General features: G+C 44.8%; 51 protein-coding genes and 2 riboswitches (2 of these 53 running past the window's edge). Of the genes, 33 read left to right on the top strand and 18 right to left on the bottom strand.

Translation table 11 applies throughout. From position 1 onward, the window contains the following. The 26 genes from BR63_RS11280 to BR63_RS11150 all read left to right on the top strand — a co-directional run. Nucleotides 1-908 carry the end of a portal protein gene (locus BR63_RS11280; RefSeq protein WP_051965423.1) on the top strand. It extends 934 nt beyond the left edge of the window, so 908 of the gene's 1,842 nt are visible here — the last part of the coding sequence; its start codon lies off the left edge, out of view; the stop codon is at nucleotides 906-908. Between the two features lie 22 nt (nucleotides 909-930). Next, a complete protein-coding gene (locus tag BR63_RS11275; protein WP_051965422.1) occupies nucleotides 931-1,581 on the top strand; it encodes a ribosomal-processing cysteine protease Prp in 651 nt (216 codons plus the stop codon). 34 nt (nucleotides 1,582-1,615) lie between these two features. Then, nucleotides 1,616-1,780 carry a hypothetical protein gene (locus tag BR63_RS11270; RefSeq protein ID WP_153802004.1) on the top strand — a complete coding sequence of 55 codons (165 nt, stop codon included), beginning with the start codon at nucleotides 1,616-1,618 and terminating at the stop codon, nucleotides 1,778-1,780. A 140-nt stretch (nucleotides 1,781-1,920) separates the two neighbouring features. After that, nucleotides 1,921-2,958 (top strand): hypothetical protein, encoded by a 1,038-nt coding sequence (locus BR63_RS11265; RefSeq protein ID WP_034420265.1) that lies wholly within the window; start codon nucleotides 1,921-1,923, stop codon nucleotides 2,956-2,958. Nucleotides 2,959-2,997: 39 nt separating this feature from the next. Further along, nucleotides 2,998-4,302, top strand: a complete 1,305-nt coding sequence (locus BR63_RS19565) for a N4-gp56 family major capsid protein (protein WP_081908014.1) — start codon at nucleotides 2,998-3,000, stop codon at nucleotides 4,300-4,302. 68 nt (nucleotides 4,303-4,370) lie between these two features. After that, nucleotides 4,371-4,787 carry a hypothetical protein gene (locus BR63_RS19560; protein WP_051965421.1) on the top strand — a complete coding sequence of 139 codons (417 nt, stop codon included), beginning with the start codon at nucleotides 4,371-4,373 and terminating at the stop codon, nucleotides 4,785-4,787. A gap of 107 nt (nucleotides 4,788-4,894) precedes the next feature. After that, entirely contained in the window at nucleotides 4,895-6,391 is a 1,497-nt protein-coding gene (locus tag BR63_RS11250; RefSeq protein ID WP_051965420.1) for a BppU family phage baseplate upper protein, read from the top strand. 1 nt (nucleotide 6,392) lies between these two features. Further along, nucleotides 6,393-7,712 carry a hypothetical protein gene (locus BR63_RS11245; protein ID WP_187142674.1) on the top strand — a complete coding sequence of 440 codons (1,320 nt, stop codon included), beginning with the start codon at nucleotides 6,393-6,395 and terminating at the stop codon, nucleotides 7,710-7,712. Between the two features lie 12 nt (nucleotides 7,713-7,724). Then, nucleotides 7,725-7,961 (top strand): hypothetical protein, encoded by a 237-nt coding sequence (locus BR63_RS11240; RefSeq protein WP_034420223.1) that lies wholly within the window; start codon nucleotides 7,725-7,727, stop codon nucleotides 7,959-7,961. A 138-nt stretch (nucleotides 7,962-8,099) separates the two neighbouring features. Continuing rightward, nucleotides 8,100-8,702 (top strand): hypothetical protein, encoded by a 603-nt coding sequence (locus BR63_RS11235; RefSeq protein ID WP_034420221.1) that lies wholly within the window; start codon nucleotides 8,100-8,102, stop codon nucleotides 8,700-8,702. A 9-nt stretch (nucleotides 8,703-8,711) separates the two neighbouring features. Next, nucleotides 8,712-10,013 (top strand): hypothetical protein, encoded by a 1,302-nt coding sequence (locus tag BR63_RS11230; RefSeq protein WP_034420219.1) that lies wholly within the window; start codon nucleotides 8,712-8,714, stop codon nucleotides 10,011-10,013. Continuing rightward, nucleotides 10,013-10,717 carry a hypothetical protein gene (locus BR63_RS11225; RefSeq protein ID WP_034420218.1) on the top strand — a complete coding sequence of 235 codons (705 nt, stop codon included), beginning with the start codon at nucleotides 10,013-10,015 and terminating at the stop codon, nucleotides 10,715-10,717. The genes BR63_RS11230 and BR63_RS11225 overlap by 1 nt, the downstream gene beginning before the upstream one ends. Before the next feature lie 17 nt (nucleotides 10,718-10,734). Then, nucleotides 10,735-11,985 (top strand): hypothetical protein, encoded by a 1,251-nt coding sequence (locus BR63_RS11220; RefSeq protein ID WP_034420216.1) that lies wholly within the window; start codon nucleotides 10,735-10,737, stop codon nucleotides 11,983-11,985. 10 nt (nucleotides 11,986-11,995) lie between these two features. After that, entirely contained in the window at nucleotides 11,996-21,043 is a 9,048-nt protein-coding gene (locus BR63_RS11215; RefSeq protein WP_034420213.1) for an LPD38 domain-containing protein, read from the top strand. 143 nt (nucleotides 21,044-21,186) lie between these two features. Continuing rightward, the gene (locus tag BR63_RS11210) at nucleotides 21,187-22,005 is read left to right on the top strand and encodes a trypsin-like peptidase domain-containing protein (protein ID WP_161781850.1); all 819 of its coding nucleotides are present in this window, start codon (nucleotides 21,187-21,189) and stop codon (nucleotides 22,003-22,005) included. Between the two features lie 13 nt (nucleotides 22,006-22,018). Next, nucleotides 22,019-22,285, top strand: coding sequence for a hypothetical protein (locus BR63_RS11205; RefSeq protein WP_034420212.1), 267 nt, complete (start codon nucleotides 22,019-22,021; stop codon nucleotides 22,283-22,285). Further along, nucleotides 22,285-22,872, top strand: coding sequence for a M23 family metallopeptidase (locus BR63_RS11200; protein WP_051965413.1), 588 nt, complete (start codon nucleotides 22,285-22,287; stop codon nucleotides 22,870-22,872). Before BR63_RS11205 ends, BR63_RS11200 begins: the two co-directional genes overlap by 1 nt. 3 nt (nucleotides 22,873-22,875) lie before the next feature. Beyond that, a complete protein-coding gene (locus tag BR63_RS11195; protein WP_034420210.1) occupies nucleotides 22,876-23,259 on the top strand; it encodes a hypothetical protein in 384 nt (127 codons plus the stop codon). A 494-nt stretch (nucleotides 23,260-23,753) separates the two neighbouring features. Then, a complete protein-coding gene (gene trhA / locus BR63_RS11190) occupies nucleotides 23,754-24,434 on the top strand; it encodes a PAQR family membrane homeostasis protein TrhA (protein ID WP_243269982.1) in 681 nt (226 codons plus the stop codon). A gap of 560 nt (nucleotides 24,435-24,994) precedes the next feature. Further along, complete coding sequence (locus tag BR63_RS11180) at nucleotides 24,995-25,783, top strand: response regulator (RefSeq protein WP_034420206.1); 789 nt, start codon at nucleotides 24,995-24,997, stop codon at nucleotides 25,781-25,783. 252 nt (nucleotides 25,784-26,035) lie between these two features. Beyond that, a riboswitch (Lysine riboswitch) is annotated at nucleotides 26,036-26,219 on the top strand. 331 nt (nucleotides 26,220-26,550) lie between these two features. Further along, nucleotides 26,551-27,432, top strand: a complete 882-nt coding sequence (gene dapA, locus BR63_RS11175; protein ID WP_034420204.1) for a 4-hydroxy-tetrahydrodipicolinate synthase — start codon at nucleotides 26,551-26,553, stop codon at nucleotides 27,430-27,432. A gap of 675 nt (nucleotides 27,433-28,107) precedes the next feature. Beyond that, nucleotides 28,108-28,656: an NADH peroxidase gene (locus BR63_RS11170; protein ID WP_034420202.1), complete on the top strand. Its 549-nt coding sequence runs from the start codon at nucleotides 28,108-28,110 to the stop codon at nucleotides 28,654-28,656. A 111-nt stretch (nucleotides 28,657-28,767) separates the two neighbouring features. Beyond that, a riboswitch (Lysine riboswitch) is annotated at nucleotides 28,768-28,951 on the top strand. A gap of 735 nt (nucleotides 28,952-29,686) precedes the next feature. Continuing rightward, a complete protein-coding gene (locus BR63_RS11165; protein ID WP_034420200.1) occupies nucleotides 29,687-30,802 on the top strand; it encodes a BMP family lipoprotein in 1,116 nt (371 codons plus the stop codon). Between the two features lie 173 nt (nucleotides 30,803-30,975). Further along, a complete protein-coding gene (locus BR63_RS11160) occupies nucleotides 30,976-32,514 on the top strand; it encodes an ABC transporter ATP-binding protein (protein ID WP_034420198.1) in 1,539 nt (512 codons plus the stop codon). Continuing rightward, nucleotides 32,495-33,553: an ABC transporter permease gene (locus BR63_RS11155; protein ID WP_034420196.1), complete on the top strand. Its 1,059-nt coding sequence runs from the start codon at nucleotides 32,495-32,497 to the stop codon at nucleotides 33,551-33,553. Before BR63_RS11160 ends, BR63_RS11155 begins: the two co-directional genes overlap by 20 nt. Nucleotide 33,554: 1 nt before the next feature. Continuing rightward, a complete protein-coding gene (locus tag BR63_RS11150) occupies nucleotides 33,555-34,502 on the top strand; it encodes an ABC transporter permease (RefSeq protein WP_034420195.1) in 948 nt (315 codons plus the stop codon). A gap of 409 nt (nucleotides 34,503-34,911) precedes the next feature. Here the strand turns inward: BR63_RS11150 and BR63_RS11145 are convergent, their stop codons facing one another. The 10 genes from BR63_RS11145 to BR63_RS11100 form a co-directional block, all read right to left on the bottom strand. Further along, nucleotides 34,912-35,706, bottom strand: coding sequence for a putative hydro-lyase (locus tag BR63_RS11145; protein ID WP_034420194.1), 795 nt, complete (start codon nucleotides 35,704-35,706; stop codon nucleotides 34,912-34,914). A gap of 21 nt (nucleotides 35,707-35,727) precedes the next feature. Continuing rightward, on the bottom strand, nucleotides 35,728-36,777 hold the full coding sequence (locus BR63_RS11140; protein WP_034420193.1) for a 5-oxoprolinase subunit C family protein: 1,050 nt from the start codon (nucleotides 36,775-36,777) through the stop codon (nucleotides 35,728-35,730). A gap of 15 nt (nucleotides 36,778-36,792) precedes the next feature. Beyond that, entirely contained in the window at nucleotides 36,793-37,524 is a 732-nt protein-coding gene (gene pxpB, locus BR63_RS11135) for a 5-oxoprolinase subunit PxpB (protein WP_034420192.1), read from the bottom strand. Between the two features lie 72 nt (nucleotides 37,525-37,596). Continuing rightward, entirely contained in the window at nucleotides 37,597-38,814 is a 1,218-nt protein-coding gene (locus BR63_RS11130; protein WP_034420191.1) for an NRAMP family divalent metal transporter, read from the bottom strand. An 18-nt stretch (nucleotides 38,815-38,832) separates the two neighbouring features. Then, nucleotides 38,833-39,597: a LamB/YcsF family protein gene (locus BR63_RS11125; RefSeq protein ID WP_034420190.1), complete on the bottom strand. Its 765-nt coding sequence runs from the start codon at nucleotides 39,595-39,597 to the stop codon at nucleotides 38,833-38,835. Nucleotides 39,598-39,734: 137 nt separating this feature from the next. After that, entirely contained in the window at nucleotides 39,735-39,848 is a 114-nt protein-coding gene (locus BR63_RS11120; protein WP_161781849.1) for a DUF1232 domain-containing protein, read from the bottom strand. Between the two features lie 10 nt (nucleotides 39,849-39,858). Then, nucleotides 39,859-41,241 carry a sigma-54-dependent transcriptional regulator gene (locus BR63_RS11115; RefSeq protein ID WP_034420189.1) on the bottom strand — a complete coding sequence of 461 codons (1,383 nt, stop codon included), beginning with the start codon at nucleotides 41,239-41,241 and terminating at the stop codon, nucleotides 39,859-39,861. After that, complete coding sequence (locus BR63_RS11110) at nucleotides 41,216-42,991, bottom strand: sensor histidine kinase (RefSeq protein ID WP_034420188.1); 1,776 nt, start codon at nucleotides 42,989-42,991, stop codon at nucleotides 41,216-41,218. The genes BR63_RS11115 and BR63_RS11110 overlap by 26 nt, the downstream gene beginning before the upstream one ends. Then, nucleotides 42,981-44,480, bottom strand: a complete 1,500-nt coding sequence (locus tag BR63_RS11105) for a sodium:solute symporter family protein (protein WP_051965412.1) — start codon at nucleotides 44,478-44,480, stop codon at nucleotides 42,981-42,983. Before BR63_RS11105 ends, BR63_RS11110 begins: the two co-directional genes overlap by 11 nt. Continuing rightward, nucleotides 44,467-44,604 (bottom strand): hypothetical protein, encoded by a 138-nt coding sequence (locus BR63_RS11100; RefSeq protein WP_153802001.1) that lies wholly within the window; start codon nucleotides 44,602-44,604, stop codon nucleotides 44,467-44,469. The genes BR63_RS11105 and BR63_RS11100 overlap by 14 nt, the downstream gene beginning before the upstream one ends. Before the next feature lie 247 nt (nucleotides 44,605-44,851). Here BR63_RS11100 and BR63_RS11095 point away from each other — a divergent pair, with 247 nt between their 5' ends. Next, nucleotides 44,852-45,172 (top strand): hypothetical protein, encoded by a 321-nt coding sequence (locus BR63_RS11095; RefSeq protein WP_153802000.1) that lies wholly within the window; start codon nucleotides 44,852-44,854, stop codon nucleotides 45,170-45,172. Between the two features lie 323 nt (nucleotides 45,173-45,495). Here the strand turns inward: BR63_RS11095 and BR63_RS11090 are convergent, their stop codons facing one another. The 8 genes from BR63_RS11090 to BR63_RS11055 all read right to left on the bottom strand — a co-directional run bounded on the left by BR63_RS11090 (nucleotide 45,496) and on the right by BR63_RS11055 (nucleotide 53,674). Next, the gene (locus BR63_RS11090) at nucleotides 45,496-46,467 is read right to left on the bottom strand and encodes an ABC transporter ATP-binding protein (RefSeq protein ID WP_034420186.1); all 972 of its coding nucleotides are present in this window, start codon (nucleotides 46,465-46,467) and stop codon (nucleotides 45,496-45,498) included. Beyond that, nucleotides 46,451-48,064, bottom strand: coding sequence for an ABC transporter permease (locus tag BR63_RS11085; RefSeq protein ID WP_034420185.1), 1,614 nt, complete (start codon nucleotides 48,062-48,064; stop codon nucleotides 46,451-46,453). The genes BR63_RS11090 and BR63_RS11085 overlap by 17 nt, the downstream gene beginning before the upstream one ends. Before the next feature lie 18 nt (nucleotides 48,065-48,082). Further along, nucleotides 48,083-49,117, bottom strand: coding sequence for an extracellular solute-binding protein (locus BR63_RS11080; RefSeq protein ID WP_051965411.1), 1,035 nt, complete (start codon nucleotides 49,115-49,117; stop codon nucleotides 48,083-48,085). 295 nt (nucleotides 49,118-49,412) lie between these two features. Further along, complete coding sequence (locus BR63_RS11075) at nucleotides 49,413-50,405, bottom strand: HD domain-containing phosphohydrolase (RefSeq protein WP_051965410.1); 993 nt, start codon at nucleotides 50,403-50,405, stop codon at nucleotides 49,413-49,415. A 180-nt stretch (nucleotides 50,406-50,585) separates the two neighbouring features. Beyond that, nucleotides 50,586-52,283, bottom strand: coding sequence for a dihydrolipoyl dehydrogenase (lpdA, locus tag BR63_RS11070; protein ID WP_034420183.1), 1,698 nt, complete (start codon nucleotides 52,281-52,283; stop codon nucleotides 50,586-50,588). Between the two features lie 69 nt (nucleotides 52,284-52,352). Next, nucleotides 52,353-52,706 (bottom strand): carboxymuconolactone decarboxylase family protein, encoded by a 354-nt coding sequence (locus BR63_RS11065; RefSeq protein WP_034420181.1) that lies wholly within the window; start codon nucleotides 52,704-52,706, stop codon nucleotides 52,353-52,355. Nucleotides 52,707-52,851: 145 nt separating this feature from the next. Then, complete coding sequence (locus BR63_RS11060; protein WP_034420179.1) at nucleotides 52,852-53,274, bottom strand: MarR family winged helix-turn-helix transcriptional regulator; 423 nt, start codon at nucleotides 53,272-53,274, stop codon at nucleotides 52,852-52,854. 241 nt (nucleotides 53,275-53,515) lie between these two features. Continuing rightward, entirely contained in the window at nucleotides 53,516-53,674 is a 159-nt protein-coding gene (locus tag BR63_RS11055) for a DUF1540 domain-containing protein (protein ID WP_081908009.1), read from the bottom strand. A gap of 222 nt (nucleotides 53,675-53,896) precedes the next feature. Between BR63_RS11055 and BR63_RS11050 the strand changes: the two genes are divergently transcribed. The 6 genes from BR63_RS11050 to BR63_RS11025 form a co-directional block, all read left to right on the top strand. Next, a complete protein-coding gene (locus BR63_RS11050) occupies nucleotides 53,897-54,271 on the top strand; it encodes a rhodanese-like domain-containing protein (protein WP_051965409.1) in 375 nt (124 codons plus the stop codon). A 21-nt stretch (nucleotides 54,272-54,292) separates the two neighbouring features. Next, nucleotides 54,293-55,066 (top strand): sulfite exporter TauE/SafE family protein, encoded by a 774-nt coding sequence (locus BR63_RS11045; protein WP_034420177.1) that lies wholly within the window; start codon nucleotides 54,293-54,295, stop codon nucleotides 55,064-55,066. A 264-nt stretch (nucleotides 55,067-55,330) separates the two neighbouring features. Further along, nucleotides 55,331-55,567, top strand: coding sequence for an SHOCT domain-containing protein (locus BR63_RS11040; RefSeq protein ID WP_051965408.1), 237 nt, complete (start codon nucleotides 55,331-55,333; stop codon nucleotides 55,565-55,567). A gap of 165 nt (nucleotides 55,568-55,732) precedes the next feature. Further along, nucleotides 55,733-56,440: a PspA/IM30 family protein gene (locus tag BR63_RS11035; protein WP_034420173.1), complete on the top strand. Its 708-nt coding sequence runs from the start codon at nucleotides 55,733-55,735 to the stop codon at nucleotides 56,438-56,440. A gap of 13 nt (nucleotides 56,441-56,453) precedes the next feature. After that, on the top strand, nucleotides 56,454-57,119 hold the full coding sequence (locus tag BR63_RS11030) for a hypothetical protein (RefSeq protein WP_034420171.1): 666 nt from the start codon (nucleotides 56,454-56,456) through the stop codon (nucleotides 57,117-57,119). 61 nt (nucleotides 57,120-57,180) lie between these two features. Beyond that, a protein-coding gene (locus BR63_RS11025) for a sensor histidine kinase (protein WP_034420169.1) crosses the window boundary here: on the top strand, nucleotides 57,181-57,671 show its start. Its footprint extends 961 nt past the window's final position; 491 of the gene's 1,452 nt are visible here — the first part of the coding sequence; the start codon lies at nucleotides 57,181-57,183; the stop codon falls past the right edge of the window.

Here is a 57,671-nt window from a genome sequence, read left to right as displayed (position 1 = left end):
ATATTGACAAACTTGATCAGATTATATCCAAAAACGCCTTGATTGCTGGGAAGATGCGCTGGTTTATTAAGCGCGGCGGTTCGGTATCGAAGGATGATATTGTTGATTTTTCGAAAGACATCATTGAAGTTGATGGCCCGTTAAATGAAGAATATATCCGTATGTTCCAAGCCAAGCCGCTTGATCCTTTCATCGCGCAGCATAGGCAAAACAAAATCCAAGAGATGAAAGAGATCACTGCCAATGACGTGTTTGCAAGTGGCGAAGGCGGGAAAGGCGTGACGGCGGCCAGGGCGATATATGCCCTGCAAGAGGCCGGGAATAAATTGTCGAGGGATATGATAGGCATGACGTATGAAAACCTGACCAGCATGGTTTATAAAACCATCGAGCTGGTTAGGCAGTTCTATGATAAGGAAAGGGATTTCCGTATCACCGGCCAGAATGGTCAATATCAATATGTGACGTATACTAATGCCGGTATTGTTCCTCAGCCACTACCTCCAGCATACCCGAATGAAGGCATGATATTTGATCTTGATACCCAGACATTCATCCAGGACAAAAACTACCGGCCGAAATACAGGAAACCGGTTTTTGATGTGACGATTGTACCAGAGAAGAAATCCCCGTTTTCAACCGTTTTGTACAACGAAATGGCTAAAGAGATGTTCCAGATAGGCATGTTCGCTCCGCAACGCGCGCCTGAAGCTAAAATTGCCTTGGAAATGATGAACTTCGAGGGCAAAGAAACTATATTGCAGAAAATAGCCGAGAATGGCGACCTGCTGCAGCAATTCCAGCAACAAACGACGGCCATGCAACAAGAAATGGCCAAGATGTGGGAGATTATCCGACTTTTGGGCGGCGAGGAATTGCTAAAACAACAGGGAGGACCTGCAGTATAACTAATCTGGGAGGTAGAATGTAATGAGTAATATCAAAAGGTATCGTAAAGCCCCGGTTGTAATTGAAGCGATACAGCTTAATTGGCAAAACTGGAATGAGGTATGTGACTTTATCAGCCCAAAATATTTTGATAAAGGCGTATGGTTAAATGATGAGACTTTCGAGGAGTTACCGGATGGGCAAACATCTAACACCATGGGACTAAGGATCAAAACCTTGGAAGGAATACACATAGCGCGAGAGGGTGACTTTATTATCAAGGGTGTAAATGGTGAGTTTTATCCCTGCAAGCCTGATATTTTCGCCAAAACTTATATTCCTTGCGACATAGAGGAAGGTAATGGGATATACATTACCTATAGGTACAACGAAAAGAAAGGATTCACTGGTTTAAAAATTACTGGCCATGCCGGGTACAATCCAGGCAATGACCCTGTTTGCGCCGGTGTGTCCGCGCTGGGTTATGCTCTCATGGGTACTTTGGCAAATATCCATGGCCTTGAGTACATCAAAAATGAGATTACCACGGGTTCTTTAGAGGTCAGAATTGTCCCGGTCCGTGATGAAGGCAAAAAACATGCCGTAAATATCGTTTTTGAAACCATATTAATTGGCCTTAAACAGATTGCGCTTGGATATCCCAACCACGTAAAAGTTGAAAATGTGGTATAATGTGGTTGAAAATTGTCGAAAGGAGTCGAATGTTATGACATGGTTAATGGTAAACACATGTTATAACTGTAAAAGAGCTGAGGAATGCCCGGACAAAAAAGGATTTGAAGAGGCTATGCAAGCTATAAACACATATCCGCTACATAACGGAAAAGGCGGTTCTGGAACAGTAGCTGTAGTTTGCAGCAAACATGAGTAATAAGTCATTGACTCATCGGAAAGACGATGTAATTGAAGAGAGCAGCAGGAATTAGCTTTCCTATGCTCTCTTTTCTCATATGGGCTAGGCCCTGGCACACCGGAAAGACGGCGATTTTTTAAAAAAGGAGAGAAAGTATTATGTTAAAGAGTGAGAAAACCCAAAAGTATGTCCTTCTGCCAACGGTCCTAACCCTGTTTGATGGGGCTGCTGCCGGGGCGGCTAGTACAGGGGCAGCGACAAGCACAGGCACAACTGACGGGAGTACGGGCCAAAGTACAGTAGGTACAGCGCCCAAAGCTGGTAAAGGTACGGACAAGCCCAAGGTTATCTATGGCAAAGTGGACGATACCAATGTGCCAGCTTCTGTCCAGACCACTCCTGGGCAAAAACAAAAGGAAGGGCAAAAAGATAAGCAAGATGCCGATATTGGCAGCCAGTATGCCAACCTTTCTCCGGAGGAAAAGGAAAAGACGTACTATAAGCTGGTAAGAGGCGAGTTTAAAGACCTTTTTGCCGCCCATACTCAAAAGATTATCGACGAGCGGTTCAAGCAGACTAAGATTTTAGAGTCGCGTTTGAACGAGGTGCAGCCTGTTATTGACCTGCTCATGACGAGATACGGCGCAAAAAGTATCGCCGATCTCAATGCCAAGCTGGAAGATGAGGTATTGCCGGACCTGGCCGAGCAGGCCGGTATGTCGCCGGAAGCATACAAGCGACAGCTACAGCTTGAGAATGAGAACAAGAAACTTAGAGCTGAAAAAGAAATGGAAGCCATAAATCAAAAAGTGGCCCAATGGCAGCAGGAAGCCGCCATCATGCGCGGCACTCCTGAAAAACCTGGGAAATATCCTGATTTTGACTTGCGGGCTGCCGCTGAACACCCGAAGTATGGTCCAAAATTTTTGAAACTGCTTGAATCAGGAATTGAAGTTGAAGCCGCTTATCTTGCCGCTTTTCATGAGGAATTGATTGGCAAAGCGCAGGCTGAAACGGCTAAGAGGGCAGAAAGTGCTACGCTGGAAGCCATTAGGGCCGGAACTATGCGGCCACCGGAAGTGGGTGCAAAACCTTCCTCCGGGGTAATCCACAAATCTTCTGTTATACAACTTACCGCTGAAGATAGGCGGGAAATCGCCGAACGTGTCAAGAGGGGCGAAAAAATCAGATTTTAGCCCTTCTTGACAAACAAAAAAATCAAGGAGGGATTTTGTATGTATCAATTTGCCGGTATTCCTGGGCTTTTTATCAGCCCGTTCAAATTGTTTACTACCAATCTGAGATTGTTTGATACGGTCCCTGGACCTGTAAACACGACCACGCAGACCGGCACAGGGCAAGACCTGTCCCCGGAAATGAAAACTTATTATGATATGTACCTGATCGACAATGCAAAGCCGAAGCTGGTCCATGATCAATTTGGCCAGAAGAAGCCCATTCCGAAGAATAAGGGCAAAACCATTGAGTTTCGGAAGTACAGCCCGCTGCCCAAAGCTCTTACTCCTTTGACTGAGGGCGTTACTCCCCAGGGCAAGAGCCTGAATGTCACCACGGTTGAAGCGACGGTTAGCCAGTTTGGCGACTATATCACTATTTCCGATATGCTGGAGTTGACCGCCATTGACGACAACCTAGTGCAAGCTACGGAGCTTTTGGGGAATCAAGCGGGAGAAACCCTGGATACTGTCGTCAGGGACATTATTAACGGCGGGACCAACGTCATTTACGGCCAGGGCAACCGCTTGGCGCGTTACTTGCTTGTAGGCGGGGAAGCCTCCGGAAATGATTATTTCGGAGTGGAAAATGTTCGCCTAGGAGTGCGGACCCTGAAAAATGGGAAAGCTCAGCCGGTGGATGGCAAAAACTACGTGGCAATTGTCCATCCCGATGTGGTATACAGCCTTACCAAAGATGACGAGTGGGTGAGCGCCAACGAATATGCCGGTTCCGAAAACATTTTCGCTGGAGAGATTGGCCGCATTCATGGTGTGCGTTTCGTGGAGACGACTGAGGCGAAGATATTCCATGCGGCTGATTTAACCTCGACCACCAGGACGTTGACTGTATCTTCATATGCTTCTAAAGTCATTACTATTACTGAGGCGTTATCGTCCACCGATGCCGCAGCTTTGGTTGGCAGGAAGATTATTGTTGACGGGTATTTGTATACTGTCGCCAGTGCGGTTGCCGGGAGCGCGGGAAGTGCAACTATTACTATCAGCGAAACTCCTACTCATGATCCTGCTGCCAGTGACATTATCTATCCTGGCGAAGCCGGCGCTAAAGGCCGCGATGTATATTCAGTGCTTTTCATCGGGAAAAATGCTTATGGCGTAACCGAGGTAGAAGGTGGCGGCCTAGAAACCATCATTAAACAGCTTGGTTCTGCCGGTACTGCCGACCCGCTCAACCAGCGCGCAACTTCCGGCTGGAAGGCTACTAAAGTAGCGGAAATACTCGTGCAGGAATATATGGTTCGGAACGAGGTATGTACGCCATTTGAAAGTGGCGCTAACTAAATTTAATATGGGGGCGGGATTTATGTTCTGCCCCCATATTCCTATTACAATAAAGGGAGTTGATATTTATGGACGCTGAAAAAAGCAAAGAGAAAAAAATCAGTATTACCGAGGACCAACTTGAAGCCATTATTAATCAAAGGCTGGAGGCCGCTTTGAAAGAAAAGGCTGCCGCGCCTGTTGTCCAGGTGGTGCATAGCAAAAAAGCGCCCGATGAAAAACCTGGCGCTGATCCGCAAGAGATTGTTTCATACCTGAATGAAAGGGTGCCGTTCAGGGCTTTCAAGGACAGCAAAAAGTACAAAGATGATATTTCAGTCCAGGTCAACGGCAAAATATGGCTGATCAAGCGCGGCGAGACGGTATATATTCCGCGGTTTGTGTATCTGGCCATAGACCAGGCCGAAAGACAGCTTGCCGAAGCAGCGAATTTTCAGCTGGAATTGACGCAGAAATTCGAGGAAAACAGAACTGTTTTGTCCTAATGGCATATGCTTGAAGTTTAACATGGTAAGGATATTTTAGATACCCTTGCCTTATTTTTTGCGAAAGATTGTCACTCAAAATTGTTTTTAAAGGCAGGTGATTTATTTTGCCGCTCCAAAAACAGTACTATCTCACAATACCTTTGAAAAACCGCGAAATGTCCCCTGTTTTTGTCGTTGTCGAACAGGACGTGCAGGGGAATAAGCTGATTATTACTCTTACACATGACGGACAGCCGTTTGATTTGACTGGCGCGTCAAATATAACCTTTACTTGCCTAAAGGCTGACGGGAATGCTGTTGTTGACGCTGCAACTATCGAGGATGCAAAGGCAGGAAAAATTAGTTATGTGCTTCACCAGCAATGCTTGACCTATCCCGGTATTGTCCGGGCCACTGTTGAGGTATATTCCGACAATGGCGCGGCCAGGATTACATCTACCCAGTTTTCTTTTGAGGTGCGTGGACAACTGAATGACGGTTCGGCGGTCCCTTCACAGGAAGAATATCCTGTTTTGCAGCAGCTGCTGGTCGATCTTAATACAGCAGAAAGCCAACGTGTGGCTGCGGAAAATGCAAGGGTAAGCGCAGAAAATACAAGGATAGCAAACGAGAATGCCCGCCTTGCCAGTGAAAATACCAGGGAGTCTAACGAGGCGGCCAGGATATCGGCAGAAAGCAGTCGTGCGTCTGCGGAGAGCGCCAGAGCGACAGCAGAAAGCGGACGCGTCACCGCGGAAAGCGGCAGAGTTACAGCCGAAAATGCAAGAGTAAGCGCGGAAAATACTCGTGTGTCTAACGAAAACATAAGGGAAACCAACGAAGCCAACAGAGTCACAGCTGAAAGTGATCGTGTTACTGCTGAGAATACAAGGATTAGCAACGAAAACACAAGGATTGCGAACGAGAATACACGTATTTCCAATGAAGCTGCACGTCAGGCAGCTATTGGAAATTTGGTTACAAAAGGAGAATATAACCCGTCAACCACATACCAGCCAAGAAACATTGTCACTTATTACGGGTCTTCATATATTGCCAAGCAAGAAACTACAGGTAATGCCCCCACTAATTCAACATATTGGCAGCTTATAGCCCAAAAAGGGGAAAAGGGGGCCACATTGTCACCGCGAGGTGCATATGATCCATTGGTGAATTATACCTTTGGCGATGTTGTATCGTACCAAGGAGATGCTTATTATTGCCTGCAGGCTTGCCAGGGAATTGACCCAAGCAATGCAACATATTGGGCTTACTTTTTAGAGGGTGGCGTAAGCGAGCATAATGCTTTATCTGGGCTGAACAGCGGGGACTACCTGCATTTGACTGCCGCTGAAAAGGCTGCAATGGAAACGCAAAGCGGAGCTCAGACCAAAGCAGACGCAGCTCAAGCTGCTGCCCAAAATTATGCCGACGCTGCTGTAAATGCCCTGGCCGGAGTGGGAAACACCAAAACGGTCAAGCAGATTGATGATACCATTACTGCACATTTGGCAGATAATATGCCACATAGGGCACCCGACCCCAGTACGGGGAAGGTATACCGTTGGGGATTAGCCATTCAAAACGGAGAATGGGGTATTATCTACGAGGAGGTAGTATAACGTGTCTATATTTGTACCGCTTGGAGGAGACCTGGCTGGCAACCTGGTGGCTGGCCTAATAGGGAACAACATCGTTGACGCGTTTGCTGTCGCAGATGCTAACTCGCAAACTGGTAAGCTATTACGTCACCTAATAGGGCCAGCGTTTGATGAATTTAAGAGTTTAGCCGACATGAATGCGGTAGCTGCCTCGGCTACGGCCATGAATGCGGTAGTTGCCTCGGCTACGGCCATGAATGCGGTAGTTGCCTCGGCTACGGCCATGAATGCGGTAGTTGCCTCGGCGACGGCCATGAATGCGGTAGCTGCCTCGGCTACGGCCATGAATGCGGTAGCTGCCTCGGCGACGGCCATGAATGCGGTAGCTGCCTCGGCGACGGCCAGAAACGCTATCCGTAATAGCTCCACTGCCTTCAACATCGTGGCCGGTTCCAACATGGCGATAGGTAAGTTCGTGGCCGGTGAGGCTGGCCTCAACCCGGCTGATTACGCCGACATGAATGCGGTAGCTGCCTCGGCGACGGCCATGAATGCGGTAGCTGCCTCGGCGACGGCCATGAATGCGGTAGCTGCCTCGGCGACGGCCATGAATGCGGTAGCTGCCTCGGCGACGGCCAGAAACGCTATCCGTAATAGCTCCACTGCCTTCAACATCGTGGCCGGTTCCAACATGGCGATAGGTAAGTTCGTGGCCGGTGAGGCTGGCCTCAACCCGGCTGATTACGCCGACATGAATGCGGTAGCTGCCTCGGCGACGGCCATGAATGCGGTAGCTGCCTCGGCGACGGCCATGAATGCGGTAGCTGCCTCGGCGACGGCCATGAATGCGGTAGCTGCCTCGGCGACGGCCATGAATGCGGTAGCTGCCTCGGCGACGGCCATGAATATAGCTCTTAAATCGTCAACTGCAAGGAACGCTATGGCTGCTTCTGCGACAGCCAGAAGCGCCATTATATCCAAGCTATCGACGCTCAACGATACTACCAAGTTTTCCAAAACGACAACGCATGTGGAGTACGCAGGAAATGGTACGAATACCTATACCGCACCAGCAAACTCCCTGCTTAACATTACCCAATTTTATGCTTATGATGTGGCCGCTGGTGATGCTGGCGCTGCTGGCACCGTGACCATTACGGCGGTGAATGGAAACTATCAGATTATGAATAGGTCTGACATTAACGCTTCTTACAGCACTACAACCACTTTGAACCTGAATGATATTTCAATTGGAGACTTTACAGTTTACCGTAACCTTAGCGGCACATATCCAGGGGATGTTAGGCACAAAGTGTCCTTCACTATCTACACTGCCATTTAAGGAGGGGAGAATATGGCTTATTTTGTTGAATTTGACGCAACGAATGGCATATGCTTGGCTGTACACGAAACGGAAAAGGAAGTGCACCAGGTGCAAGAGGGTTCAATAATAAGGGAAGTGAGCCCTGAAATCGCTCAAAGCATTCTAGACGGTGACCGACCGCTTTGGTTCTACAAACTTGACCCAAATGGAGAAATAAAACAGCTTACCGAAGAAGAATATTTGGAAATTGTTGCTATACAGAAATAGGAGGTGTTGCCCATGCCCGGCCCTGAACTTGCCCAGTACGGCATTGCTTTTTTTCGCCGTAGCTGGGCTTATCGGGGCGGGCACAGGTGCATAGTTGGATTAAAATGCGCAATATAAGCCTGATAAGGTGGTGATATTTTGAAAGCCTTATATATCATTCAAAAAGTGGACGAAAAATTACCAAATATTATGCCGGAAGAAGAAAAAATAACCATACTTAACAATTTGCAAAGGTATCTTTTTGACGATATTCTCAAAGGCAAAGTACTAATCATAGAAAAGTATGATATTGTTGCTGGACAAGCGGATTATTCTATAACAGGTTATACAATCAATGATATTAAAGACCTTTTTGTCGGCAATCGCAGGTATGATAAGCGCGGCCCAAACAACTACCAGGATAAGTTATATTCATACTGCGAAATAGACGGGAATATTTGTCTTTATCCTACTCCAAGCTCTGACCTTGCGGACGGGCTTGTGATTTATAGGTATGATACTCCGACCGAAATTACTCAGGCAAATGTTGGCGATGTCGAATTAATTCTTGGCGATTATTATGGGCAATACGACCTTTTCAAATATTACCTTATGGCACAGATTGCTTATGACCAGAAGCAAATCAATGACTACAACAATCATGCCTTGAGATATAATACTGAGCTTATAAAATTAAAATCCTGGGTTATGGAGCGGTATCCGGACACATCGACTAATAACCTGGTTAAAAATTATTGGTAGGTGAAGCTCATGCTACCGATCATTACGAAGTACGACAAGTTCATAAAAGACGAAATAATCATATTCAAGGGGTATAATGCCAGCGAAAATAAAACCCCTGGGGAAATGCCGGATATGCTGAATCTTTGTTCTGACGAATATCCTTGCCTTTCACCGAGGCCCTCAAGAGAGCTGGTGGCAACTCTTACGAATCCCAAAGCCCTATTTGCTATTAATGACAAACTTGTTTATGTGGATGGGACGGATTTTAAGTATGACGGCGTGACTAAAGGGACGGTTACTGCAAGTAAAAAGTGTATGGTTGATTTTCAGGGGGTAGTGCTGATATTTCCCGATAAGAAGTATTACAACCCGTCAACGAATACTTTCGGCAATATCGGAAACGGACTGGCGTATCCTGCTGAGGGAAGCTGCCCGGATATGAATTTCGTTACCACTCTTAATAATCGTGTGTGGGGCTGTAAGGATAATCATATTTACGCCTCGGCCCTTGGTGATTTCCAAAATTGGACAAGTCTTGGCACAGCCACAACGGATTCTTTTGCGGTTGATGTGGCCAGTGAGGGCAGGTTTACAGGGATATTCGCCTACGATAATCATGTTGAATTTTTTAAAGCTGATGTGTTGCATGAGCTGTATGGCGACAAGCCGGCTAATTTTCAGGTGCAGGAAGTGTTGAAACAAGGCTCTTTGTCACACGATGCCGTGCAGGAGGTGCAAGGGGCTTTATACACTTTATGGCGAAACGGCGTTAATCTTTATGTTGGCGGCCAGCCTCTCTTGATTTCCCGGGAATTGAACAAGGATTATGTGAGCGGTGTGGCCGGGACAGACGGGAGAAAATATTATCTCAGTTTGCATGATGGTTCTGAATATTATCTTTTTGTGTTCGATCCTGTTTTGAAGATGTGGCACTTGGAGGACAACCTTAATGTCATCCAGTTTGCCCGTATGGGCGGCAGCCTTTATGCTTTATGTGCCGATGGTAAGCTTTATAAATTCAATTCCGGGAATGAAAAGGTGCATTGGAAGGCTTACAGCCAGGTTTTCCATGAATACTACAGCGGAAAAAAAATATACAGTGAATTGGCTTTCAGGGTGGACCTGGAATCCGGTTCAAGTTTGGCGGTGTATGTGAAAATCAATAATGGTGATTTTCAGCTTGTCAAATCATATACGGCCCAAGGGTTGTCAAGTTTTACTGTTCCCCTGCGTATCCAGCAGGCTGACCATTTTCAGATTATGTTGGAAGGCGTAGGCAGGGGAAAGGTGTATCAGATTTCCCGGAAATTCTATTTGGAGAGTGATTGATGATGGCTGATATTTTCAAAATTCCAGGCCGGAAAGATGATGTAAAGGAACAAGTGGAAACTTTATATCAATTTGTTTCCAAGCTCTCCAAGGAACTTAACTTTTTATTAATGAACATTGACACTATCAATCTTTCAGCTGAGTTGGCTTCAAAAATCTCGATAGCTTCCGGGAAAAACAGTATCTTTACAACACAGCCGACGCCGCCTTATACCCTGGGCGATGTATGGATAGGCTCAGATTTTATTAAAAAGTGTACTACTGCCAGGGATACGGGTTCTTATGTTTCAAGTGACTGGTCTGTGGTTATTGGGACGATTGCCTTGCTTACCGCCACACAGACTTTGACAAATAAAACAATAGACACATCAACTCTTAATTCTCCGGTGATTAATACTCCTACCGTATCCCAGCCAGATATTACATACAGGCAGGCCAGCCATGATTATGGCGGTGGTTCGTCGGATTGGACGTTATCATCAACAGAGCAAACGGCAAGTACGCTGATTGTTTCCAACTCCAGCGGGGCCGCCAATATTATAGCCCCTGCTGTTGCCGGGAGAAGATATACAGTTTTCAATGATACTGGTTATGACATAACTATTAAGAAATCAGGCGGGGCCGGAGTAATAATAGCGGCAGGAAAGACTGCCGTTGTTGAGTATATCGGTAATGATTACAGGCGAATTTCCGCCGATGTTTAGAAAGGGGGAATGTTTTTATGGCTCTTGATCTGGAAAATGAAAGGAAATATCTCGTAGATTTAATTAAAAATGCTGAAAAAGATTTTGGAAAAGCGCAATGGGCGGCTCAGCAGGCGCAGGTTTATGCTCAGCAGTATCCTGGGTTTAGTTTAGATAAGGTATACACGCCTGCTTCTTCTCAAACGACATCTCAAACAATTTCTCAAACGACAGCAAGTAGAAGCAGTCCTACACCGTCATATGGAGGATATATAACCACCGAACAAGACGGGTCCAAGTGGTATGTTTCAAACGGGCAGCAGTACAGGATAGCAGACGAAACTATTCCCGAAGCAGCACGGGGGAGTATGGGCAGCCTTTCCAGAGACCAGCAGGGAAATCAGTATTTTAATTATAACGGGCAATCTTATTTGGTGGGAAGCATACCTGGCGTAAATGCTCCGGCTGCCCCTGCTGTTTCAGGAGTATATCAAAGTCCTTATTCTTCTAAAATAGAAGCTTTATTGGCAAAGCTTAATTCAATTCCAGCTTTTAACCCCAATTCTGTATATAGTAGTCCTGAATACCTGGCAGCCAAGGAAAGAATTGAGAATGAAAGCAAGAAAACATCACAGAATGTTTTGGGTGCTGCTTCCTCCTTGACAGGCGGCATTCCTAGCTCTTATGCGATAGCGGCGGCCAAAGAATCTGAATCTGATGTGAAAAACAGGCTTAATGAATTGCTCCCGTCACTTACACAAGCGGCCTATAACCGTTACCTGCAGGAGCAAGGGCTAACGATGGATCAGATCAACCTTTTATCTAGCCTGCAAAACGCCGACTACCAGCGCTATTCAACCGACAGAGCGTTTAATCAATCTGTCCTGGAAAGTAATAGAAACTTTGCTCAAAAACAGCAAGAATATAATTATCAAGTCAGTAGGGACAAACTCCTTGATCAGCGCTGGCTGGATCAGTTTGATTATCAGAAGAAGCAGGATTTGGTTGCACAGGCTCTCAGGAATAGAGAAATAAGCATTGCCGAAAGAAATGCCGCTTTGGCAAGGGATAAGTTTAATTGGGAAAAAGACCCGACCAATCCTGCGAATATGAAGAACCCTAAAACAATTGGGGCTTTATATTCATCTATGATGAATAGCGGCGATCCTGAGAAATGGCTAAGGCAAAATGCTCAGTGGTTGGATCCCGAAGAATTAAAGACGCTGGCTGGTTTCTTGCCCAAAAATGAAGCTGTAGCGATATTGGAAAAAATCTTAAACAGCAAATAGGGGTGATTGTATGGCCCAAAAAAATAAAAGTAGAATTATCACTGGCAAAACTGGTGATGAAATAATTGCCGAGAGAAAAGCAAAAGCCCAATTTGGTGCTGGTGCGTATCCAACCGGTGATGATATTATAGCGCAGCGGAAAGCTGCCACTATGCCGAAGATAGAATGGCAGGATATACAACGCCAGGAAAAGGAACTGCTTGGTGGGAGCGAAGATTTTGCCCGTCAATTGGATCAAAAAATCAAGGACCCGGAAATACAGAAACCGCAGATATCAGATATACCTTCTTGGGCCAAGATGAGGGCTGGCATGGAACCATCATTCAAGCCTGTTGATACAAGTAGTTTTTCGCCTGCCGTACCTGCTGGAACTGATAATAAGCCAGGTTTCCTTTCCGCAATAGCCAAAAACATTATGCAAGGCTTTAAAACCTTTCAAAGAGGGTTATCTTCGGCCCAAGGAGCGGAATTAGCTTCCGGCATAGACGAGGCTCTAAATTTTGAGAAAAACCATCCAATCCTTTCCCGTATTTTTGGTATCAAAGCGCAGCAGTATGATCCTGAAGCAGTAAAAAAACTAACTGCAAGCCGAGACTCTCTTGTCCAGCAAGTGTTGGATCTACAAGAACAATCCGCGCTGGAAAGACAGGCTTTGAATGAAGAATATGCCCACCTGCCTAAATGGCAGCAGGTTACAAGTGAACTGGTCGGCACAGTTGGGCAAGTGGCTCCTATTGCTGCGGCTCATGCTTTGTCTCCGCTTATAGGCACACAGCTATTATACGGCATGGCAGCGGGAAATGCCGCCGGTGAGGCTTTACAAAGCGGCGCGGATATTCAGACAGCTAGAAAAGCCGGAATGACAAGCGGGATTAAAGAAGTCGCTATTGAACGGCTGTTTGGCGGTATTCCCGGCATGGGGAAAGGTGTTTTAAGCCCGGAAAAACTTGTAGAGAAGTATATTAAGTCTCCCGTTGGCCAAGCGGCAGTTAAAAGGGTGGCTAATATATTTGGTGAAGGAACGGAAGAAATAGTGGCTGAACTGCTTGAACCGTTTATCAAGCGATATTATTATGACCCCAATGCTCCTATGCCTACTGCTGATGAATTAGCTATGGCTTTTGGTGGCGGTGCTGTTGTTTCCGCTTTGTTAGGGATCCCGGTCGATGTTTTGGAATTGTCCAGTGTGAAGAAAAGCAATGAGGAACGATTCCATGAAGGAGCTCAGGCCGGTTTTGGGACGTATTCCGGCCCGGTTACTGTTTTTGATAAAAGCTATACGGCTAAAGAACTAAAAAAACAGGGTTATAAAGAACTTAAAAAAGGGATAGGTATATGGGTGAAAACTGATCCTGTCACAGACGCGCATATTGATACGAAGCGCGAAATGGTAAATATTAATGGTCTGGCTGTATTCAAGTCGGATATTTACCTTACCGAAAAGAAGATCGGTCGTAAGCTCACGCCCAAAGAATTGGCCATGGGCGCAAAGGACCCGAATTATTTCAAGCAAATGCGCGGCAGAGGCGGCAAGAATAGAGACCAGGATCCTAACACCGTATTCGCCCAGGCTGTAGAAGGAGCGGAACAAGCCACTGGCAAAGTTATTCCTATCTCCAGAGGCAAAAGACTATTACCAGAGCCAGAAATTAAAGCCGAAGTACGACCTGAAATAAGAGCTTTTGAGCAATCTCCCGAGGCGGGGACGAAAATTATCGAACAGAGAAAAGGGCTTGTTAAGGCCGGTGATACGGTTAAAATTGATGTTCCTCAATCCAATGAACAGGTTGAGAGGGTTGTTGTTTCTAGTTATGCCCCGGAAAGATTGACTGCCAGTGCTGAGGATTTAGCTGCTGATTATAAGGCTAAAGGATACTCAGCGCAAACTGCATATGGTCAATTTGTAAAAGACAGGGCTTTAAAACCTGAAATGGATGCCAAGGAGTTTAGCAAGATATTTAATAGTGTTAGCCCTAAGTTGCTAAGGGGTGAAACGGTAACAACTAAGGCAAGCGAATTTAGCATGGTTCTTAAAGAAACATTCAGTGATAAGCCTAAACGAGTAAAAGTTGTCAAAAAAGATGAAAATTCTATTCAATGGATTGCTGATAATGGTATGACCGGCAGTACCCCTAAAAATTATGTAGAGTATTTAAAACCTGTTGATGAAGTGATAGAGAGCGATATTCACGTTGCTCTGGATGGAGAACTGTATGACCATAAGGCAACAAAAATAGAGAGATCAGCCGTTGGAGCATGGACCAATGCTCTTGATGGAGCGAGAGGTTTACATGCTAAAACTGATCTCTCCGAACTACCCCTTGAGAGGGTTAGAACTTTCATGAAGGAATACGGCATAGACCAGCAAGAGCAGAAAAAAATCCTGGAGATGACGGAAAAATACCTTGAAGGAGCCAAGAAAGCCGGTTTAGACGTAGAGCACATTGTTAACTTTACTAATATGTTCACTGATGAAATAACCTCTGAGTTACTCAAGGCCCACGGACTAAAAGAAGGTAGCAAGGCGTATATTGCAGGTAAAGCCATGATAGAGAAGCGCGGGGCTGCTTTTAGGACTTCCATTGAGCTTTTGGCCAACCCGAACATGCCGATTACCCAGGAGATCATTCACGAATATGCGGAACTTTGGACCAGTATGTGGCAAATGTCAAATATGGAGGACTATGAGAAGGCAATTAATTTCCTGGTGGAACGTGGGCTTGACAAGGATCGGGCCGAGGAACACCTTTCCGAGATTATTGCTGATTATGCTATGAGCCGGGACGATTTCCAAAGCGAAGGAAAATCCTATTTTGCGGAAATGATAAAGCGGTTCAAGGAATGGGTTCAGAAGATTATTAAAAGGCTTACTTATTTCCGGAAAAACGTAGAGAAAAATCTTGCGGAAAATATCAAAACCCAGGCTGAGGCCTTCGCAAGGGGCGACTGGGAGAAGGCTTTTGAAGGTGTAAAAGGCAAAGAATCAGCTAAAAAAACCTCTTACTCTGTTAAAGAGTACGCTCCTCCCTTTTACTCTCAATTGGAAAAAGTGATTCAGGAGAAAATGCCTAATATTGCCCCGGTGGAAATGGTCCGTTCTATCATCGAGAAAAATGGAGTCAAAGCCGATGAAATGAAATGGACTGGTATGGACGATCTTCTGGCTAAGGGTGGGAAACTTACCAAGCAGGAAGTATTGAACTGGATCAGGAGCCATCAAATCGAAGTAGAGGAAATAATGAGTACAGAACAAGAATATCGGGCATATAAGGCCGCTTTGGATGAAGCAAACAGAGTACATTCTTTATTTGTTCAAGAAGCACTAAAGAGCGGCATGTCTCAATTAGATGCTTATAATCTCCCCAATAAATTAACTGATGGAAGAATAAAAATATCGGAGATTCCTGAAAATCTCAGAAACTTGGCAGAAGATTATTTAAAAGCTAGAGAGGCATATGAAAGCTTTGTTGAGATTCCTTTAAAGCCAAGGTATTCATCTTTTCAGGAACCTGGAGGTAAAGACTACCGCGAGTTGCTGCTTGTTTTACCGTTTGATTTTGGTAAAGACATAGATAATATGTCTCTGGAACAAATTGCTAGGGCGGGACCCGTATATCAATCTTCCCATTGGGAGGAACCAAATGTTCTAGCTCATGTTCGGTTTAATGAACGCATTGGCCCAGATGGTGAAAGGATTCTTTTCCTGGAGGAAGTACAGTCTGACTGGCACCAAACTGGAAGAAAGAAGGGTTATATTGGCGACGGACTGCCCGAAGGTTTTTCTCTTAGGGAGACCGAGGATTATTGGGTTGTTGATCATATTTTATATGGAGCTGAAAAGATTAAGGTTTCCAAGGATATAGGTCCGGAGGCCAAAAAACAGGCTGTCGAGCGTGCTTGGCAGATGACCGGCAGTGTCCCTGAAGCCCCTTTCAGTAAAAATTGGCATGAGTTTGTCTTAAAGCGGATGCTCCGCTATGCTGCCGAAAACGGCTTTGACAGGATAGCCTGGACCACAGGGGAACAGCAGGCTGAGAGGTATAATCTGAGCAAGCAGGTTAGCAGAATAGAGTATTCAAAGATCGAAAACGATGATTCTTATATGTTAAAAGCTTTCGATAAGCTTGATCATCAAATCATGCACAAAGTGGTTGAAGCCGCCGAATTAGAAAATTTTGTCGGGAAAGAAATCGCTGCTAAGATCATCAACGGTGAAGGCAGAAAAGGAGAATACAAAGTTGTTTTCAACCGCGAGAAGGTCGGAAAGACAGACAAGATTTTTGACGTTGTCGGACCTGGCGGTGAAGTCGTGGAATCTTATTCTATGAAAAAGGATGCTCTTGCTCATGCCGATGCGCTCAATAGTACTCAAAACGGGGTTTTGACGGATCTTGACCTCAAAGTCGGCGGCGAGGGAATGAAGGGGTTCTACGACAAGATGATCCCTGATTTTCTAAACAGGTACGGGAAAAAGTGGGGTGCAAGGGTAGAAGAAGTATGGATTGAGGGGGGAAAACAGCTTTCGCTTCCGATAACTCCCCTTATGAAAGAGGCGGTCCTTTATGAAGGGCAACCGCGGTTTGCTGTTAAGGACGATGATTTCGACCCGATCCTGGCCACTTATATGCGGTTGTTTCCTGCCCAGGGGGAACCGAAAACGAAAAAGGCTCCCGGGGATATTGGGCAAGAGGCCGAGGAAGCAGTGGAAGCAGCTTTTTTGTCTAAGGAAGAGGTATTGAAAAAACCACCTATAAAAGTGGTTAGACTTAACGGGAATGAAATCCTTGACGGTGAACCTGCCGTGATGAGGGCCCAGGCGCGGGAGCTCTTAAAGCCCTTTTTCAATAAAACATATAAAAATAAAGACACAGGCTATGAAATACTTATTACCGAAAGGCGGCTTAAGCACGGGTTTAGCCACGGAGGTAAACCCCAGATTGTTGCCGCCCTCGCCCTCCCGGATCTTTTAAGGGAAGCGGTCAAGGTGGCGTCGGTTCCACCCAAAAATAAGCATGATGGGAAGATGGTCCATGTTTTTTATGGCGCTTTGCAAATAGGGGATGAGTTGTATAATGCAAAGCTAATAGTCAAGGAGTACCATGACGGCAAAAAGTATTATGACCATTTGGCCACAAATATAAATATAGAGAGATCGTCCATCTTAGCACGGCCTAATGACCCTGAAGGGTCAAATGGGTTACGTACGCTAGGAGATCTCTCTGAGATCAGTTTAACAGACCTGCTTTCAACTATCAAGGGACACGATAGGAAGTATTTGCCAGATTGGTTTAAAGATGAGCAACTTTCAAATAAAGCAAAAGAGATTAGTATTCCCATTGATGACAGGACCATCGAGGATGTAGGCGATCGGCGCATAAAAGCCTATATGTACGAACATCCTGAGTTGAAGGAGTTTATTCAGGCAGAGGCCGTTAGGCTGCTTACAGAATTGACTCAATCAATTAAAGGTAAGCGGTTTTCTACTGTTAACCAGTACGGGGAAAGGATCACTACTGGTACGAAACGCCTTACAAGTAAGCCCTTGGAAAGAATAATGCAGCTTACGGGAGCTAGTCCTGGTGAGGTGGAGGAAGCCCTGAAGCGCATTATCAATGATAACGGGCAAGAAAACGTAGCGCTGGCCAAGCAAATTGAACTGGTGATTGATGATAACCTTTCTTATGGTACAACCACCTTGGAAGGAGTTGAAGTTTTACCTAATTTTGAGTATTTGGATGCCAAGCGTGAGGTAGCCAAAAAATATGAGGGTAAAAGGGATACGGAAGGGCTTACCAGTAAGTTGGGGCAGACTGGAGTAGGTCCCGCTACTGGTAAGAATACAACGGGAAAAGCGAAAAGGGCCTCTGAAATCGTCAAGGATTTTGAAAAGAAACTGGAGATGGCCGTAAAAAAAGGTGGTATTCATTGGTCCCGTCTTGGTCAGTTCGACAACAGAACGCACATAACCAGGATTGCTAAGGCTAACGACCTGGCAACACTTTCTCATGAAGCAGGCCATTACTTTGATAAGCTCTATACTTTGTCAGAGATTACTACAATCAAAAAACGCCTGGGTGCCGGAGCGGCAAAGATAGATAGCGATCTTCTCGCTTTGGGTGCGGTGACTTCTAGGCCGAGTTATCCTAAGTTTAAGCAGCGGCGGGAAGGTATTGCTGAGTTTATAAGGCTTTATCTCACGGACCGGGATAAAACCGAACATGCATACCCGGAACTTTCGGAATATATTAAGAAGTATATTCCGCGGGACGTAATGGGTGTTATAGAGATGATTGCCCGGGATATTTATAGCCTGGTGAATTTGGACCCTGTGGCCCGTGGAATGAAATCCGTCTGGTTTAAAGGCGATCCCCGCTATCCTGCGCCTGTGGACTTGACCAGGATGTTGCGCCAGATCTATACCGGTATTGTGGATGCAACTTATCCCGTGGAATGGGCCGCCGGGGAGCTTGGGGGACGGGTATTTCAGGAGAAGATTGCAAACGAGCTGTCTACTTTGCGGGGTTGGGAAGGAATAGCTCTGGCCGACATTAACCCCAAGGGAGAGCCCGGATATTATCAATCTGACCTGGATGGTAAGAAGGTGGGCCCCTCTTATTTTGAGATCACTAAGCCGATCCACAAGGATGAGCAAACCCGCCGGGAGTTTTGGGTTTATTCCATAGCTCGCCGTAGTAAAGACTATTTACAGCGCGGCCTGGAAATGCCTGACTCTCCGGAAACCTACGACGAGCAGATTCGCATACTGGAGGCAAAACACCCGGAGTTTAAGAAAATCTTTGATAAGACCAGGGAGTACAGGTCAAATGCTTACGATCTTTTGGTCCAGGGCGGCATATACAGTAAGGCCGATAAGGCTAAGATTGAACTGGCAAACCCCAATTATGTAAGCCTAAAACGGATTAAAGAGGCTTTTGACTATGTTGCCGGGACAAGTCAAAAACTTGGCGCAGCCAAACGGGTAGTGAAAGGTTTAAAGGGCGGCGGGGAAGATATTATGGACCCCGAGGAAAACGATATTAATAACACTTTTATTTACCGCAGTGTGGCCATGAGGAACAGGCTGCTTCTGGAATTGGCCGATATGGCTGATAAGGCGGAGGGTAAAGGCAAGATAATGTCACGTGCCCCGGTCCAGCTGAAAGCCGTACAGTTCAATTTGGAAAAGGTTAAGAAGTATCTGTATGACGTTTTCGAGGGGATGGAAGGTATTGAGGAGGTGTACGGCGACGCTAAACAATTCGTTGATAGCCTGGACCTGGATACCATGGCCCGGATATTCAATCCCCAATATCTGGCCGGTCCCAATCAGGTGGTAGTCTACCGGGATGGAGAGCCCGTCCTTTATGATGTTCACCCGGACCTGTATGAGGCTATTAAGGGGCTAACACCGGAAAATGTAAATTTGGTGACTAAGGTTCTGATGAATCTCGCCCAGGTACAAAAGACAGGAATTATCTATACCCCGCAATTCATTTACCGCAACGCCGCCCGGGACACTTTCCATAACCTAGTCTCATCGGATACCCACTTAAACCCTGTGGATATTTTCCAGGGATTTTGGAGCGCACTCAAAGGTGATAAGTGGTATAGACTGGCTGCCAGAAAAGGCGGGACAACCAACTATTTTACAGCCAATGACCGGGAGTTTGCCCAGGAAGCCATTAACCAGATTATGTCTAACGGCAATAGAGCTCATGAGTTTGTGCTAAAATTAAACGAGGCCTGGGGCCTGGCAAAAGAAGGTTATGTGGGGCAGGGATTATGGGCCGGGTTTAAAGCCTTTGGTACACCTTTACGCTTCCTCCAGGATTGGATTGAGCCTGGGGAAATGGCGGGACGGTTAGCGGAAATGAAGAAAGGCATGAAAAAATACCTGAAAGCTGCCGGTTTTTCCGATGCCGATATTAAAGCCATGGATGAGCAAAAGCTCCTTGAGATTCTACCCCAGGAAGAAATAGCTCGCAATGTAGCCCGTATGCGTAACCTTTCCGTGGATTTCCGCAAGATGGGTAGTTGGGTAAGACGTGCACAGCTTAACAGGCTTGTCAATTTCTTAAACCCCTCAATCCAAGGGACAGTAAACGTAGGCCGGTTACTGGCTAAGCACCCCTGGCGTACCATAGCCAAAGGGCTGTTGTATATTACTATTCCCACCTTATTTAACTTGTGGCTCACCCGGGAGAACGAAAATTACCGGGAACTACCCTGGTGGCGCCGGGATTTCTTCTGGAATATACCCCTTGGGGACCCAAAAACTACACGCTGGTTTTTCCCGGTGCCGAGGCCGTGGGAGCTTGGGATTATGTTTGGGGCTATTCCGGAAAGGTTGCTGGATAAATACCTAAAGGATAATCCTAATGCCTGGAAGGAGTTTGCACAGACCATTAATCAAGCCCTGGTCCCTGAGATCATTCCATCTGCCATTGAACCCTTCTACCGCGACGCAACCGGTAGAGATTGGCGCGGTAATCCGATTTTAAGCGAATCGGACAAACGGGTTTCACCGGAGTTGCAGTATAACGAATACACCAGTATTCTTGTGCGAAAGATCAGTGAGGGACTTGCAGATGTGCCGGGAATACCGGAAGCATTTAAGTCGCCCAAACGGCTGCAGCGGCTTATAGAAGGGTATACCGGTACTTTAGGCCGGGTGTTCCTGGAATCCATTGATATGACTTTCGGAGGCAAGCCTGGTATTCCGGTCCTGGGAGGGCTTTCTCAAGGTTTTGTGGCAGATGCGTACCGGCAACCCCAGTCGGTGAGTGATTTTTATGATTATAAGAAGCAGGTGGAAACTCAGGTGGCTGATTACAGGCGCTTGCACGAAGGGCAGAAGTTGCCTGGGGAATTGGCTGCAGTCAATAATGTCTTTAATGCAGCCTCTCAGGCTATAGATGTCCTGGAGGATGCGCTGCACTTTATCGAGAAGTCGGATAGGCCTAATAAGACCCTGGAAGCTGCAGCAGTACGGTCTGACATGATTGATATTGTTCGAGCTGTGAATAAGTTTTACGAAGAAAATTTTTTAAGAAAATAGACTAAATAGGCGGTAATATTTTGTCGAACATCCCACAAATTTGTCGAATTATGGCATGATAAAAGAGGGAGATGCGATAAGGGATTACCCCTGCCAAGGGGGGCTTTTAGCCTCCCTAATTTTTTAGAAAGAAGGTGTTGGAGTTGTTTAAAGATGTATTGCCTGGAAAATGGTATTATTCTTTGATTGAGCGCATGTTGAAGAAGAAGGCCGTTTCCGGCTATCCGGACAACACTTTCAAGCCGGAGGAATTAATCAAAAGGGCAGAAGTATTATCTTTCATCGAGAAGGCCCAAACCCACGAGTACGAGCTTATTCCTCCTTTGCTGCCGTCTGTGGTAACTGTAAGGGCAAAATTAAAGGATGGACGCACTTCGCTTGGAAGTGGTATCGTCCTTGACAAAGACGGATACATAGCAACTAACTGTCATGTCGTATTAGATGGTCTTGACCCTTCTCAGGAAATAAATGTTATCCTTGATTCTTTGCCGGCCAACATTAATGCGAAGGTCCTTTACGGCGACTTAGGCCAGGATATAGCCATCTTAAAAATTGCTGCCGACTCAGGGCTGCTAATGCCGGTAGAGTTCCCGGATGAGCCAGTAAAGCTCTTGGACAAGGTTTTCTGTATTGGGAACCCCTTGGGCTTTACTGATACTGTGAGCGCGGGGATTGTATCCTGCAGCAAGCGGGTGATTGGTGGAAACGAATGGATTCAAACTGATGCCGCGATTAACCCCGGAAATAGCGGTGGGGGAGCGTTTAATGTAAAAGGGCAATTCATAGGATTGCCAACATTCATAATTGTGTGGGCCGATGAGCAAAAGACTATTCCCGTATCTAATATCGGGTTCATATCTCCTTATTACAAAGTGGCCCATGTATATCAGCAAGCTAAAAGCGGCAAAGTGGCTTTTGCTGGTGAACAAGTTCGCGAAATAGTCTTTGCTAATCTCTTTTAAGGGAGGTGGAGACATGGCCCACGAAGTTTGTATGCATGAAAAGGATTGGGGTATACACCAAAATAAACTTGAAAATCTGGAGAAATGTACAGAGAAACTCAAGGTCCGTCAGGACGAAGCTGATAAAAGAATGGACGACTTTGAAAAGGCCCAGGTGACGAAGGCCGACTTCAAAGAGTTTAGAACCGACATGATGAAATTGGGTGCATGGGCCGTGTTTTTCTTAATAGCGGGGCAGATATTGGTTGGATGGCTTTCTAAGATTGGAGTGATTCAATAATGAGCGGCCACAATTTTTCTTATCCAGTCCAAGGCGGAGTTATTACTTCCGATTACGGATTACGTTTTCACCCTATTGAAAAAGTTCAGAAGTTCCATACAGGTATAGATATTGCGGCTCCTACCGGTACTCCTGTTTATGCGGCTGCAGACGGCAGGGTGAAATCTGCTGGAAACAGCGGTGGGGCATACGGGATTCGTGTTATCTTATCCCATGACGGAACGGCAGAAACATACTATAGCCATTTATCTAAGGTTCACGTAAGAGCTGGGCAAAGAGTTACGAGAGGCCAATTGATTGGAGAAATAGGGACAAGTGGTAAAAGCACAGGTCCCCATCTCCACTTTGATATCAAGTTGTATGGTGCATATGTAGATCCTCTGGCCATGATTGGCTTGTCCGGTTATAAAGTTATCGCCGGTTCCGTGGACGGGGAGCGCCTGGAAGTACTTCGTCGCGTAGCTGACGGCAAAGTGTTTGTGGAGGCTAGAAAGCCTTTGGAAATGGCCGGTGCTGCTGTGAATTGGCACAATGAGGATGAGTTTTTAGAGATCATTACACTGGCGGGAAAGGGAAAGGAGGCGTAATTCATGGACGGTGCTTTGGTTACGGTTAATTGGTCTTTGGTTGGGGTGGTTGTTTTTTTGGCTATTGTCGTGGAAAGGGCTGTGGAAATAATATTCAAGGCTGCGCCGCGCTTGCAGAAGCTCAGCAACGATTATGTTGTATGGCAGATTGTTGTTGCCTTTGTTTTCTCTGTAGTGATTTCTTACGGGGCGAGCCTGGATATGTTTGTAATTATCAATGTTCCTTTTAAGATTCCTTTTGTTGGTGTTTTATTAGTGGCAATATTTATGGCCGGTGGTTCCCTTGGAGTACATACGTTGTTTAGCCTGGTAGAAAGCTTCAAGGAAACACAAAAAGCCATTGCTGGCAAGGCCAAGCAGGATATTGAATTGGCCAAAAAATACTAAAAGAGGGGAGGTGGGAATGACGAGGGCCCCCATGCTACCCATGCAAAAAAATTTAATACTTTTTCTTTCCCTTAGTTTTTCCTATATCTAGTGTGTAAAATTGGGGCGCATGATCACTTAGCTTTCCTGCTTCTCTACTCGGGACGGATGAGACACAATGTGTGACCGTCGAACACATTGGTGGGGGCCTATAAAAAGGGGATAGTTGGCTTGCCGGTAGAGAGGCATAATACAAACGAAAAGGGATGTTACCGAAAAGGGATCGCATTATCGCGGTCCTTTTTTCGTGGTCTAGTAACAAAGGGTGAAAGTTAGGGTTTTTAAGAGTATTAGTTCACCTCCACCAAAATTTAAATAAAAACATACACCGGCTAGGTGTGTGTTTTTTGATTTTATAAGCCACTTTTTAAAATATCCATATTATAGCAAATGATTAACTGGAAATAGGATATAATATAAACCAACAAGATAATAGCTAGAGGTGAATTAATCAGATGACTAACGGCGCCTTCATGGGTTTTGGAAACAATAATGAAAAACTAATAAACAGATATAGTCTGGCAGAAGAAATTTTTAACAGTATAAGTCATGGTATCGGTGCTCTATTTAGTATCGCTGCCCTGGTCATACTCGTTGCTTTTGCAAGTATCCGTGGTGATGTATGGCGAATAGTAAGTTTTAGCATCTACGGTTTTACATTGTTTTTCCTCTACTTATCTTCCACCCTCTATCATAGTGTTTTTCATGAGAAGTCTAAGAGAGTGTTAAGAGTTTTTGACCATATTTCTATTTACTTACTGATAGCCGGCAGCTACACGCCAGTTACACTTGTATCTATGCGAGGCACTTGGGGTTGGACGATTTTCGGCATTATTTGGGCTCTAGCCATAGGAGGAATCATTCTCAAAGTTGTCAATCTGGAGAAAATGAAATATTTTTCTATCGGCCTATATGTCATTATGGGATGGCTAATTATGATAGCTGTTAAGCCTATGTTAGAGATGATACCTCAAGGATTATTTACCTGGTTATTAACAGGTGGCTTGATGTATACCTTTGGTGTAATCTTTTATTTATGGAAAAGGATACCGTTTAATCATGGGATATGGCATTTGTTTGTTTTGGGTGGGAGTACAGTTCATTACTTAGGATTCTTATTTTATTTAGCTTTGTAATGATGCCTTGGCATTGTTTACCTTGGACGTTATCGGTACCTACTGTGGCTCCTTTTACATTAATTTAAAGCCATTCTTGTTAATAATTTTCATACAAACGTCTAACACCGCAGGGTCGTACAAAATCCCTCTATTTTGTGAAATTTCTTCTAATGCCTTATCTATATCTAGAATCGGTTGAGCCATATAGACTTTGTAATTCCTAGGAATCATAAATTCCTGTGGTATACCACCGGTATTTGTACATAACAGATTCTTTACCATAAGAAGCATAGAATACTAAATAACCGCTAAAAGTAATTATTATTAACATAACAGAATCGAATCATTATTGAAATTGTCTAAACTTGGCAGGAATTCTAAATTAATTGTTGAATCATTATTTGATTGAGATAGTCGATGATAGCGTATTACTCGGAACTATTAGCGTAGGAGTAGCCTGTTTCCCGGAAGACGGGGCTACAGGTGAAAAAACTTCTTAGGGCAGCTGGTGCCGCTATGTACCGGGCCAAGGAAGCTGGCCGGGACCTGTTCTACTTTTTAAGGAGGTAGAAAAGTAAGTGTCAACAGAAAAAAAGGTTTTGATTGTAGAAGATTCCAACATAGTTCGCCTGGAAGTAAAGCGAACCCTGGAACAGTACGGCGTAAAAGTATTGGAATTAGTCAATGCAGAGGACCTCTTTCGTTTCCCAAAACGCTATCAGGAGGTAAACTTGATTATCCTGGATATCACCCTACCAGGGATGGATGGCCTTACTGCCCTGGAAAGGATGCGTTCCGAGCAAGCGTGGGCCTACCTGCCGGTCATTATACTTACAGGTCGTGCAGATCGGGTCACCGTGCAAAGGGCTTTAAAAGCTGGTGCCGTTAACTACATCCGGAAGCCTTTTACCAAAGAAGGTTTACTGGAACGGGTAGAGGGCGTCCTTGGACCCTTGGTTCCCCCTGAGGATAACAGGGAGGCTTGGACCGAGGCCGAATTAGAAGAGCAGGTCCGCAATGAGGTCAAACGGGCCCAGCGTGGCGGTAGCTTACTCTCTTTACTAGAGATTAGGATGCCGGATGAAATGCGGAGCTTACCCCACTTAAAAGAACTTGTCAACCTCCGGAATAAAGTGAAGGAGCAATTGAGAGAAATAGACTCCGTATTCCTTACCAGGAAACGCAATCTGCTGCTGGTTTTACCGCTTACTGGTGCTGAAGGAGCAGCAGTGGTAACAGAAAAATTTCGCAAGTGGTTTACTGAGCAAGGGATCCAGAAAATAGATTTAGCCCTAGTGACTTTTCCAAAAGACGGTGTTAATGAACAAGAACTCCTAAATAATTTGGGAAAAAAACTGTCTGGCTAATGCGAGTACATTACGCTGCATATCTAAAAATTAAGGATCTACCATTAATAAATGCGGCAGTAGTGCTGACTGGGCCTGCCAGTGAGAGGGTGTTGCTCCTGAAGCCGAATTGTATGCGGTCAAGGTATTAAATGCAGCGGGCTCTGGGTATATTTCCGATATTATTGAAGGACTTAATGAGTTTTGATTGACGTGTAATTTTAATTCATGCTATAATGTGCAAAAACCTAATATTTTTTACCTCACTCCCAAGAGTGAGGTAGGGGTCGCGAATCGCCAAGAGTAATCCAGGGAGTGTGGCAACGAGGAACTGGACCAAAGGGGCGTTCGCCGAAGTGTGGAAGACCGGCCAAGGTTTCACGCTGGGACTGCATTGAAGAAGTGCAGGACTGTCATCTGATATGAGCCCGTTATCAGATGGAGCACTATCTCACCAGGGGCAGGGAAGGGGGGTAACCAGAGCGGTTACGCTAAAGGTTAATGCCTTTAGCTTTTTTTGTAGTCATTTCTTAATCTGTAGAAGGTTATTTCAAGTGACTCCCTTTGCACCTTTAACTTTTTTATGCATATACTGCTTCTAGTTGCAGGGTCAGAAGCAGGAAGGGGGTCCTCATCGATGAGTATCTAAGGATAATTCGAATTTATATGAAAGGTTGGGTTAATGCTGGCTAGTTAAGAAAAGGGGCAGCAACAAGGACGGTATAAATTTTTGACGATGACAAAGAGAGAAGTAATTAATGCTATAGAAGGAGAGGAGCTGTTATTTAATGAGTAAATTTCCCCGAATGATTACGGCTATGGTGACACCTTTTAAAGATGATTTAAGCGTGGATTATGAGGGTGCACAAAAGTTAGCTCTGTACCTCATCGAATCGGGTAATGACGGTCTTGTTATTGCAGGAACTACTGGGGAATCTCCTACCTTATCTCTAAAAGAAAAATTAAGTCTCTTTACTGCTGTTAAAGAGGCCGTCGGAAACAAGGGGCAGATTATTGCCGGTACAGGGTCTAATTCCACGGCGGACAGTATTTACCTGACACAGGAGGCCGAGAAAATCGGTGTGGACGGGATTATGGCTGTTGTACCTTATTATAATAAACCTAACCAGGAGGGTATGTACCAGCATTTTAAGGCCATAGCGACTGAAACCTCACTTCCCGTCATGTTATATAATGTCCCCGGAAGAACCGGGACAAATTTATTGCCAGAAACTGTGGCCAGACTTGCAGGCATAGGGAACATTGTAGCCTTGAAAGAAGCTGCGGGGAATCTTGACCAGGTCTCCACCCTAAAGACTCTTCTCCCGGAAGATTTCTTAATTTTTAGCGGAGACGACAGCTTAACTCTTCCCATGTTATCTGTAGGTGCTTATGGTGTGGTAAGCGTAGCAGGCCATCTTATAGGAAATTCCCTTAAAAAAATGATTGATTCATACATGAGCGGTGATGTTCATCAGGCTAGAGTTATTCACCAGCAGCTTTTTCCTCTTTTTAGGGCAATTTTTGTGACGACTAACCCTATTCCTGTGAAGAAAGCTTTATCTCTTTTGGGGTTACCTTCAGGTAAGCTGCGCCTCCCTCTGGTTGAAGCTTCAGCAAAAGAAACGGAAACCATAACAGAAGCTTTAACTAAGCTAAATCTTATTTAATTTATTTCGTTTAGAGAGATGCTCTTGGGGTTTAATGCAATAAGTACGCTGGCGGAAGAATCGAAAGGTCCTACGAAGATCGTTGGAAAGGCCGCTATGATTTAGGATCTATTGCAGGAAAATTCGCAGGTTTTAATCGTTGTCAACATTAACTGTACCTTCCATTAGGAAAGAAATGAGCGCTTCACAAAACCACCTCTCAGGATGGAAGCTGTTGAGGTGGTTTTGTGTGTTTAGGACATTCAAAAAAAGGGAAATGATGTTGGCGACATTGGGGACGGTTCGTGTATAAACTGGATGAATGTATTTACTCTTCGGAAATATGACTCTTTGGAAGATTTGGGAGTTTCTTTGAGTTCATAGCACATATCGATCTCTTGCTCATAGTGATTCATGGTTTACCTCCTGATTTTTTAGATGTTTTGCGTGTTACACTTCTATTGCATCAAAAACAGGAGCGTGGCTTTTGGAATATTTTAAATTTTAAACCAGAAAAGACGGAAGACGTAGTATTGGATGGATCTGGGGTGAGAATATGCGACAACGAGAACCGTCCCCTTTGTCGCAGCACACTAAGGTAATTTCTTATGAAAAACCTCTTGACAATTATAGTAATTGTTACTATTATTAATATATAAACATTAAGAATTTCTTAATATACAAGGAGGAATTACAATGAAAAAATTTATGTGCAGTGTATGTGGTTACGTACATACAGGGGAGTTTGCGCCTGAGAAATGCCCCCAATGCGGTGCTGTAGCTGAGAAATTTACTGAAAAAGCAGAAGGTAGAGATTTAAATTGGGCTGATGAGCATAAAATTGGTGTTGCTAAGGGCTTAGATCCTGAAGTTGTGCAAGCTTTAAAGGACAATTTTACGGGTGAGTGTACAGAAGTTGGAATGTACCTGGCGATGAGCAGACAGGCGGACCGCGAAGGTTATCCCGAAATTGCTGAGGCATATAAAAGAATTGCTTTTGAAGAAGCAGAGCATGCGGCAAAGTTTGCAGAACTGCTGGGAGAGATTGTTACCGCCGATACCAAAACAAATCTGACCATGAGGGTGCAAGCAGAGCATGGTGCCTGCCAGGGCAAGAAGGATCTGGCCACAAAGGCAAAGCAGCTTGGTTACGATGCAATTCATGACACGGTACATGAAATGTGTAAAGATGAAGCACGGCATGGTGCAGCTTTCGCAGGGTTGCTAAAAAGATTTTTTAGTTAAAAGATCTAGTTTTAGTGACGGATATTTTTAATTCATGCTATAACATACCCCTTGCGCCTTTCCTGTCCTCTTTGCCTTTGCAAAAACTTAATATTTTTTACCTCGCTCCAAGAGTGAGGTAGGGGTCGCGAATCGCCAAGAGTAATCCCGGGAGTGTGGCAACGAGGAACTGGACCAAAGGGGCATTCGCCGAAGTGTGGAAGACCGGCCAAGGTTTCACGCTGGGACCGCATTGAAGAAATGCAGGACTGTCATCTGATATGAGCCCGTTATCAGATGGAGCACTATGTCACCAGGGACAGGGAAGGGGGTAACTGTAACACGTTTACGCTAAAGGTTAATGCCTTTAGCTTTATTTTTAGCGGAGACGACAGCTTAACTCTTCCCATGTTATCTGTAGGTGTTCATGCGACACCGGGGACGGTTCTCGCTGTCGCATTTTTTTGGGTTGGGTGCAGTTCCCAGCTTCGGCGTCATTTACAGGGTGAAAGTCCAACAGGGACTGGCGAGCACTTGTTGCTAGCCGATGAGAAAAGTGTTTGCACAGGGGTAATCCGAAGAGAAAAGCTCCGACAAGGGGGAGCATAGAGAATTATGTTGTACAAATCCAGTTTAGGTGAGGATGATGGAAAGTTTGCACTTTTTGGTTTGTGAGCTTTTTTTTACTGCTGATTAAGAAGCATAAGCTTTTGCATGACTTTTTTAATATTTTGTATTATGAACTGGAAAAAGTGGAAAAAGCAGTAATTGAGGGATTTGGGACGAGTAATATTTGTGACTATGCGACAGGGAGAACCGTCCCCTTGTCGCACCCTTGCACCCTTGTAAAGACGTGTTGATTTATGAGATTGAATAATTGCATAAATATTATCACTATAATGAAAGGTAACGAATCTAAATTAAAGCGATTCCTAAATGTTAAATAGAAAAAAGATTCCGTAAATAAAAGGGGACGAACTAGAAAATGTTACTGTTAAGTGTTAGAATATTACTGTATGTATAAAATATATAAGAAGGAGACGAGTGGATCATGTTTAGGAAAAGCATTGCGATTCTGCTAGCCCTGTTGATGCTGGTAACAATGGTTGCTGGTTGTGGTTCGTCCAAAACGGAACCCCCTAAAGGGGAAGCTCCTAAAACTGAAGCCCCTAAAACCCCGGCTTTTAAGGTTGGTATGGTTACCGATGCTGGTACTATTGATGACAAATCCTTCAACCAGGGTACTTGGGAAGGCATACAGCGAGCAGGTAAGGAGTTCGGGATCGAAACCAAGTACCTGAAGCCTGGTGGAACAACGGAAGCAGACTACCTAAAGGAAATCGGGAATCTTCATGATGCCGGTTACAAGTTTATTGTATGTCCCGGTTTCAAGTTTGAGACGGCAATCTACCAAGCGCAGGATAAGTATAAGAGTGCAAAATTTGTGCTCATCGACGGTAACCCCCATGCTGGGGATTTCAAGGCGGTTGTAAAGGAAAATACCGTTTCCATTTTCTTTGCCGAACATGAGTCCGGTTTCCTGGCGGGTGTTGCCACTGCGCTGCAGCTCAAGGAAGGCGAAGTAGGTTTTATTGGTGGAATGGAAATCCCGCCTGTCCAAAAGTTTAACTGGGGATTCCAGCAAGGTATCCAGTATGCCAACAGCAACTTTGGTACAAAGATTTCTATTAAGCCGGCAAATGTTATCTACCAGGGGAGCTTCGATAATGTAGCTGCAGGTCAGCAACTGGCCGCCCAGATGTTTGACAGGGGTGTCAAAGCTATCTTCTGCGCTGCGGGTGGTGTGGGGATAGGGTCCATCAATGAAGCCAAGTCACGGGCCAAAGCCGGCAAGCAAGTATGGATTGTAGGCGTTGACGTGGACCAGTACGCAGAAGGTAAATATGACGGGGAAAAATCTGTGATCCTCACTTCCGCTATGAAATACATCGACCAGGCTGCTTATGATATGATTAAAGCGGAGAAAGAAGGTAAATTCCTAGGCGGTAAGACTCTTGTTTTCAATGCCAAGAACAATGGCGTGGGTATCCCCAAGAAAAATCCCAATCTCAGCGAGGATGTGCAGAAAAAGGTTGCCGATGTATTTGCCAAGCTGCAATCCGGCAGCATTACGGTTTCCGACAAGCAGGGAAACCTGATTAAGTAAGTAATCATTACTTCATGAGAGGAGAGAAAAGGACGGAATTATCCGCCCTTTTCTTTTTCAAGTTGGATGAATAATATCTTGATTATTTAATAACAAGGAAAAGGCAGTGTTATTAGAAAATAAGAACAAATCTTGGGGATTTAATTTGCCAAGGGTAAAAAGGAGACGATGAGATGGAGTATATCGTGGAAATGCTGAATATACGAAAGGAGTTCCCTGGTGTAATTGCATGTGACGATATCACCCTTCAGTTGAAAAAAGGTGAAATCCATGCACTGCTGGGTGAGAACGGCGCTGGTAAATCAACGCTGATGAGTATTCTTTTTGGCCTCTATCAACCCGACGGCGGTATTATCCGGATTCGCGGGAGGGAGGTTAGCATTTCCAATCCCAATGTAGCTAATGACTTAGGAATCGGAATGGTACACCAGCATTTTAAGCTAGTCCATAATTTCACGATTACAGAGAACATCATCCTGGGGCGCGAGACAAAAAAGGGTATTGTTGTGGATATTAGGTCGGCAGCAGAACGTATCAAAGACCTTTCAGGTAAATATGGGCTGAATGTGGATCCCGATGCAAAGATTGAGAATGTTTCTGTCGGCATGCAGCAGCGTGTGGAAATCCTCAAGATGCTTTACCGTAATGCTGAGGTTCTTATTTTCGATGAGCCTACGGCAGTGCTGACCCCCCAGGAAGTCCAGGAACTAATGAAGATCATGCGAAGCCTTGTTGCAGAAGGGAAATCTATTATCCTTATTACCCATAAGCTGAAGGAGATAATGGCTATTGCAGACCGGTGCACAGTCATTCGGCGCGGCAGGCTGGTGGGCACCGTGGATGTGGCGGGAACCACAGAAGCAAAACTGGCAGAGATGATGGTGGGGCGCCAGGTTTCTTTCAAAACAGAAAAGAAAAAGCGTCAGCCCGGTGATGTGGTCTTAAAGATAGAAAACCTGTCCGTACAAAATAACCGGGGGATTATGGGGTTGAAGAACTTCTCCCTGGATGTACACTCTGGTGAAATAGTCGGTGTTGCCGGTATAGAGGGGAATGGACAGGCGGAACTGGTGGAAGCTGTTACAGGTTTGAGGAAGGCGGAATCCGGCAGGGTTCTCTTAAAGGGCACTGATATAACTGGACTGCCCATACGTGCTCGCGTCAATATGGGGATGGCCCATATTCCGGAAGATCGCCACAAGTACGGCCTTATTTTAGATTATACCGTGGAGGACAACCTAATCCTAAAAGTTTATTACCAGGAACCATACTCCAAAAAGGGTCTTTTGAACCGGGAGGCCATCCAGCGCCATGCAGAAAAAGTCATGAGTGAATTTGATGTGCGTGCCGGCCAGGGGGCTCTATCCGTGGCCCGTTCCCTTTCTGGCGGAAATCAGCAGAAGGCCATTGTCGGACGGGAAATCGACCATAACCCGGAACTTTTGATTGCTGTCCAGCCCACACGGGGGTTGGACGTAGGGGCCATTGAATATATCCACAAGCGGCTGGTAGAGCAGCGCGATAAGGGTAAGGCTGTTTTACTGGTGTCGCTGGAACTTGATGAAATTCTTAACTTATCGGATCGTATAGCTGTCATCAACAACGGAGAATTGATAGGGATTGTCAATACTGCCGAGACGGACGAGAATGAAGTTGGTCTAATGATGGCCGGAGTGAAGAGAGGTGATTCCCTTGAAGACAAGATACAGTAAAGAATACGTCCTGGCCTTGGTGGCTGTCATTCTGGGGTTGCTGGCCGGCGCCATTCTCATGGTAATTACCAAGAACAATCCCGTTGAAGGATATCTCTTTCTATTCAAGGGCGGACTTATGAACGTGGAACGCGTGGGGAATACGTTAGCAACGGCAACTCCCCTGGTTCTGACAGGACTTTCCGTCGCCTTTGCTTTCAGGACCGGACTTTTTAACATCGGTGCTGCCGGACAGATGCTTATTGGAGGCCTCGCTGCAACGGCTGTAGGATTGACCTTTGATTGGCCTAAGCCTGTACTTCTTACGGTGATGATAATAGCCTCCATTCTCGGAGGAGGGATTTGGGCCATTATACCTGGCTGGCTGAAAGCGAGGTTCAATGTGCATGAAGTCGTTTCCACAATCATGATGAACTGGATTGCCTACTGGACGGTTTACTACGTTGTTCCCGGGTATTTTAAGGGCGAGTACCTGGAAACAGAGTCCAGAAAGATCTCCCAGGCCGCCTCCTTGAAGGTGAACTGGCTTACCAATTTGTTTGAAGGCTCCTATATCAACCTTGGTGTAATACTGGCCCTGTTGTCTGTAGTCATTGTTGCCTTCATTCTGGACAAGACAACCCTGGGCTATGAACTGAAAGCGGTGGGTTTCAACAGGCATGCAGCCCAGTATGCGGGGATCCATGTTAACCGCAACATCATTTTATCCATGACCATAGCCGGTGCCTTAGCAGGACTGGGCGGCGCAACTTTCTACGTTGGCTATGCCTCCAATATCCAAATTGGTATCCTGCCCTCCCAGGGATTTGATGGCATTGCCGTATCTCTATTAGGGGCTAATTCACCCTGGGGTGTTTTGGGAGCAGCGACTTTCTTCGGGTTGCTTCATACGGGGAAAGGTTTTATGAACGCCATGACGAAAATCCCGCCGGAAATTGCCGATACCATTATTGCCACGATTATTTATTTCTCTGCTACCAGTATCCTTATTGAAAGATCCTGGGACAGGCTGAAGAGAAGAACGGGAGGTGTAAGGTAATATGTGGGAACTTATTGTTCAGGTATTCCCCTATGCCATTGCTTTTACCATCCCCTTACTTATCACCGCATTGGGCGGACTTTTTAGCGAACGGAGCGGCGTCGTCAACATCGGCCTTGAAGGGCTCATGGTTGCCGGAATGTTTACGGGGGTGCTGGTTATTTCCAGATTTGAAGTCTTGTTCCCAGGTACAGCTGTCTGGATAGGTTTGGCAGCAGCGTTTATTATAAGTGCTCTTTTTTCACTGCTCCACGCTTTTGCCTGTATTAGCCTTAATGCCAATCAGGTAATCAGCGGTACTGCCCTCAATATGATTGCGGGTGCACTCACCACTTATTTGGCCAGGAATATTACGGGCAGCGGTAATATCCAGATCGTCCATAGCCTGGTCCGGCAGGATATCCCGGTTCTATCGGGCATTCCAATCTTGGGTAAGCTCCTCTTTACTCAAACTTACGCCACCACATGGCTAGTGTTACTTATTCTTTTTGTCTCCTGGTTCCTACTTTATAAAACAGCATTTGGCCTGCGCTTGAGGGCCTGTGGTGAACACCCCCATGCTGCAGATGCGGCAGGAATAAATGTTTACCGTATGCGTTATATAGCAGTTATGATCTCAGGCGCATATGCTGGACTGGGTGGAGCTATTATCCTTGTAGCCATTTCGGGAGAATTTAACGGTACGGTGGGAGGATTGGGATTCCTTGCCCTAGCCTCACTGATCTTCGGGCAATGGAAACCCCTGGGGATACTGGGAGCAACTCTCTTCTTTGGTTTTGCCAGCACCATTGCCAACGTTTCCCAAGTGATTCCAGCCATGGCCAAGATCCCGGGGATCCTTTTAAAAACATTTCCCTACATTGTTACCCTCATTGCACTAGTTCTGTTCTCTAAGTCTTCCCAGGCGCCGCGAGCAGCTGGGGAACCTTATGATAAAGGGAAACGTTGAATATAGAGAGAATGAGATTTATGGCCATTTTTAAGCTTATTTTTGATTAATGGGTTATAATTATTAAAAATCAGCCTTATTTTCTCTTGAAACAAGAAAAAGGCATTTCTTGGAATAAAAAGGGAATTAGCACTCGCCGCAAGGGAGTGCTAATAAAATATCTGCACAACTTTAAGTTACCACAACGGTTGCATGCCTGAAAAAGGGTAAAAGAGTAATGGACACAATTTCCGGGTTACGTTCTGAACTTTAAAAATATTATTTTATGAGTGGAGTGGGAATGATGTTTACAAAAGTTCGGAAGATCTCCCAGAAAAAATGGGTGTATGTGGTCAGTACTCTATTTAACCATGCCGGATATGAAGTGAAATTAAACGGTCTTTTCCATCGCCTTCTTTTTCTGCCTCTGCTACAAAGCTAATTCTTCGTTTTTAATATCCGTAATAAACATATGACCTGGAGCATGGGTAATCATCAGGGGAGGTTTAGACTCCATAGCCACAGCTTGTGGTGTAACCCCACAAGCCCAGAAAACCGGGACTTCCCCTTCTTTGATTATGGGTGGATCGCCGAATTCGGGTTTGTTAATATCCTTAATACCGATCAGGGCAGGGTCGCCAATGTGGATAGGGGCACCGTGCACAGCAGGATAACGGGCGGTTATTTGAACGGCCTTAATCACCTGATGATAGGGGATAGGTCGCATACTTACTACCGTAGGCCCACGGAATTTCCCGGCTTCTTTACATTGGATATTGGTAATATACATGGGCACGTTGCGCCCTTCTTCCATGTGTCTTACGGGAATTCCACCCTGGAGCAACCCACTTTCGAAGGTAAAACTACAGCCTAGCAGGAAGGTCACTAAGTCATCCCGCCAAATATCCAGGAGGTTATCCACTTCTCCAACCAGTTTGCCATATTCGTAGATCCGGTAAGCGGGAATATCGGTGCGCAGATCGGCATTAGTCGCGGTTAAAACCGGTTTATAGGAACCTATATCGGTTACGTCCAAAACAGGGCAGGGCTTGGGATTGCGTTGGCAGAAGAGGAGAAAGTCAAAAGCTAGATCCTGGGGTAACACCACCAGATTGGCTTGGGCATAGCCCGCACACATACCTGAGGTAGGCGCTTTTAACTCTCCCTTGCGGATAGCTTCCCTGACCTCTGGGGGTTTGGCATTAAATAGTTGTAACTCCTTCATTTATCAATCACCTCACGGATATTATTGTACTTCTTCCACATCAACCAGGTATTCTTTACCATTAACTAAAAGTTTCAAGGTCCTTTTCGGCCCTTTAGGTACGGAGCTTTTATCTTGTGGCACCGAGGAGCGAAGGGTCCTTTTGAGAGCAGCAATTTTTTCCTCATATATACGGTAAATGCTGTGGGCCTCATCGATGGAAACGGACCGAAAACTAACTTTATCACCGGGTTTGGCCTGGGCCAGCAAGGGCAGGTCAGGGGTAATGACGGTGGCAATTTTTGTATAACCACCCGTAGTTTGTCTATCCGCCATCATGACGATGGGCATGCCGTGACCAGGCACCTGTACAGAACCCATGACAATGCCATCTGAGATTATATCGGCACCTTTTTGGTGCTGGATTTTTTCTCCTTCCAGGCGATAGCCCATACGATCGGCTTCATTAGTAACGGTATAAGAACTCGTAAGGAAGGTATTGATCCCTTCTGCTGTAAAGGCCTCCGCCTGAGGCCCCAAAACTACCCGCAGGGTGATGTGGTTACTCAGGGTGTAAATATCGTCCTGGGGTACTTTCCTGCCAGCCAGTCCTGCTGAATTGCTGGGGCCCTTTTCTAAGATGTCCCCTTCCCGTAAAGTCCGGCCTTCCAGGCCACCGATGGTTCCTCTGACATAAGTGGCTTTACTACCCATTACCGCGGGTGCGTTAAAGCCCCCGGCAACGGCCAGATAAGCCCGACAGCCTTTTTTCACACCAGTGAATTTCAGGATATCTCCTGCTTTGACCTCACAGGCTTCCCACAGGGGAAGCTCTTTCCCATTAAGCTGCGCTCCTAAATCGCCTCCTGTTAGGGCAATTAGCCCCTGGGATAAGAATTCCAGGGTTGGTCCCAGGAGGGTGATTTCCAGGCAGCTTTCTCCTTCGGGATTTCCGACCAGGATATTACCCACCCTTAAGGCAAACTCGTCCATGGCTCCGGCCACAGGCATTCCTGACTGCTGGTAACCGAAACGACCACGATCCTGGATAGTTGTAAATAAACCTGGTTTAATAACTTTACAAAAACCCATTCTTCTTCACCTCCTCTAGCCCTGATACTCACGGCATTCTACCTGGTAAGTACCATCCTGGCACTGCTTTAATATTTCCTGATATTGGGTTTCGTTAATGCTGTAAAAGCGTACATAATCACCGGCCGCTAAAAGGACAGGGGTAGCCCGGTGGGGATCGTATAGCTTCACAGGGGTACGCCCGATCAACTGCCAGCCCCCGGGACTTTCGATGGGATAAACTCCGGTCTGGCTCCCCGCAATCCCTACGGACCCTGCGGGTATTTTCGTACGGGGGTTTTGGAGTCTTGGCGTGGCAATTCGCTCATCCATCCCCCCTAGATAGGGGAAACCGGGGGTGAAGCCGATCATATAGATGAGGTAGTCGCGGGAGGTGTGGATGTTAATAACTTCTTCTGGAGTCAGGCCCGCATTCTTACAGACAAAGGGCAAATCGGGACCATATTCTCCCCCATAAAGGACGGGCAAAAGGGTGACTTTGGGTTGGGGTAATTGCAGGGAATTAAGCTCCCCTTCGAGTTCCTGTAGTCTCTGGATGAGTTTTTGACAGGACCATTGTAAGGGATCGTAATATACTAATAAGGAGCGGTAGGTGGGCACTAGCTCTGATAGGCCGGTGAGCCCGGCTTTTTCGATAGCCAGGACCATGCTGCGAATTTTTTCGTTGATAGGTTTACTTATTTCGTTGCCGAATTCTATGACGAGACCCTTATCACCGGCTGTGAGATATTTTGTCTTGTCGTACAAGAGAATCCCCCCTATAGATAATGATAACAGAGGTATTAGGAAAAGAGGAGGCCAGGCCTCCTCTTTGGTTGTTTATTTAAATAAGGCAGCCATGCCCTGGAGAGAAACCCCGCCGGCATAGATGGCAAAAATAACGACGAAGATCCCGAATAATAAGAGCCAGGTAGGCTGCTGATAATCGCCCACAATGTCCTTACGCTTGGAGGCAATGAGCATGGTGCCCAGGGTGATGGGAAGGATAAGGCCGTTTAAGGCGCCTGCCAGGATGAGGAGTTTGACGGGCCGCCCAATGGTTACAAAAATGCCGGTAGAAGCGACGATAAAGGCAATGATCCACCATTTGTAATTGTTTTCGAAGGTCTTGTGCAGGGAGCGGAGGAAGGAAACGGAGGTGTAGGCCGCACCGACCACGGAAGTAATAGCAGCAGACCATAAAACGATGCCGAAAACCTTATACCCGATGTCACCGGCCGCGATTTTGAAGGCGGAGGCAGGGGGGTTGGCAGGATCCAGTTTATGGCCAGCGGCCACTACGCCCAATACAGCTAAAAAGAGCACGATCCGCATGATGGAGGCTATAATAATACCAGTAACAGAGCCTTTGGTTACTTCTTTGAGATTTTCCATCCCTGTAATACCGGCATCGATCAGGCGGTGACCGCCGGCGAAGGTAATGTAGCCCCCTACGGTGCCCCCGAGGAGGGTTAAGATAGGTAAGAAGGCAACTTCCGTGGGAAGGAAGGTACGAATAAAGGCTTCGCCGACAGGGGGTTTAGTAATGATGGCCACATAAAGGGTCAAAAGGATCATGACACCGCCCAGGGCTTTAGCAAAAGTATCCATGGCTTTGCCCATCTCTTTGTTGAGGAAAATGAATATACCGATCATGGCAGAAATGACAGCGCCCATGATGGGATCGATACCTAAGAGGACGTTGATTCCTAAAGATGCTCCACCAATATTACCAATGTTAAAGGCAAGACCGCCCAGGGCTACTAAGAAGGCTACAAAATAGCCTAAGCCCGGTAGTACTTTGTTGGCAACATCCTGGCCCCTCATACCGGAAATGGCGATGACGCGCCAGACGTTCATCTGGGCGCCGATGTCCAATACCACTGACGCCATAATGATAAAAGCGAAGTTGGCCAGGTATTTTTCAGTAAAAACTGCGGTTTGTGTGATAAAGCCAGGACCAATAGCAGAGGTAGCCATGAGAAAGGCTGCTCCTAGAAGAACGTTCCAATTGGATTTGACTAGAGCGGTTTTGTTTGATGCAGGGATATTTGCCATGTTATCTCCTCCTCGTTGTTAAATGAAGTTCTGTAAAGGTTCGATAGAAACACCGGCTGCTTGGAGGGCATCCCGGATTTCGCGCACAAAATGGATGGCTTCGGGGTTATCACCATGGACGCAGATGCTATCGGCACTAATGGCGATATCTTCTCCATTAATGGCGGTGACCTTGCCCTCAGTTACCATTCTTACCACCCGGGGAATGGCTACTCTTTTGTCGTGTATCATGGCCCCCGGGGTCCCTCTCGCTACCAGGGTACCATCGGCATTATAGGTGCGGTCGGCAAATACCTCCTGGGCCACGCGCAGGCCTACGTCCCGGGCAGCTTTTACCATTTCGGAATTAGCCAGGGCTAAGAGAATAAGCTCCGGATTGACACTCTTAACCCCCTCGGCGATAGCTAGAGCGAGCCCATAGTCCTTCGCAGCCATATTATACATGGCTCCATGGGGTTTGACGTGCTGGAGTTTTTGACCGGCGGCCCGGGCGAAAGCCTCCAGGGCACCTATTTGATAAATTACATAATCCTTCACTTCGGCTGGGCTCAGAGCCATGTTCCTTCTCCCGAAACCCTGCAGGTCGGGGTAACCGGGATGGGCACCTATTCCCACTCCCTTTTGGGCTGCCATTTTAACTGTGGCAGCTATCACCTGGGGGTCTCCGGCATGCATACCGCAAGCAATGTTAGCCGAAGTTATCACGCCCAGTACCGCCTCATCCATGCCTAAGGTGTAGGCGCCAAAACTTTCCCCCAAATCAGAATTTAAATCAACACGCATGAACCAGTATTCCTCCTTACTACCAATAATCTTTAAACAAACTGCCTACTTAATTAGCAAATCATATATCACCTCACTACCAAGATATTTTTATTGTGGTAATTCATATTGCAAAATATGTGCCCAAGCATCGTCTGTTATATATAACCCCTGGTCAAGCCTAAAAAGCCCAGAAACTCAGGCATTATATCTACGGGGTTGATCAGAAGCATGGGATTAATCATAAAAAAACGGGCGATTTCGCCCGTCATGTGTGCGATATCACCCGTTGTGCATGTTGTATTTTTCAAGTCGCCTTTGCAGAGCATACCTGCTCATACCCAGCATTTCCGCAGCTCTGGTAATATTATTGCCTGCTTTTTCCAGGGCTTTGGCAATATACTTTCGTTCTATTTCCTCCAGCAGAGTTTCTAAAGACAAGCCGGGCTCTAAATGTACTTCCCCCAGGGGCACTGACTCCTCGGCTTTCGGAAAGCCTTCTCTAATTTCCAGAGGGAGATGCTGGATTTCCACCCTTTCAATGTTATAAAGGATAGTTATGCGTTCAGCCACATTCCTAAGCTCCCGAATATTTCCCGGCCAGCGATAACGTAGGAATACTTCTTTTACTTCTTCCGAAAGGTCTAAAATATCTTTGCCCATTTTTTTGCTGAAATCCCGAAAGAAAAACTGGGCCAAAGTAATGATATCATTTCCCCTTTCCCTTAAAGGGGGGAGATAGATGGGGACAACATTCAAACGATAGTAGAGATCTTCCCTAAAGGTCCTTTGCTTGATGGCCGTTTCTAAATCGGAATTGGTGGCGGTGATGACCCTGACATCCACTTCTATTTCCCGGAGGCCGCCGATACGTTTAAACCTTTTCTCATCGAGGAATTTTAGCAGCTTGACCTGCATATCCGAGGAAAGCTCCCCAATTTCATCCAAAAAGACTGTTCCACCATCGGCTAGTTCCAATAACCCCTTTTTAGCCTGTTGAGCCCCGGTAAAGGCATTTTTTTCAAAACCGAACAGCTCACTTTCCAGTAAATTTTCTGGTATGGCCCCACAGTTAATCTCTACAAAAGGCCTGTCTCTTCTAGCACTAAGATAATGGAGGTCAAGGGCTAATCGACCCTTACCTGTACCAGTCTCTCCCCGGATCAGGACTGTGGTGTCGGTATGTCTTGCCAGGATTTTAACCTGTCTCAGTACCTCCAGCATAGAGGGGTGCTCACCAATAATGGGAGTTATATTTCTTTTTTTATCCTCATTAAGGAGAAAGGTCTGGTTCCTAAGACTGATATTCTCTAAGACTTTGTTTGCCATGATGGCAATCTGGTCTAATTCAAAGGGTTTGTTCAAGTAATCATAGGCGCCCAGTTTTATGGCGCTTACAGCCGTTTTAGTATCAGCATAAGCTGTCATCATGACCACTTCGATGTTCTTATCGATGTTCTTTATTTCTTTTAAGACCTGGATTCCTCCCGTTGCGGGGAGGCGCAGGTCTAAAAAGACTAAATGGGGTTGAAAGATTACGACCCTATCCAGTCCTTCTTCTCCACTGAATGCTGTTTCAACTTCATACCCCAAATCTTTTAGACCCTCCCGCAGGGAGCTGGCTAAAATAACTTCATCATCAATGATGAGAATTCTCTTCTTCAAGGGGATGTACCTCCTCCCAGGGCAAGCCAATAATAAAAGTAGTGCCCTGGTTCACTTTGCTGGTAACCTCGATATCACCCTCGTTTGCCGTCACAAGTTTGTGAACAACCGATAAGCCCAGGCCAGTACCGCCAGGATCGGTCGTAAAGAACGGGTCAAAAATTCTGCTAATATTCTCATGTTCAATGCCTACACCTGTATCGGAGAAAGCTACTTTCAGTTTACGGAACATGCTGTCTTCTTTCTTATATACCTTGATGGAGAGCTTGCCTCCCGCTTTCATCGCCTTAACCGCATTAATAATAATATTTAAAAAAACCTGTTCCATCTGGTTTCTGTCAATGTAGGCCATGGTGTCCTTGGTTTCCACGCTCACTTCAAGTTTGATATTATGCTTTTCCAACTCATTTTCCGTAAGTTCCAGGGCTTTTTTTATAATTTCTACGACATTTACGTAAGTACGGTCGGCCGGTCGGGGATGGGCAAAATTCAAAAGGTCGGCTATCAGCATATTGAGTCTGTCAATTTCGAACAGAACACCCTCAATCAAATTTTTATTGGAGGTTTGGTCCTTAAGCCTGTTTAGCAATACCTGGGAACTGGTCTTCATCCCTGCCAGGGGATTTCTGATTTCATGGGCCATTCCTGCAGCTAATTCCCCTAGAGAGACAAGCCTGTTGATCCTTTCTATCCTTTCCTCCACCTTTTTCCGTTGGGTTATGTCGCTGAAACTGCAGATAGCTCCGTTAGAACCACCATCTTCGCTGCGTAAAAGGCCTGTTGTCACTACAAGATACCGGGTAGATTGCCCGTCTTTTATTTTCCACTCAATATTGTGTACGGGCTGTTCTGTAGTTACGGTACGATGGAGGTTTTCCATGAGGAGGGTGGATAGCTCACCCACATACTGGTCGTTCTCATCCACTACATAGTTGTTATCCATGAGGTTGTTAGCGGCCTGATTGATCCCGATAATACCCCCTTCCTTATTGACGGCGATGATGCCAATGTCAATACAGCGAAGGATGTCCTCATTAGATTTTTTCATGGCTTCCAATTTCTTGCTGTTTTCCTTGAGTCTTTCTAGCATATTATGGAGGGCCCTTGACAAAACGCCGATTTCGTCAGTTCTTTCTAAGGACATTTTATTTTCTAAATTACCTTGCGCAATTTGGTCGCATACTTCGGCCAGATTCTTGATAGGCCGTGATATATTGTGAGCCAGGAGAATACTTAATTCCACGGCCACAATGATACCAATCAGCGCAATGAGTAGAGTATACTTCTGCATCTCCAGCAGTTCATAAGCAAAGCCCTTGGTGTCATAAGAAATACCAATAACCCAGTCCCACTTAGGATAGTGAATGTACGCATTAATTTTGGATTCATTGTTTTCAAACCAAACACTGGTCTGGGCAGTCCAATTAGACCTGTCTTGCGGTTCTGCACCTGTCAATAGGAGGCCTTTTTTCTGGTCATAAACCATAATAGTCTCTTTACGGCTTTTAGTCAGGTATTTAAGGGCCTGGTTTTGTGCCTGCTCCTGGGAGAGATTACCTTCTTCTACCTCCAGGGCAAAGTTATCGAGATAATGAACGACATGGGTCAAATCATTGGCCATGTTATTCTTCTGACTCTCTATTAAAAGCTTGTTGCTATTCCAGTAAAATACCCCTCCTACCATTAAGGTGGGTATGATTATCAGCAGCAAAAAGGGGATTAGGATTTTATTCTCAATATCAATTCTCAATTTTCTTCCCCTCTTTTTGATATGTTATGACGCTGACCACGTAAAAAAGGACAAAGGAGACGAAAACGCCAAAAACAGCGGGGTGGACGGTGATATGATCGAGAAACCCTGCTTTGCCCCTTAAATATAGGGATACCAGATAGAAGAGGGTCAAGCCTGCCAGTCCACCACAAAAGGAGGCTATGGCCCCTTCCTTAGTAGCCTTATGCCAAAAGACACCACCATATAAAGGAACCAAAAAGGTTGAAGAAAAGATCCCCCAGACATGGCCGCCGAAGGTCAAAAGGCTCAAAGGAGGGGTGATAGAAAGAAGCAAAGCCAGGGTGCCTCCAATACAAATAAAAACCCTGTTTACGAACAAGAGATTGTCTTCTTCTGCCTGGGGGTTAAGATAGTTTTTGTAGATATCATGACTGAACCCGCTGGCAACTAGAAGCAGCTGGGAATTTGCCGTGGAGATAGCGGTGGCAATTAGACTGATGAGTACAAAACCGCTCCACCTGGAATAAAGGATATTATTAATAATATAGGGAAAGATTTCGTCAACTGAAGACACTCCTGTAAGGCTGGGAATAAGAACACGGGAACCTATACCGATCAGGATGAGACAAATGTAGATAAAGGCCAGAACAAGCACAGAAAGTCCTATCATCTTCAAAGCCACCTCTTTGCTTTGGGCCGAGATAATTCTGATGGCATACTGGGGGTTAGCCGCAAGTCCCAAACCCCAGCCAAAAAATACAGTTACAATCAAGAGGGGAGGGTGTAAACCAAAGGCAAAAGGATCTAACAAGGAGCCCCGTGGTGTTTGAGTGGCAAAGCCCTGAAATGGCTTAGTGTCGATGAGCATGGCCTGGCGATGGATCTCCGTTATATCGCCCAGATTACCCATAACCAGAGAAAGTGCCACCAGAGTACCCATGACAATTAAGATAAAATTAACTGCGTCGGTGCGGGCCACCGAATACAGTCCGCCAAATGTGGTATAGAGAATAAAAAGATAAACCAGGAAAATGGAGAGAGTATAGGGTATGTCCAAAAGCTGGGTCAAGACAATACCAAAGCCCCTGATTTGAAGCATGATATAGAATATATAACTGACTATAATAATGGCTCCACCCATGGCTTGAAAAAGACGACTCCCATACCGGATGCGGAAAAACTCGGGAATTGTCACAATATCGTAATCCTTTAACCTTACTGCCAGGATTACCAGGAGGGAAGCCCCCAGAAACCAGCCGATAACAGCGTACAATGCAGCAGAGTAGCCATAAGTATAAATAGAACCTGTCAAACCCTGCATAGAAGCTGCGCTTAGCCAGGTGGCGGCAAAAGTAAAAATACTCAAAGACAGCCCTAAAGAATTACCTGCTACATAAAAGTCCCGGCTTGATTTGGTTTTATTAATACCGTATTTACCCACTGAAAGCATAAGAATTGTGTAAAGGGTAAAAAAAACCAGATAAATCAGAGACTTATTCATGCTCATCTACCCGTCCCCTTTTAATCAAATACATGGCAATCGTATAAGGGGCCAGGGCGGAGAGAATAAAAGGCACCCCGATGACCAGCCAGGTCTTTACGGGAAGCCCCAGCCATCCTATTTTTTCCATAATAAAACCTGCCTTTATAAATAACTATAGATGAGGTCATATTAGAGATTTCATTTCTACATGAAACGTAATGTCTCCTGCAAATACTTCTCCGATTCCTTAACTGATTCTTGTCCAAATCTTGGCTCGTGAGTGAGTCAGGAGAACAGTGCTAATAAAATAAGATCTCCCGGAAAAAAATGTTGGTGTATGTGGTCAGTACTCTATTTATTTTTTGCCAATGCAATTTGCGAAGGCCGGGTCTGGGTTGAAAATTTACACCAGATACCCGGGAATCAGTGCTGCGGCCGGGGGAAGTATTGTTTTCCCCATGGAGATTAAAAACCACACTGTTGACGGCTGTGGAGAACTTTTGGTATACGGGATATCCATAAAGGAGTCGGAAAAAAGGATACAAGCGGCTTTAGAAAGAGTTGGACTCCGGGAGGCAGGTTACAGAAAAGAGGCCGAGTATTCCCGGGGGATGCGCCAGAGGTTGGGGATAGCCGATTTCTTGTCCTCTTTGCCTTTGCAAAAACTTAATATTTTTTTAGAATACCGAAAGGCCCCTCTTCTGGCCTTGAATTGAAATTTTAGTAGAAGAAAAGACCTAGCAAAAACCAACATAAGCTAGGTCTTTTTTCAGTGTCTGTTGTTTTAGCAGATTTGTAAAAATATAATAAAAAATAATAAATATCTGTAGGAGATAGAGCAGGGTTAAAAAAATCCGCTATTCTTGCACCGGTGGTGTCTGGATATTTGCGGGACATGACGGGTTCGCTGGCACAGGCCATTATGACCGGTGGCCTGGTGATGTTAGCGGGTACGTTATTGATATTCTTGCTACCGGAGCCCAAGGCAATGTGGTTGCACCGCCAAAGGGCATAAGTTCGAAGATTAGACAGGATTAGATTAGTTCAAAAAATATACGCTATCCCAGTTAATGGAAAAACTAATCCTTTGACCATTTTCGACAACGAGGGTATTTGGTACTTTCGCCAGTATGGTCTGGTTTTGATACAAAAGTGCCACTTCCACCCGGTTACCCAGGTATTGACTTTTCTCTACCACACCTTCATAAATCCCTTCTTTTGATAAGCATATATCCTCTGGCCGGAGAACCACCTTGCCAGTAGCAGTTTCCTTAAAGCTGCTGATATCCAATATATTCGCTTCTCCCAAAAAACGCGCCACAAATTCTGTGGCGGGTCTTTTGTACAACTCATGGGGAAGGCCCTGTTGTTCAATTACTCCATTTTTCATAATGATGATTTTATCGGCCATGACCAGAGCGTCTTCAGGGTCATGGGTTACCATCACAGCCGATACGCCGGAATCTTTAACAATTCTTTTAATTTCATCTCGCATCTGTTTTTTGAGAGAAGTATCCAGGTTGCTAAAGGGTTCATCCATCAGTATCAAACTTGGCTTAGTGGAGAGAGCCCGGGCCAGGGCAATCCGCTGCTGCTGACCCCCTGATAATTCATGGGGATAGCGCTTTTCTAAACCCGTAAGATTGATCAGGCGTAATAATCTTTCACATTCTTGCTGCTTTATTTTTTTATCTCTGATACCAAAGGTGATGTTTTCAAAGACATTGAGGTGAGGGAATAAGGCGTAATCTTGAAAGACCATGCCGATATTGCGCTCTTCAGGAGGAAGGGTCAAATTTGCGCTGGCAATAAGCTTCTCATCAAAATAGATGAACCCGCTGTCCAGAGCTTCAAAACCTGCTAAGAGCCTGAGCGTCGTGGTTTTTCCACAGCCGCTGGGACCTAACAATGAAAGGATTTCCCCATGCTCTACAGTAAAGCTGATGTTGTTGACAGCAGGGGAACCCTTGAGATCGTAGGTCTTCGTAACGTTGTTAAGAGACACCTTCATGTTTGTATCCTCCGTCTCTCCCCACAATGAGCCTGATGGGAATAATAGAAATTAAGATCAAGAGAAGTGCCGCAGGCGCGGCGGCTAGATAAAAACCTTCGCTGGCTTCAAGCCAGATGCGCACAGAGAGGGTATCAAAACCTGCGGGCCTTAAAAGCAGGGTCACAGGCAGTTCTTTAAGAGAACTAATAAACATCAGCGTCCAGCCTGCCCTGAGCCCGGGAAGCGCTAACGGGTAGGTTACTCTCCGTAAGACGCCCCATGGGCTTTCTCCCAGGGACCGGGCAGCTTCCTCCAGGCTGGGGCTGATTAAGGTCAGGGAGGATGTAAAACTCTGTAAACCCTGGGGCATAAACCTTATAATGTAGGCAACAACCAGCATCAAAAAAGTGCCGTAGATCCAGGGTAAATAAGAATTGGCGAAAAAGAGAAGACCAATGGCAATGATTACACCCGGTAAAGCATAACCCGCAAAGGAAAGCCTGGCCATAAATGCCCCCAGGAAGCCGGCGTTTCTTTTATGCAGAGTGCCGATGATGCTGGCTAATACCAGCGAAACTGTAGCTGCCAGTGAAGAAACCAGGAAGCTGTTAAAGGTATATTTCCAGAATTCACTGAAGGCAATTTGTTTGAAAAGTCCCAAGATTAGCCAGTAGATTAACGTCCCCAGGGGAATGGCAACAGAAAATAGGAAAACACTGCCTGCCAAGATGAGGGCGGGTATTTGCCAGTAGCACAAATTGATAGGTTCCTGTTTTTTCAGGATACCTTTAGCCTGGTAATAGGCTTTATTTCTTTTGGTATACCATTCCAGGAATAAGAGAAGAAAAGTTAAAAAGATCAGTACCAGGCTGAGGACTGCCGCCCCGGACCGGTCATACCTGCCGATTAGCTGGGTGTAAATAGCACTGGTAAAGGTAAAATATCTTAACATGCCTACGGCCCCGAAATCAGACAAGACATAGAGGGCTACCAGAATACTACCGGCTCCCATACTGGGTCGCAGCAAGGGGAGAATTACTCTCAGGAATATTTGGGACGGTTTTAAGCCTGACAAGCGGGCGGCCTCTTCATAGTGGGGATTAATACGCTGCAAGGCGGCACTAACCAGTAAAAAAACATAGGGGAAAGTATACAAAGTCATGATGAAGGCTACACCGGGAAAGCTATAAACATTGATATACTGGTTTTTCAAGATACCCGTGCTGCCAAATAAAGTGATATACGAGAATGTCCCAATGTAAGGGGGTATAACCAGCGGTAAAACTAAAAGCCAGCGCCAGACTTTACTGCCTGGCAGGTTTGTTCTTTCCACTAAGAAGGCTAAGGCAACCCCTATGAACAAGGTAAGGATAGTTACAACAAGAGTTAGACTTAGGGTATTCCATAATAATTGGGGTATCCTGGTGCTGAAAAGCCGAATCCAGACGGCCTGATCACTTCCCAGTGCTCGTAAAATTATATAGCAGAGGGGAAGCGCCATCATCAAACTGATGGCAAAACCGAGGAAAGCAAAAGTTATGGAAGGCGGTTTATGCCACCCATGGTTCCAATAGGTTAAAAGGGCACTTAGTGCCCTTTTAATTTTTATGACCATCTTCTTGTCCCCTTCGCTTTACGGCATACCGATTTTTTCTAACATGTTCATGGTACTGTTAAGCTCTTGACCCAATACTTCAATATTTACCGCAGCTCGTTTAAACTCTTTTAAGGACTTGGCTTCGAAAACTGGTACTCCCTCTACCACGGGTATTTCATAATTAAGTTCTGCGAATAATTTTTGCACTTCCGGTTTGAGGAGAAAATCCATGAATTTCTTGGCATTGTCAATATTTTTGGCGCCTTTGATAATAGCTGCCCCTGCTATATTGGTGGCAGTACCCATCTGGTCTTGACCCTGATCCGGGTAAATCGCTGCTACAGGTGAGCCTTCCTTTTTCTGAAGGTGGTAATAGTAGTGGTTAACCAGGCCTAACTTAAACTCTCCGGCTCCCACAGCCTTGCGTACTTCCGTATGACCTTTTAAGACCTGCACCTTATTATCCATTAATCCTTTCAGGAACTTTTCCGTAGCGGCATCGCCCATTGTTTTGCGCAAAACGGTGACATGACCGATTAAGGATTCATTGGCGCTGCTGGCAATGGCTACCTGGCCCTGCCATTTTTTATCCGTTAATTCCAGTACAGATTTGGGTACATCCTTTTCAGAAAGCAGATTGGTGTTATACATAATAACCCGGGCCCGGACAGAAAGCCCTATCCAGCTGCCGTCGGGAGACTTGAAGTCGGCAGGGACTTTCTCAAAGTCTGCAGGCATATAAGGTAATAAAACCTGTCCCATTTTAAGCTTTTCCAGTGTGCCGCCATCATTGGCAATAAACACATCACCTTTGGGATTATTTTTTTCTTCCAGGATGGCATTAGCCAGTTCCGAGGCCCCGCCTGTTCTTAATACTACTTTAATACCTGTTTGTTTTTCGAATTGCTCAATTATTGGCTTAATTAAGGCTTCTTTTCTTCCGGAATAAACAATAAGCTCTTTTACTTCGGGTTGGGCTACCGGTGGGGTTTGCGTTTTACCGCAGCCGGCGGCAAAAGATGTGATAATGAATATCAGTAGCGATATTAATAATAATGTTTTGTTTTTCATGAAAAACCTCCGTAGATATTAGTTATTCTAAAGCTGATAATGTATTGGCAATATAATACCTTAAAAATCCCTCCTCGAATATATGATAAATATTCTCAATTAATTAGAATGATAAAGCATTACTTCTTTTTGTGCAATCCTCCAGCAAGACTAATTTAAGTCGGAAAGAAGATGTTCTTTTAGTAACTCTGGACAAAGAATAAGCAAAAATTAGTTCGATTGTACTAGGAAAAGTAAAAAAACAAAAGACCTTTAGACACAGGGGATGTGCCTTAAGGTCTAAAAAGGAATAAAGTCACTCGAAATTAAAATCTTTCTCCGTAAATAGTCTAATACAAGTATCTACTACCAGGGGATCATATAATTTTCCTTTATTAAGGGAAATCTCCTCCAATGCTTTGTCGATTCCAGGAGCAGGCCGGTAAGGACGGTGGGAGGACATGGCTTCGACCACATCGGCTACACTGATAATTCTGGCTTCAAGTATAATACTGTCCCCAGCTAATCCTTGGGGATAGCCGCTGCCATCCAGTCTTTCATGATGTTCCAGCACAATTTGGGCTACGGGCCAGGGGAACTCGATTTCTTTCAAAATGTTGTACCCTACCTGAGGGTGGGTCCTGATGATATTTAATTCATGCTCACTTATTTTTCCCGGTTTACTCAAGATTTCTATGGGGACGGCGATTTTACCTATATCATGGACTAGTCCGCTTACCCGGATTCCTTCAGCTTGCTCCCGGGGCAAGCCCATTTCCACAGCAATACTATGAGCTAGCTTACTAACATGAAACTGGTGTCCTGCCGTATAGGGATCTCTTTTTTCAACTATGGTGGTTAAGGCCTGGATACCGGCGTTTATTATCCTTTGCATTTTATCTATGTTTAATTTAAGTTTTTCTTCGGCCTGTTTACGCAAAGTAATGTCATGAGTCATGTGAATATATATGGTTCCGCCATCAGCCGTCTTACAGCCGGACGGGTAAATGGCCGAAGCAAACCACTTATTATATTTTGGCTCAAAATATTCCCGTTCAACTGCATGGCCGGTCTTAACAGCATCCTCCAATGGACAATGGGGGATAGGTTCATCGGAACCGTGTATAATTCTGGGGCAGTAACCTCCAACGATATCAGCAAGCTCAAGTCCAAACTGAGATGTCACTGCTTTATTAGCCAGGAGTATATGATGTTTCTCGTCTACTAATAAAACATAAAAAGGAAGGGCATCTAACAGTTCTTTTATTCCTAAGTTGGCTATCAGTCCAGGTTCATTATGCTCAATCATTTTTAACCCCCTAAAAAAGTAACATACGTTGCACAGGCAGTTGGGCAAATTTACCTAGGAAAGAAAATTCGACATATTTTAAATAATATCCTTTAAATTGCTTAAGCCTAGTTAGTGCCTTTGCGGTAAAATTTTTAACTTCTACCGGCTACGTGATGTCAGGGGGTTATATAGAGGGTGTTAAAAATGAATGGCGCTACCTTCCAAAGACAGTACTGTTTCATGTATAGTTTCTGCGGTAGTGGGGTGGGCATGGATTACTTCAATAACCTGTTCCGGTGTCAACTGGTTCTTAATAGCCAGAGCAAGTTCGGCAATCAGGTCTGTGGCATGAGGGCCGATGATGGCACCGCCTATAAGTTTGCCTGTTGCCTTGTCTTTGATGACTTTCACAAAACCTCTGTATTCTCCCAGAGTTAGTGCCTTGCCGCTGGCGGCAAAGGGAAACTTACCAACCTCAAGGGAAACACCTGTCTTTTGAGCCATCTTTTCGGTCATTCCTACTACAGCTATTTCGGGGTCTGTGAAAATGGCACTTGGTATGACCTCATAGTCCATCTCACAAGGTTGCCCCATGATATTCTTTACTGCCACAATTCCCTGGTGAGAGGCCACATGGGCCAGGAGTACTTTGTTTGTTACATCGCCGATAGCATAGATGTTTGAAATATTGGTTTGCATCTTGCTGTTTACCTTAATGCCTTTTCCGTGCTCATTCAGTTCAATCCCTAATTTTTCTATACCTAAACCATCGAGTTCTGGTTGTCTTCCTACCGCCACAAGTACCTTATCGGCTGTAAGGTAGTATTCTTTATCCTTGATAAATGAAACAATACACTGCCCGTCTTCACTCTTGATAATTTTTTTGAGTCTGGCTCCCTTATACACGCTAATTCCTTTGGCAGCAGCGATTTGACCTATTTCTTCACAAATATCGGAGTCACAACTGGCTAAGATTTCATCGAAATACTCGATGACAGAAACTTTGACACCGAAGTTTGCGTAAATAAAAGCAAACTCCATACCAATAACTCCGCCGCCAATAATCACGAGTTTATCCGGGAGCTTATCTAATTGTAAGGCCTGGTCACTGTCGATGATATTTTCCAGGTCTAGGTCCGGTATAGGGGGGACTGCCTTTTTAGATCCTGTGGCGATAATGATATTTTTTGCTTTGACATATGTCTCGTGGGTCTTGTTCCTTATAAAAACAGTTTCAGTGTCAAGGAGTTCCCCCACTCCTTGAATAACTTTTACCTTATGTTTATCTAAAAGATATTTAATCCCCTGGACTAGTTGATTAACAACTGTGTTCTTTCTGTTTAAAACCTTTTTCATATCGAGGGAGACATGGGAAGCTAAGCAGCCATAATGTTCTGCATTTTTCAGGTGGGAGTATATTTCCGCTGAACGAACGAGAGCCTTCGTAGGAATACATCCCCTGTTTAGACAGGTTCCCCCAAGAGAGTCTTTTTCTATTAAAACAACGTTAGCCCCTAGCTGTGCTGCTTTAACAGCGGCTACATAACCCCCCGGTCCACCGCCAATAATGGCAACGTCCGTCTTAATTTCCTGTTTCATGGGTTTTAAGAGGTTCGCGAAATAGTCGAATTGGTTTGTTGTATTGTGGGCCTGCACTTTCTCGCCATCAATGATGGCGACAACCTGGCCGACTTTTACCAAGTCTCCAACTTGTACGGTTATCTTTTCCATAATCCCAACGGCGTCTGCATAGATTTCCATGGCGGATTTGTTTGCTTCCACAGTAAACAGGATATCGTTCCCATTAACTTTATCGCCGGCTTTTTTGCAAACTTCTGTTACCTTCGCTTCCTTGGCGTGATTAGGCAAATTCTCTAATTTTATTTCTAGTAACACATTGCTACTCCTTTCGGTAAAAAAAGTGCAATAAAGGCAGCATTGCGGCTGCCTTTTGAGCTTATATTCTTACTTATTAAAATCAGGTGCAAATTCATCTAGGGATTCTTTTAACAATGAGACTGTGTAGGCCATGGTGGGACCTCCACCAAAGGCAACGGCTACCATAGCCGCTTCCATAATTTCTTCACGGGTAGCCCCTGCCTCCAGGGCTTTATAAACATGGAAAACGATGCAGTATTCGCATCTGTTGTATGCCCCGATAGCTACACTGATTAATTCCTTTGTTTTAACATCAAGGGCGCCTGGTTTGTATGCTGCGCCTAACAGGTTCATAAAAGCGTTGACTTGTTCTGGGTTGGTTTTCCCTACTTCCTGAAGACCTCCTAAAAATTGATTTAAAATTTCTCTTGATTTGGCCATAAGATGGACCTCCTCCATAAAATATATTTGCTATACTAATTATTAGTATAGCAAATATATGGCAGAGTTCAATAGTTATTGTAATAACTTTCACGATCTTGTGGCAAAAAAACCTCAATTAAGGGTCTTAATTGAGGTTTATATACTAGCTGATGTTATCAACCATTTTTGTTAATACCCTTTTGAAAGTCTCGAATTCTTCTTTCGTAATGTTTTGCGAAAATATTTCACTCATCTTTTGGCCTTCAGGTAGGAATTCTTCTCTTAATTTTCTGCCCTTTTCGGTGAGTATAAGGTTGGTCACTCTTTTATCGGAGGGGTCTTTGAGGCGGGTGACATAACCTTCTTTTTCCATTCTGTCTATGAGCCTGGCCACGGTTGAATCTTTGATATTCATTTTTTCCGCCAATTCCCTTTGGCTGATTCCCTCCTGGAGGCCAAGAAAGTACAAGGCAGTCCATTGCACCCTGGTAATGCCCAGGGGTATGAGTCTTTCATTAAAGGCATTAGCCAATTTTTTTGAAGTTGTATTGGTGATAAAGGCTACACAAGTTTCCAGATCAAACATTGAGTTCAACTCCAGCATGGAATTATTTCGTTATTCTTGTATTTCCGTTTATTTATATAATATCATAGAACAAGTATTATAGAACTAATAGAATATTGGAGTCTATGTGGGTGGTAAGATCGGGAAGAAATATAATTTTGGGAGATTGCTTTATGAATTAGGTTAGCAAAAAAACTAATCAATAGATAGACCGCTGGATATGGTACCAGCGGTCTATCTATTGATGTAGCCATTCTTATCTTTACCTTGGTTTAAAAGTGGTGCAGCAGGTTCCGTCACTGGTTTGTGCTCTGCCGTCACCTTGGGTATTAACTTCTAAGGCTTCAGCGGTACAGTATTGATTTTTCCAGAAATGGCAGTTGTCTACACCGCATTTTACCTGCATTTTGGGAGCTGTCATTTTAATTATCACCTCCGTAGGTTAGTGTGTGCATTACTAAGATAACTAATACATATTTAGAAATTTTTTTACCAGGAAAACGTCATCATACTTTAGACATAATTTTCTTGTACTATGGTCATAAATTGTTAAATAATTATCCTTTCCTGCTTCCTAGAATGGACAAATTTAGTTTTTATAATGAGAACAACTTAAAACACTAAAACAAAGGAGAGGATCGAGATGATGAATTTAGTTAAGGAGTATTTTCAAGGAATTCCCCAGGATAAGTACGGTATTGATTTAGTCAAGTTTGAAGAAATGAATATTAAGGGGCAACTGAAAGGTTACATACTTTTGGACATCAGGGAACGGGAAAAATTTAATGCTTTCAGAATAGCCGGGTCCATTAACATTCCCTTTAGGGAAATTGGCGCTAATTTGGAGAGAATACCGAAAGACCAAAAGATAATCCTCATCTGTAATACCGGATTTACTGCCGCCCAAACCAGTTCCTTATTAAACCTGCTGGGATACCAGACCTGGACGTTAAGAGACGGGATTGAGGGTTATATTGATATCGGCGGAGAAGTTGAAAGGACCAGGCTGGCAGCTTAAGGTTTGGGAGAAGTAACGATTATGACAAGTAATCTGGTTCTCGTAGTGTCCATGCTGGGCATGGCAGGAGCCTTTATCGCAGGGCTGGCCGGTATAGGCGGTGCGGTGATCATGATACCTTTGCTTTACTACGTGCCGCCTATACTGGGGCTGGAAAAATTAAGCCTGCAAGCTGTCGCAGGGGTAACCATTGTCCAGGTACTGGTGGCTGCAGGGACAGCGGCCTGGGTACATAAGTCTCATAACCTTTTTAACAGGTCCTTGGTAGTCTGGATGGGGACAAGTATAGCTATCGGCTCTTTTGCAGGTGGGTTGGGAGCCAAATATGTATCTGAGGAAGTTTTACAATTTGTGTTTGCTGCTTTAGCCTTATTAGCTGCAGTGGTAATGTTTATTCCCAGGAAAGAAGCTGGTGAAAACCAGGAAGTAATGATTAATAGACCACTTTCAGTAACCTGTGCCGCAATCATCGGGGTGCTGTCGGGACTGATAGGAGCCGGAGGCGCCTTTCTCTTAGTTCCCATTATGCTGTATCTTTTGAAGATACCCCTGAGAATAACTATCGGCAGTTCACTAGGTATAGTCTTTTTTTCAGCTCTCTCAGGTTTTATTGGTAAGGCCTTGACAGGTCAAATTCCCTGGGATTTAGCATTTGCCATCATCATAGGAGCTCTTCCCGGGGCTTACCTGGGAGGAAAAGTGAGCAAAATCGTTCCCGTAAAAATTCTTAAAGTATTACTGGCCCTGCTCATAAGCACTTCCGCGGTGAAAATGTGGCTTAACCTTATATATTGAAAGCTTATCAGTACTGGGGGATAAAAAAGAAACCCTTAGTTGTTAATGATACTAAAGGTTTTCTCTTTTAATTGTATATCAAGATAACTAAAAAATTTCCATATGAGTAAAGCAAAATACAGGATGCAATATGATGCAAAATAAATTTTCACTATAAAGTTCATAGTTTCTACACAATTTAGTCAAAGGTCTAACACAAAGCCTTTGTATAATAGCCTTAACAGGTCAAAAAGAATTTAACGCTTTTATTGGAGGATGATAAACATGATGGGTTATGGAATGATGAGTTTTGGTATGTGGTTTTTCATGTTGCTGTGGTGGGGTGTTATCATCGCAGGTATTTTCCTGGCAGGTTATGGTTTAATCCAGTTGTTCCACAATAAAAAAACAGAAAAAAACACCCCTGGCAATGTTGCTCTTGAGCAGTTGAAGATACGTTATGCCGCGGGGGAAATTTCTCTGGAAGAGTACAATGAAAGAAAACAAGTTCTTCTCAGCTAATGCCGCAGGCCCTTGATGCCTGCGTTTTTTTCTTTTCTGACTCTACTGTGTTTAGAGGTTTTTGTCCTTTGTTAAAAAGTTCATTAAATATACACAATTGCTTCAAAGTTAATTCAAAACTTTCAGGTAAGATAAATTTAGTACAAATTTTAAGGGGTGAGTTGTGTGGGATTGTTAACCAGAATTAAGGCAATTTTAGGAGCCAAAATGGAGAAAGGCTTAGATGCGGTGGAGAACCCGAAGGAAATGCTTGATTACAGTATTAGCCAGATGGAACAAAGTTTAAAGGATATGACCAGACATACCGTGGAAGTTGCCACTGCCAAACGGAAACTGGAAATACAGCGGGATTCTAACCTGGCTAATGCTAAGAATTATGAGGAATTAGCCCAGAAAGCGTTAACAATGGGGCAGGAAGAATTAGCCCGGGAAGCGTTGAATAAAAAACATCAGGAAGAAGAAAGGACACAAGTTCTCACTAAACAAATTACGGCACTAGAAGAAAAATTGACTATTATCACGAAAAACCAAAAGGAAATGCGGCATAAGATTGAACTGTTCCGTGCAAAAAAAGAAGAGCTTAAAGCTGTATATGATGCTTCCCAAGCCCAATTAAAGGTAAAAGAAATTTTAACTTCTCTGGGTAAGGAATCTCAAAACGTGGCAGAGATCGTAGAAAGGGCGGAAGCTAAAATCAAACATACAGAAGCCAGGGTACAGGCTATTGATCACCTTCTGGAAGAGGGGGTTGTGGAAGAAATCTTGCCCCTTCAGGAAAACGATGTTGAACAGCGTTTAGCCAAATTAAGTAAGGACGCTGCTGTGGAAGAGGATCTTAAGAGGTTAAAAGCTCAAATGGCTAATAAAAGTTAGGAGGTTTAAGAGGATGGGATGCGGTGGTAGAGGTTGGGGAGGATTCCCTCTTTTTGGTTGTGGCGGAGGTATGTTTTTCCCTGAACCTGGACGATATAGACGGAATGAAGAGTTTGAGGACAGGTCCTCAGATTATCGTTTAATAAAAAAGGAACTGCAAAAAATGTATGCCAGTGGCATGATTACTTCTGGCATGTACGATGAGTACCTGGAACAATTAAAGAAGGGCAGGTTTACCCTGGATGATTTATGGGAGTTACGTCAATCCCTAAAAGAAAGAGTAAGCTCATCAAGGGACTCGAAGGTTTCCAGGGAGGATAAGTCCGTTCTCTTTGAGAACAAAAAAATGGAATTGCACAAGGCGCGGGAAGAAACTTTACTCATCTTGCAGAATTTGCGGAATGCGCAAGCTGAACTAAGAAAAAAGATGGAGCAGGAAGAATTGCTGGCCAAAGAAATGATCAGCACAGATGAAAGAGCAGCCAGGGCCCACCTGGAAAAACGACAGGACTTTGCGGAACAAGCTGCTGATATCGAAGTCAAAATCCAAGAGATTCATAAGACCCTTGAGCAGCTAAAGGAATTGGAAACCAAACTGGAAACTAAAATCGCTGAACAAAAGGTGGCCGCGCAACGGCAAAGATTAAATGAGCTTGAAGACATGGTAAATAATCTCTAAAAATTGGCGGATGTCCGCCAATTTTTCTCTTTGATTTAAGACAGAGGTTTTGGAGGGTAAAATGAAATTCAACAGCATAGTAACAAAACTTTGGATTATAATCTCTGTTCTGACCTTACTTGTCATGGGTATTTCAGGAGCTATTCAGACAAGTTTTATTGAAAAGATATACTATCATCAACAATCCCAGCAACTTGTGGCCATAGGGAAAAAGATTATTAATCTTACCCAAATAGCAGACAATCCTGAGCTTCTCGATTCAAAATTGGATACCATCTCCAATATAATCGATGGTAATATCATGATCATTGACAAAAAAAACATTGTGCAATCCTGTGAGGGTTGGGGAAAGAGTGCCAAAGATTTGTTAATGGATGCAAATAATCCCCATCATAGTCCCTTGACCGAAAAGGATATGGAAAAACTATTCCAAGGCGAGATGGTTATTCATAAAGGCAGGAATGACTATTTTGACACAGATGTTCTTTCCGTAGCTGTCCCTGTGGATGATACCGAAAGCAGGATTGGGGCAGTAATCATCCATGCACCCCT

The sequence above is a fragment of the Thermanaerosceptrum fracticalcis genome, from assembly GCF_000746025.2.
Taxonomy (GTDB): Bacteria; Bacillota; Peptococcia; order DRI-13; family DRI-13; genus Thermanaerosceptrum; species Thermanaerosceptrum fracticalcis.
Note: the sequence above shows the minus strand (reverse complement) of the source record. Positions and strands in the feature narration are given on the sequence as shown.

Coding starts and splice junctions, on each gene's coding strand:
- BR63_RS11195 (WP_034420210.1), top strand. CDS start 22,876: ATGGACGGTGCTTTGGTTACGGTTAATTGGTCTTTGGTTGGGGTGGTT.
- BR63_RS11160 (WP_034420198.1), top strand. CDS start 30,976: ATGGAGTATATCGTGGAAATGCTGAATATACGAAAGGAGTTCCCTGGT.
- BR63_RS11120 (WP_161781849.1), bottom strand. CDS start 39,848: ATGACGGGCGAAATCGCCCGTTTTTTTATGATTAATCCCATGCTTCTG.
- BR63_RS11140 (WP_034420193.1), bottom strand. CDS start 36,777: ATGGGTTTTTGTAAAGTTATTAAACCAGGTTTATTTACAACTATCCAG.
- BR63_RS11225 (WP_034420218.1), top strand. CDS start 10,013: ATGATGGCTGATATTTTCAAAATTCCAGGCCGGAAAGATGATGTAAAG.
- BR63_RS11125 (WP_034420190.1), bottom strand. CDS start 39,597: ATGCGTGTTGATTTAAATTCTGATTTGGGGGAAAGTTTTGGCGCCTAC.
- dapA (WP_034420204.1), top strand. CDS start 26,551: ATGAGTAAATTTCCCCGAATGATTACGGCTATGGTGACACCTTTTAAA.
- BR63_RS11050 (WP_051965409.1), top strand. CDS start 53,897: ATGATGAATTTAGTTAAGGAGTATTTTCAAGGAATTCCCCAGGATAAG.
- BR63_RS11150 (WP_034420195.1), top strand. CDS start 33,555: ATGTGGGAACTTATTGTTCAGGTATTCCCCTATGCCATTGCTTTTACC.
- BR63_RS11065 (WP_034420181.1), bottom strand. CDS start 52,706: ATGGCCAAATCAAGAGAAATTTTAAATCAATTTTTAGGAGGTCTTCAG.
- BR63_RS11060 (WP_034420179.1), bottom strand. CDS start 53,274: ATGTTTGATCTGGAAACTTGTGTAGCCTTTATCACCAATACAACTTCA.
- BR63_RS11165 (WP_034420200.1), top strand. CDS start 29,687: ATGTTTAGGAAAAGCATTGCGATTCTGCTAGCCCTGTTGATGCTGGTA.
- BR63_RS11145 (WP_034420194.1), bottom strand. CDS start 35,706: ATGAAGGAGTTACAACTATTTAATGCCAAACCCCCAGAGGTCAGGGAA.
- trhA (WP_243269982.1), top strand. CDS start 23,754: ATGACTAACGGCGCCTTCATGGGTTTTGGAAACAATAATGAAAAACTA.
- BR63_RS11130 (WP_034420191.1), bottom strand. CDS start 38,814: ATGGCAAATATCCCTGCATCAAACAAAACCGCTCTAGTCAAATCCAAT.
- BR63_RS11220 (WP_034420216.1), top strand. CDS start 10,735: ATGGCTCTTGATCTGGAAAATGAAAGGAAATATCTCGTAGATTTAATT.
- BR63_RS11265 (WP_034420265.1), top strand. CDS start 1,921: ATGTTAAAGAGTGAGAAAACCCAAAAGTATGTCCTTCTGCCAACGGTC.
- BR63_RS11090 (WP_034420186.1), bottom strand. CDS start 46,467: ATGAAGGTGTCTCTTAACAACGTTACGAAGACCTACGATCTCAAGGGT.
- BR63_RS11045 (WP_034420177.1), top strand. CDS start 54,293: ATGACAAGTAATCTGGTTCTCGTAGTGTCCATGCTGGGCATGGCAGGA.
- BR63_RS11230 (WP_034420219.1), top strand. CDS start 8,712: ATGCTACCGATCATTACGAAGTACGACAAGTTCATAAAAGACGAAATA.
- BR63_RS19560 (WP_051965421.1), top strand. CDS start 4,371: ATGGACGCTGAAAAAAGCAAAGAGAAAAAAATCAGTATTACCGAGGAC.
- BR63_RS11275 (WP_051965422.1), top strand. CDS start 931: ATGAGTAATATCAAAAGGTATCGTAAAGCCCCGGTTGTAATTGAAGCG.
- BR63_RS11200 (WP_051965413.1), top strand. CDS start 22,285: ATGAGCGGCCACAATTTTTCTTATCCAGTCCAAGGCGGAGTTATTACT.
- BR63_RS11100 (WP_153802001.1), bottom strand. CDS start 44,604: ATGGAAAAAATAGGATGGCTGGGGCTTCCCGTAAAGACCTGGCTGGTC.
- BR63_RS11075 (WP_051965410.1), bottom strand. CDS start 50,405: ATGATTGAGCATAATGAACCTGGACTGATAGCCAACTTAGGAATAAAA.
- BR63_RS11040 (WP_051965408.1), top strand. CDS start 55,331: ATGATGGGTTATGGAATGATGAGTTTTGGTATGTGGTTTTTCATGTTG.
- BR63_RS11240 (WP_034420223.1), top strand. CDS start 7,725: ATGGCTTATTTTGTTGAATTTGACGCAACGAATGGCATATGCTTGGCT.
- BR63_RS11105 (WP_051965412.1), bottom strand. CDS start 44,480: ATGAGCATGAATAAGTCTCTGATTTATCTGGTTTTTTTTACCCTTTAC.
- BR63_RS11085 (WP_034420185.1), bottom strand. CDS start 48,064: ATGGTCATAAAAATTAAAAGGGCACTAAGTGCCCTTTTAACCTATTGG.
- BR63_RS11270 (WP_153802004.1), top strand. CDS start 1,616: ATGACATGGTTAATGGTAAACACATGTTATAACTGTAAAAGAGCTGAG.
- BR63_RS11205 (WP_034420212.1), top strand. CDS start 22,019: ATGGCCCACGAAGTTTGTATGCATGAAAAGGATTGGGGTATACACCAA.
- BR63_RS11215 (WP_034420213.1), top strand. CDS start 11,996: ATGGCCCAAAAAAATAAAAGTAGAATTATCACTGGCAAAACTGGTGAT.
- BR63_RS19565 (WP_081908014.1), top strand. CDS start 2,998: ATGTATCAATTTGCCGGTATTCCTGGGCTTTTTATCAGCCCGTTCAAA.
- BR63_RS11170 (WP_034420202.1), top strand. CDS start 28,108: ATGAAAAAATTTATGTGCAGTGTATGTGGTTACGTACATACAGGGGAG.
- BR63_RS11080 (WP_051965411.1), bottom strand. CDS start 49,117: ATGAAAAACAAAACATTATTATTAATATCGCTACTGATATTCATTATC.
- BR63_RS11030 (WP_034420171.1), top strand. CDS start 56,454: ATGGGATGCGGTGGTAGAGGTTGGGGAGGATTCCCTCTTTTTGGTTGT.
- BR63_RS11055 (WP_081908009.1), bottom strand. CDS start 53,674: ATGACAGCTCCCAAAATGCAGGTAAAATGCGGTGTAGACAACTGCCAT.